Annotated in this window: 55 protein-coding genes (2 of these 55 only partly in view); 20 read left to right on the top strand and 35 right to left on the bottom strand. The window is 69.5% G+C overall.

Annotation, left to right across the window (positions count from 1 at the left end):
• The 3 genes from A5757_RS21510 to A5757_RS21500 form a co-directional block, all read left to right on the top strand.
• Positions 1–692 carry the 3' portion of an FAD-dependent oxidoreductase gene (locus A5757_RS21510; protein WP_255360382.1) on the top strand. 529 nt of this gene lie to the left of the window's left edge, so only the last 692 of its 1,221 coding nucleotides appear in the window; its start codon lies off the left edge, out of view; its stop codon occupies positions 690–692.
• Positions 693–753: 61 nt separating this feature from the next.
• Positions 754–2,775, top strand: coding sequence for a glycoside hydrolase family 15 protein (locus A5757_RS21505; protein WP_066838473.1), 2,022 nt, complete (start codon positions 754–756; stop codon positions 2,773–2,775).
• A 98-nt stretch (positions 2,776–2,873) separates the two neighbouring features.
• Complete coding sequence (locus A5757_RS21500; protein WP_066838470.1) at positions 2,874–3,140, top strand: ANTAR domain-containing protein; 267 nt, start codon at positions 2,874–2,876, stop codon at positions 3,138–3,140.
• Between the two features lie 19 nt (positions 3,141–3,159).
• On the opposite strand, the gene A5757_RS21495 is transcribed toward A5757_RS21500, so the two are convergent.
• From A5757_RS21495 to lepA, 4 genes are read right to left on the bottom strand one after another with little or no spacing between them, the layout of a single operon-like run.
• Complete coding sequence (locus A5757_RS21495; protein WP_066838467.1) at positions 3,160–3,846, bottom strand: sensor domain-containing protein; 687 nt, start codon at positions 3,844–3,846, stop codon at positions 3,160–3,162.
• Positions 3,846–4,583: a sensor domain-containing protein gene (locus tag A5757_RS21490; RefSeq protein ID WP_066838464.1), complete on the bottom strand. Its 738-nt coding sequence runs from the start codon at positions 4,581–4,583 to the stop codon at positions 3,846–3,848. Before A5757_RS21490 ends, A5757_RS21495 begins: the two co-directional genes overlap by 1 nt.
• A 38-nt stretch (positions 4,584–4,621) precedes the next feature.
• On the bottom strand, positions 4,622–5,338 hold the full coding sequence (locus A5757_RS21485) for a sensor domain-containing protein (protein ID WP_066838462.1): 717 nt from the start codon (positions 5,336–5,338) through the stop codon (positions 4,622–4,624).
• Positions 5,339–5,342: 4 nt separating this feature from the next.
• Complete coding sequence (lepA, locus tag A5757_RS21480) at positions 5,343–7,268, bottom strand: translation elongation factor 4 (RefSeq protein WP_369815986.1); 1,926 nt, start codon at positions 7,266–7,268, stop codon at positions 5,343–5,345.
• A gap of 45 nt (positions 7,269–7,313) precedes the next feature.
• On the opposite strand from lepA, the gene A5757_RS21475 reads away from it, so the two are divergent.
• Entirely contained in the window at positions 7,314–7,976 is a 663-nt protein-coding gene (locus tag A5757_RS21475; protein ID WP_066838456.1) for a type II toxin-antitoxin system PemK/MazF family toxin, read from the top strand.
• On the opposite strand, the gene A5757_RS21470 is transcribed toward A5757_RS21475, so the two are convergent.
• The gene (locus A5757_RS21470; RefSeq protein ID WP_066838793.1) at positions 7,977–8,585 is read right to left on the bottom strand and encodes an N-acetyltransferase; all 609 of its coding nucleotides are present in this window, start codon (positions 8,583–8,585) and stop codon (positions 7,977–7,979) included. It lies immediately after the preceding gene.
• A gap of 38 nt (positions 8,586–8,623) precedes the next feature.
• Positions 8,624–9,055, bottom strand: coding sequence for a CBS domain-containing protein (locus A5757_RS21465; protein WP_066838453.1), 432 nt, complete (start codon positions 9,053–9,055; stop codon positions 8,624–8,626).
• A gap of 119 nt (positions 9,056–9,174) precedes the next feature.
• On the opposite strand from A5757_RS21465, the gene A5757_RS21460 reads away from it, so the two are divergent.
• Entirely contained in the window at positions 9,175–10,035 is an 861-nt protein-coding gene (locus A5757_RS21460) for a ribonuclease Z (RefSeq protein ID WP_066838450.1), read from the top strand.
• Here A5757_RS21460 and A5757_RS21455 read toward each other — a convergent pair.
• The 3 genes from A5757_RS21455 to A5757_RS21445 are packed head-to-tail and all read right to left on the bottom strand — an operon-like array spanning position 10,019 to position 13,374.
• Positions 10,019–10,858: a transglutaminase family protein gene (locus tag A5757_RS21455; protein WP_066838447.1), complete on the bottom strand. Its 840-nt coding sequence runs from the start codon at positions 10,856–10,858 to the stop codon at positions 10,019–10,021. The genes A5757_RS21460 and A5757_RS21455 overlap by 17 nt on opposite strands.
• A gap of 2 nt (positions 10,859–10,860) precedes the next feature.
• On the bottom strand, positions 10,861–11,835 hold the full coding sequence (locus tag A5757_RS21450; RefSeq protein ID WP_066838443.1) for an alpha-E domain-containing protein: 975 nt from the start codon (positions 11,833–11,835) through the stop codon (positions 10,861–10,863).
• Positions 11,836–11,847: 12 nt separating this feature from the next.
• Complete coding sequence (locus A5757_RS21445) at positions 11,848–13,374, bottom strand: circularly permuted type 2 ATP-grasp protein (protein ID WP_231984078.1); 1,527 nt, start codon at positions 13,372–13,374, stop codon at positions 11,848–11,850.
• A gap of 320 nt (positions 13,375–13,694) precedes the next feature.
• Here A5757_RS21445 and rpsT point away from each other — a divergent pair, with 320 nt between their 5' ends.
• Positions 13,695–13,955, top strand: coding sequence for a 30S ribosomal protein S20 (gene rpsT, locus A5757_RS21440; protein ID WP_066838790.1), 261 nt, complete (start codon positions 13,695–13,697; stop codon positions 13,953–13,955).
• 21 nt (positions 13,956–13,976) lie between these two features.
• Here rpsT and holA read toward each other — a convergent pair whose 3' ends face one another.
• Genes holA through A5757_RS21425 form a run of 3 tightly spaced genes read right to left on the bottom strand, consistent with a single transcriptional unit; the run spans position 13,977 to position 17,349 of the window.
• On the bottom strand, positions 13,977–14,927 hold the full coding sequence (gene holA / locus A5757_RS21435; RefSeq protein WP_156618648.1) for a DNA polymerase III subunit delta: 951 nt from the start codon (positions 14,925–14,927) through the stop codon (positions 13,977–13,979).
• An 8-nt stretch (positions 14,928–14,935) separates the two neighbouring features.
• Positions 14,936–16,513, bottom strand: coding sequence for a ComEC/Rec2 family competence protein (locus A5757_RS21430; RefSeq protein ID WP_066838439.1), 1,578 nt, complete (start codon positions 16,511–16,513; stop codon positions 14,936–14,938).
• Entirely contained in the window at positions 16,510–17,349 is an 840-nt protein-coding gene (locus A5757_RS21425; protein ID WP_066838436.1) for a ComEA family DNA-binding protein, read from the bottom strand. Before A5757_RS21425 ends, A5757_RS21430 begins: the two co-directional genes overlap by 4 nt.
• Positions 17,350–17,492: 143 nt before the next feature.
• Between A5757_RS21425 and A5757_RS21420 the strand changes: the two genes are divergently transcribed.
• Positions 17,493–18,551, top strand: coding sequence for a dihydrodipicolinate reductase (locus A5757_RS21420; RefSeq protein ID WP_066838433.1), 1,059 nt, complete (start codon positions 17,493–17,495; stop codon positions 18,549–18,551).
• 114 nt (positions 18,552–18,665) lie between these two features.
• Positions 18,666–18,914, top strand: a complete 249-nt coding sequence (locus A5757_RS21415; protein ID WP_066838430.1) for a hypothetical protein — start codon at positions 18,666–18,668, stop codon at positions 18,912–18,914.
• A 68-nt stretch (positions 18,915–18,982) separates the two neighbouring features.
• On the opposite strand, the gene A5757_RS21410 is transcribed toward A5757_RS21415, so the two are convergent.
• From A5757_RS21410 to A5757_RS21375, 8 genes are read right to left on the bottom strand one after another with little or no spacing between them, the layout of a single operon-like run.
• A complete protein-coding gene (locus tag A5757_RS21410) occupies positions 18,983–19,819 on the bottom strand; it encodes a DegV family protein (protein WP_066838427.1) in 837 nt (278 codons plus the stop codon).
• 2 nt (positions 19,820–19,821) lie between these two features.
• On the bottom strand, positions 19,822–20,559 hold the full coding sequence (gene octT / locus A5757_RS21405) for a diglucosylglycerate octanoyltransferase (protein WP_066838423.1): 738 nt from the start codon (positions 20,557–20,559) through the stop codon (positions 19,822–19,824).
• On the bottom strand, positions 20,546–21,223 hold the full coding sequence (gene gpgP, locus A5757_RS21400) for a glucosyl-3-phosphoglycerate phosphatase (RefSeq protein WP_066838419.1): 678 nt from the start codon (positions 21,221–21,223) through the stop codon (positions 20,546–20,548). Before gpgP ends, octT begins: the two co-directional genes overlap by 14 nt.
• Positions 21,220–21,621 carry a ribosome silencing factor gene (gene rsfS / locus A5757_RS21395; protein WP_066838416.1) on the bottom strand — a complete coding sequence of 134 codons (402 nt, stop codon included), beginning with the start codon at positions 21,619–21,621 and terminating at the stop codon, positions 21,220–21,222. The genes gpgP and rsfS overlap by 4 nt, the downstream gene beginning before the upstream one ends.
• Entirely contained in the window at positions 21,618–22,259 is a 642-nt protein-coding gene (gene nadD, locus A5757_RS21390) for a nicotinate-nucleotide adenylyltransferase (protein ID WP_255360381.1), read from the bottom strand. Before nadD ends, rsfS begins: the two co-directional genes overlap by 4 nt.
• A 32-nt stretch (positions 22,260–22,291) precedes the next feature.
• The gene (locus A5757_RS21385) at positions 22,292–23,743 is read right to left on the bottom strand and encodes a VWA domain-containing protein (RefSeq protein ID WP_066838413.1); all 1,452 of its coding nucleotides are present in this window, start codon (positions 23,741–23,743) and stop codon (positions 22,292–22,294) included.
• Positions 23,744–23,756: 13 nt separating this feature from the next.
• The gene (locus A5757_RS21380; protein WP_066838410.1) at positions 23,757–24,632 is read right to left on the bottom strand and encodes a MoxR family ATPase; all 876 of its coding nucleotides are present in this window, start codon (positions 24,630–24,632) and stop codon (positions 23,757–23,759) included.
• A gap of 15 nt (positions 24,633–24,647) precedes the next feature.
• A complete protein-coding gene (locus A5757_RS21375) occupies positions 24,648–25,895 on the bottom strand; it encodes a glutamate-5-semialdehyde dehydrogenase (RefSeq protein ID WP_066838407.1) in 1,248 nt (415 codons plus the stop codon).
• Positions 25,896–25,963: 68 nt separating this feature from the next.
• Between A5757_RS21375 and A5757_RS21370 the strand changes: the two genes are divergently transcribed.
• Together A5757_RS21370 and A5757_RS21365 are read left to right on the top strand one after the other, a co-directional pair.
• Positions 25,964–26,842 carry a ribokinase gene (locus A5757_RS21370; protein ID WP_066838404.1) on the top strand — a complete coding sequence of 293 codons (879 nt, stop codon included), beginning with the start codon at positions 25,964–25,966 and terminating at the stop codon, positions 26,840–26,842.
• Positions 26,839–27,672 (top strand): enoyl-CoA hydratase/isomerase family protein, encoded by an 834-nt coding sequence (locus A5757_RS21365; RefSeq protein WP_066838402.1) that lies wholly within the window; start codon positions 26,839–26,841, stop codon positions 27,670–27,672. Before A5757_RS21370 ends, A5757_RS21365 begins: the two co-directional genes overlap by 4 nt.
• On the opposite strand, the gene A5757_RS21360 is transcribed toward A5757_RS21365, so the two are convergent.
• Together A5757_RS21360 and A5757_RS21355 are read right to left on the bottom strand one after the other, a co-directional pair.
• Entirely contained in the window at positions 27,611–29,065 is a 1,455-nt protein-coding gene (locus tag A5757_RS21360) for an MFS transporter (RefSeq protein ID WP_066838399.1), read from the bottom strand. The two genes, A5757_RS21365 and A5757_RS21360, sit on opposite strands and share 62 nt — an antisense overlap.
• Positions 29,062–30,306 carry an FAD-dependent monooxygenase gene (locus tag A5757_RS21355; RefSeq protein ID WP_066838396.1) on the bottom strand — a complete coding sequence of 415 codons (1,245 nt, stop codon included), beginning with the start codon at positions 30,304–30,306 and terminating at the stop codon, positions 29,062–29,064. Before A5757_RS21355 ends, A5757_RS21360 begins: the two co-directional genes overlap by 4 nt.
• Before the next feature lie 74 nt (positions 30,307–30,380).
• Between A5757_RS21355 and A5757_RS21350 the strand changes: the two genes are divergently transcribed.
• A complete protein-coding gene (locus A5757_RS21350; protein ID WP_066838393.1) occupies positions 30,381–30,983 on the top strand; it encodes a TetR/AcrR family transcriptional regulator in 603 nt (200 codons plus the stop codon).
• A 21-nt stretch (positions 30,984–31,004) separates the two neighbouring features.
• Here the strand turns inward: A5757_RS21350 and A5757_RS21345 are convergent, their stop codons facing one another.
• Positions 31,005–33,047, bottom strand: a complete 2,043-nt coding sequence (locus A5757_RS21345; RefSeq protein WP_066838778.1) for an NAD(+) synthase — start codon at positions 33,045–33,047, stop codon at positions 31,005–31,007.
• Between the two features lie 43 nt (positions 33,048–33,090).
• Here A5757_RS21345 and A5757_RS21340 point away from each other — a divergent pair, with 43 nt between their 5' ends.
• A complete protein-coding gene (locus A5757_RS21340; protein WP_066838390.1) occupies positions 33,091–33,630 on the top strand; it encodes a cysteine hydrolase family protein in 540 nt (179 codons plus the stop codon).
• A 12-nt stretch (positions 33,631–33,642) separates the two neighbouring features.
• Here the strand turns inward: A5757_RS21340 and A5757_RS21335 are convergent, their stop codons facing one another.
• Positions 33,643–34,236 (bottom strand): TetR/AcrR family transcriptional regulator, encoded by a 594-nt coding sequence (locus A5757_RS21335; RefSeq protein WP_066838388.1) that lies wholly within the window; start codon positions 34,234–34,236, stop codon positions 33,643–33,645.
• 97 nt (positions 34,237–34,333) lie between these two features.
• On the opposite strand from A5757_RS21335, the gene A5757_RS21330 reads away from it, so the two are divergent.
• The 7 genes from A5757_RS21330 to A5757_RS21300 all read left to right on the top strand — a co-directional run bounded on the left by A5757_RS21330 (position 34,334) and on the right by A5757_RS21300 (position 41,983).
• Positions 34,334–36,796, top strand: a complete 2,463-nt coding sequence (locus A5757_RS21330) for a molybdopterin oxidoreductase family protein (protein WP_066838384.1) — start codon at positions 34,334–34,336, stop codon at positions 36,794–36,796.
• Positions 36,793–37,275: a hypothetical protein gene (locus A5757_RS21325; RefSeq protein ID WP_066838381.1), complete on the top strand. Its 483-nt coding sequence runs from the start codon at positions 36,793–36,795 to the stop codon at positions 37,273–37,275. Before A5757_RS21330 ends, A5757_RS21325 begins: the two co-directional genes overlap by 4 nt.
• Positions 37,276–37,311: 36 nt before the next feature.
• The gene (locus tag A5757_RS21320) at positions 37,312–37,806 is read left to right on the top strand and encodes a hypothetical protein (RefSeq protein ID WP_066838374.1); all 495 of its coding nucleotides are present in this window, start codon (positions 37,312–37,314) and stop codon (positions 37,804–37,806) included.
• Positions 37,807–37,871: 65 nt separating this feature from the next.
• On the top strand, positions 37,872–38,993 hold the full coding sequence (locus A5757_RS21315; protein WP_066838371.1) for a BTAD domain-containing putative transcriptional regulator: 1,122 nt from the start codon (positions 37,872–37,874) through the stop codon (positions 38,991–38,993).
• A 50-nt stretch (positions 38,994–39,043) separates the two neighbouring features.
• Entirely contained in the window at positions 39,044–40,507 is a 1,464-nt protein-coding gene (locus A5757_RS21310; protein ID WP_197497414.1) for a serine/threonine-protein kinase, read from the top strand.
• 39 nt (positions 40,508–40,546) lie between these two features.
• Positions 40,547–41,383, top strand: coding sequence for an NAD-dependent protein deacetylase (locus A5757_RS21305; protein ID WP_066838365.1), 837 nt, complete (start codon positions 40,547–40,549; stop codon positions 41,381–41,383).
• A gap of 9 nt (positions 41,384–41,392) precedes the next feature.
• Positions 41,393–41,983, top strand: a complete 591-nt coding sequence (locus tag A5757_RS21300) for a hypothetical protein (protein WP_156618614.1) — start codon at positions 41,393–41,395, stop codon at positions 41,981–41,983.
• Here A5757_RS21300 and proB read toward each other — a convergent pair.
• From proB to A5757_RS21245, 11 genes are all read right to left on the bottom strand, one after another.
• Positions 41,980–43,125: a glutamate 5-kinase gene (proB, locus tag A5757_RS21295; protein ID WP_066838359.1), complete on the bottom strand. Its 1,146-nt coding sequence runs from the start codon at positions 43,123–43,125 to the stop codon at positions 41,980–41,982. The two genes, A5757_RS21300 and proB, sit on opposite strands and share 4 nt — an antisense overlap.
• On the bottom strand, positions 43,073–44,518 hold the full coding sequence (gene obgE, locus A5757_RS21290) for a GTPase ObgE (RefSeq protein WP_066838357.1): 1,446 nt from the start codon (positions 44,516–44,518) through the stop codon (positions 43,073–43,075). Before obgE ends, proB begins: the two co-directional genes overlap by 53 nt.
• Positions 44,519–44,608: 90 nt before the next feature.
• Positions 44,609–44,869, bottom strand: coding sequence for a 50S ribosomal protein L27 (gene rpmA / locus A5757_RS21285; RefSeq protein ID WP_066838355.1), 261 nt, complete (start codon positions 44,867–44,869; stop codon positions 44,609–44,611).
• A 14-nt stretch (positions 44,870–44,883) separates the two neighbouring features.
• Entirely contained in the window at positions 44,884–45,195 is a 312-nt protein-coding gene (gene rplU / locus A5757_RS21280) for a 50S ribosomal protein L21 (protein ID WP_066838350.1), read from the bottom strand.
• 136 nt (positions 45,196–45,331) lie between these two features.
• On the bottom strand, positions 45,332–48,265 hold the full coding sequence (locus A5757_RS21275) for an Rne/Rng family ribonuclease (RefSeq protein WP_066838348.1): 2,934 nt from the start codon (positions 48,263–48,265) through the stop codon (positions 45,332–45,334).
• A gap of 293 nt (positions 48,266–48,558) precedes the next feature.
• The gene (gene ndk / locus A5757_RS21270) at positions 48,559–48,969 is read right to left on the bottom strand and encodes a nucleoside-diphosphate kinase (protein ID WP_066838346.1); all 411 of its coding nucleotides are present in this window, start codon (positions 48,967–48,969) and stop codon (positions 48,559–48,561) included.
• Between the two features lie 75 nt (positions 48,970–49,044).
• Positions 49,045–49,449 carry a DUF4233 domain-containing protein gene (locus A5757_RS21265; RefSeq protein WP_066838343.1) on the bottom strand — a complete coding sequence of 135 codons (405 nt, stop codon included), beginning with the start codon at positions 49,447–49,449 and terminating at the stop codon, positions 49,045–49,047.
• A complete protein-coding gene (locus A5757_RS21260; protein ID WP_066838341.1) occupies positions 49,446–50,855 on the bottom strand; it encodes a folylpolyglutamate synthase/dihydrofolate synthase family protein in 1,410 nt (469 codons plus the stop codon). Before A5757_RS21260 ends, A5757_RS21265 begins: the two co-directional genes overlap by 4 nt.
• Complete coding sequence (locus tag A5757_RS21255; RefSeq protein ID WP_066838339.1) at positions 50,852–53,515, bottom strand: valine--tRNA ligase; 2,664 nt, start codon at positions 53,513–53,515, stop codon at positions 50,852–50,854. Before A5757_RS21255 ends, A5757_RS21260 begins: the two co-directional genes overlap by 4 nt.
• A gap of 67 nt (positions 53,516–53,582) precedes the next feature.
• A complete protein-coding gene (locus tag A5757_RS21250) occupies positions 53,583–54,842 on the bottom strand; it encodes a trans-acting enoyl reductase family protein (RefSeq protein ID WP_066838330.1) in 1,260 nt (419 codons plus the stop codon).
• 10 nt (positions 54,843–54,852) lie between these two features.
• On the bottom strand, positions 54,853–56,847 hold the full coding sequence (locus A5757_RS21245) for a S9 family peptidase (RefSeq protein ID WP_066838327.1): 1,995 nt from the start codon (positions 56,845–56,847) through the stop codon (positions 54,853–54,855).
• Between the two features lie 24 nt (positions 56,848–56,871).
• On the opposite strand from A5757_RS21245, the gene A5757_RS21240 reads away from it, so the two are divergent.
• Positions 56,872–57,399: the start of an FAD-dependent oxidoreductase gene (locus A5757_RS21240; RefSeq protein ID WP_066838325.1), read on the top strand. The gene runs 627 nt beyond the window's last position; 528 of the gene's 1,155 nt are visible here — the first part of the coding sequence; it begins with the start codon at positions 56,872–56,874; its stop codon lies beyond the right edge, outside the window.

The following is a 57,399-nucleotide window of genomic DNA, read 5'->3' as shown; positions in this document are numbered from 1 at the left end:
GGCTGACGCCGACGAGTTTCGGTGCGCCGATGGACGTCTGGTGGTTCCGGCTGCCCCGGCGCGACGACGATCCGCAGGGCCTGGCCGGGATGCTGGGCACCGGACACGCCGCGATCGCCATCGACCGTGGCGACTATTTCCAGATGGCCTACCTCATCCGGAAGGGCAGCGACGCCGCACTGCGGGCGGAGGGCGTCGAAAGCCTGCGCCACCGGGTGGCCGAACTGGTGCCGTTCCTGGCCGACCGGGTGGATCAGCTGAGCTCGTTCGACGACGTCAAACTGCTCGACGTCCAGCTCAACCGGTTGCACCGCTGGTTCACCGACGGACTGCTCCTCATCGGCGACGCCGCGCATGCGATGTCGCCGGTCGGCGGGGTCGGGATCAACCTCGCCGTCGCCGATGCCGTGGCGGCCGCGACCATTCTCGCCGCCCCGCTGCGCGAACACCGGCTGACCGAGCGGCATCTGGCGGCGGTGCAGGCGCGCCGCTGGGCGCCCACCATCCTGGTGCAGTCCGCGCAGCGGATCGCGCACCTCCGCGTCATCGCCGCCGTGGTGGGCGAAGGCGCGGTCGAGGCTCCGGCGGCCGTCCGACTGCTCAGCCGAGTCCCCGCGCTGCGCACGCTGTTCGGCGCGGCCGTGGCCATCGGCCCGTTTCCGCAACGCATACCGCGCTTCGCGCGTCGGTGAGCCCGGAGTCGACCGACCTGATCGGTGGACGCCGAGCAGGTCGGCAGTCGATGATGTCCGAATGGTTCTGCACGACACCGGTCCGACCGCCCCCGACGTCACCGCCGCGCCCCCGCAGCCGCGCGACGAACCCGATACGCCGCTGACGCTGACCTCACCGATGCCGTATGCCCCGACCCTGCGCAATCCCTTCCCGCCGATCGCCGACTACGGCTTCCTGTCCGACTGTGAGAACACCTGTCTGATCTCCTCCGCCGGATCGGTGGAATGGCTGTGCGTACCCCGGCCGGACTCCCCCAGCGTGTTCGGGGCGATCCTCGACCGCGGTGCGGGCCACTTCCGCCTCGGCCCCTACGGCGTCACCGTGCCCGCGGCCCGCCGGTACCTGCCGGGCAGCCTGATCCTGGAGACCACCTGGCAGACCCACACCGGCTGGCTGATCGTGCGGGACGCGCTGGTGATGGGACCGTGGCACGACCTGGAACGCCGGTCGCGCACCCACCGCCGGACCCCGATGGACTGGGACGCCGAGCACATCCTGCTGCGCACCGTGCGGTGCGTGAGCGGCACCGTCGAAGTGGTGATGGATTGCGAACCGGCCTTCGACTACCACCGCGTCGGCGCCGAATGGGAGTACTCCGGACCGGCCTACGGCGAGGCGATCGCCCGGGCGACCCGCGACCCCGATTCGCATCCCACCCTGCGGTTGACCACCAACCTGCGGATCGGTCTGGAGGGCCGGGAGGCCAGGGCGCGGACCCGACTCAAGGAGGGCGACAACGTGTTCGTCGCCCTGAGCTGGTCGGGGCATCCGGCGCCGCAGAACTACGAAGAAGCCGCCAACAAGATGTGGCAGACCAGCGAGGCCTGGCGGCAGTGGATCAACGTCGGCGACTTCCCCGACCACCCCTGGCGGGCATATCTGCAGCGCAGCGCGCTGACCCTGAAGGGTCTGACCTACTCCCCGACCGGCGCCCTGCTGGCGGCCAGCACCACCTCGTTGCCGGAAACCCCTCAGGGCGAACGCAACTGGGACTATCGCTACGCGTGGGTGCGGGATTCGACGTTCGCGCTGTGGGGTCTGTACACGCTGGGACTGGACCGCGAGGCCGACGACTTCTTCGCGTTCATCGCCGACGTGTCGGGCGCCAACAACGGTGAACGCCACCCGCTGCAGGTGATGTACGGCGTGGGCGGCGAGCGCAGTCTGGACGAGGAGGAGCTGCACCACCTGTCGGGCTACGCCGGGGCGCGGCCCGTGCGGATCGGCAACGGCGCCTTCGACCAGATGCAGCACGACATCTGGGGCACGATGCTCGACTCGGTGTATCTGCACACCAAATCGCGCGAGCAGATCCCCGAGGCCCTGTGGCCGGTGCTCAAGAACCAGGTCGAGGAGGCCATCAAGCACTGGAGGGAACCGGACCGGGGCATCTGGGAGGTGCGCGGCGAACCGAAGCACTTCACCTCCTCGAAGGTGATGTGCTGGGTGGCGCTGGACCGCGGATCCAAACTCGCCGAACTCGAAGGCGAGAAGAGCTACGCCCAGCAGTGGCGCACCGTCGCCGAGGAGATCAAGGCCGACATCCTGGCCAACGGCGTCGACGAGCGCGGGGTGTTCACCCAGCGCTACGGCGATGATGCGCTGGATGCGTCCCTGCTGCTGGTGCCGCTGGTGCGGTTCCTGCCGCCGGACGATCCGCGGGTGCGCGCGACCGTGCTGGCCATCGCCGACGAGCTCACCGAAGAGGGTCTGGTGTTGCGCTACCGCACCGAGGAGACCGACGACGGACTGTCCGGCGAAGAGGGCACGTTCACCATCTGCTCGTTCTGGCTGGTGTCGGCGCTCGTCGAGATCGGCGAGGTGAGCCGGGCCAAGCATCTGTGCGAACGCCTGCTGTCGTTCGCCAGCTCGCTGCACCTCTACGCCGAGGAGATCGAGCCGCGCACCGGCCGACACCTCGGCAACTTCCCGCAGGCGTTCACCCATCTGGCGTTGATCAACGCCGTCGTGCACGTGATCCGGGCCGAGGAGGAGGCCGACAGTTCCGGGGTGTTCGTCCCGGCCAACGCGCCGATGTAAGCGAAGGTTCAGCGCAATGTCAGGATCACGGTGTATCCAAGTCTTGTCGGGGTGCGACATCGACGCGCACGATGGTGTTGCCACAGAAGGGGACGAGTATGGATCACCGCACGGACGCAACATCGCGCCGCGTCATAGATATCGCGATCGGCATCCTGATGGGCCTGCGGGGCTGCTCGGAACGGCAGGCTTTCGATGAGCTCGTCGCGGTCGTCAGGCAGACCGGGCTCGGAATCGGCCGGGTGGCAGGCGGTTTGGTCGCACTCGCGGGCGGGTCGGCCTCAGCCGAGCACGCGGAGGCGTTCACCGTCTGGGGTGAGCTGATCCGCGGCGTGCGGTCGGCCACGCTGTCCGCAGCGCACTGACCCCGATCGGGTCCGCGCGTCAGCGCCCGGCCGCGTTGTCGACCATCTCGGTCGCGATGGTGGCCGCCTCGTCGCCGATGGTGTAACCGCAGGCCCAGGTCTCGACCACCACGTTCGACACCGCGGCCAGCGCATGCTGGCACGCCCAGCCGTCGGCGTCGCGCTGTTCGGAGACCTGGGTGAGCAGCTGACCGTCGAAGCGCACCGGCTCCATCTGCCAGACGAAACTGTCGGACCCGTCGTAGACGGTGAGATCGTCGGCCTGGCACTGCTCCCACGTCGTGTGGGAGGAGTCGACGAACGCCGTCGCCTGATCCGGCGAGCCGAACAGCACTGCCGTCTGTTCGACCCAGTGGTCGTTGTCGTCGCTCGGCTCGCGTGCCACCTGATCGCGGACCGCGGTCCATCCGCTGCCCTCGTACACCGGTTCCTCGGCGCCGTAGATAGCGCCGACGCACGCCGGATCCGAGATGTCGGCGGAGTGGTCGGTCATCGCTTCGGCCACGTCGTTCGCGGTCATCTGCGTCGAGCCCATGATGCCGTTGAGTTCACCGATCGTCAGCAGCACCCGATCGAGCTGGGCCTCGGTCAGCGGCGCGACATCCACCGGTGCGGCGCTCGCGCCCCGCACCGCCCGCCCGTCGACCGTGCTGACGCAACCGGACAGCGTCAGCACCGCGACCAGCGCGACCAGTGGGGCGCGCATCAGCCGGACAGCTTGTCGAGCATGACCTCGGCGACGTCGACCGCGTCGCGGGCGCCTGCGGCCTTGGCGTCGGCCACGTCGGTGATCTCGATGTCGACGATGCAGTCCGCCGCGACCCCGAGCGCGCGCTGCAGGGTGATGCCGTTGTCGCCGGACTCGTGCACCACCACCGCGGACACCATGCGTGGCTCGACCACGACGTCGGAGATGCGGCTCTGCTCCCCGGCGCCCCGACCGTCCTGCTGCAGCACCATCGTGCGGCCGTCGCAGCGCTGCCATTTCTCGGCGACCGAGGCGAAGAATGCCTGGGCATCGGCGGACGAGGCGAACTGCACCACCCCGAAGAATCCGGTGAGCGACGGTCCGTCGACGCCACCGCCCGCCCACGACCGGGTAGCCACCGACCGGACCGGACTCGCGGCGTAGGTCATCTGCTGCAGCCGGTAGGTGGCGCTGACGCATTCGGCCGGGAAAGCCTGCGCCCGGTCGACGCCGCGCAACAGCATGTCGGCACCGCCCTGGACGAGTTGACCCATGAACCCGGTCGGGGCGATCCCCAGTGCGCCGGAGAGCTCCTGGGTGGTGGGAAGCACCTGATCGAGCGCCCGCGCGATAGGCGGGGCCGGGTTCGCCGGGGATGCCGGTTTGTCCATGACACGGCCGTCCACCTGGGAGGAGCACCCGGCCAGCAGCAGACCCGCGACCACCACGGTCGACAGGATGCGCGCGGACGGCATGCCTTTCAATAGCACGCCTGGCCGTATCGCGCGTGCGATCAGACCGTTTCCAGGATGGCCTCGACCGCGTGTATCGCCTTGGCGCGGTTGTCGCCGCGCCGCTCGCCCACCGGGGTGACCGCCAGCGACACCTCGGCGATCGTGTCGCCCCGGACGCCGAGGGCACGCTGGTACTGCGAACGACCGACCGCCGGCGGCAGCTCGGTGACCACCGTCGCCGAGAGGATCCGGTCGGTGTCGGTGACGTCGTCGATCACCGCGGTCATCTGGCTGTCGCTCGCGCCGCGCAACCGCTTGTCGACGGTCGTACCGTCGCACTGCCGCCACTGCGCGGCAAACGTCTCGAACAGCCGGTCGGCCGCGGCCTCGCTGGCCATCCGGACCACGACCGCGTCCATCCCCGACACGGCCGCGCCGGCGGCGAGCGAGAAGTAACTCTGCCGCGCCGCCTCGAGCACCGCGGCGTCCTCGTAGGCGAACCGCGGCGCGGTGTCGGTCACCGCGACGCAGGCGATCGGTGCCGCGTCGGCGTCGGTGCGGAACCCGTCGGGCAGGATGTCGGCGCCTCCGACGAAGGGGGCGAATCCGAAAGTGCTCAACCCGTTTCCGACCGCTTCGGCCAGCTCGGCCTCGGTCGGGAGCAGGCCCAACACCGACGCCGCGGGACGGGCGGCGCCCTCGACGGTTCTGGCGCATCCGGGCAGTGTCGACGCCGCACAGCACAGCGCGACGAGGACAGCGGCCCGGACCGACACCGGGCTACTTCTTCGGCTTGTCGCCGGCGGCGTCGGTGGACAGCGCGGCGACGAAGGCCTCCTGCGGGACGTCGACCCTGCCGATGGTCTTCATCCGCTTCTTGCCCTCCTTCTGCTTCTCCAGCAGCTTGCGCTTACGGGTGATGTCACCGCCGTAGCACTTGGAGAGCACGTCCTTGCGGATGGCGCGGATGTTCTCGCGCGCGATGATCTTCGAACCGATCGCAGCCTGCACCGGCACCTCGAACTGCTGGCGCGGGATGAGCTCTTTGAGCTTGGTCGTCATCTTGTTCCCGTACGCCGCCGCGGAGTCCTTGTGCACGATCGCGCTGAACGCGTCGACGGCCTCGCCCTGCAGCAGGATGTCGACCTTCACCAGCGCCGCCTCCTGCTCGCCCGCCTCCTCGTAGTCGAGGCTGGCGTAGCCGCGGGTGCGCGATTTCAGCGAGTCGAAGAAGTCGAAGATGATCTCGCCGAGCGGCATCGTGTAGCGCAACTCGACCCGCTCCGGGGACAGGTAGTCCATCCCGCCGAGCTCGCCGCGCCGGGATTGGCACAGCTCCATGATGGTGCCGATGAACTCGCTGGGCGCGATGATCGTCGTCTTCACCACCGGTTCGTAGACCGTGCGAACCTTGCCCTCCGGCCAATCCGACGGATTGGTGACGATCAGCCCAGAATCACCGGGAGCCGCGTCATCCGTGATCACGCGGTAGACGACGTTGGGTGACGTCGAGATGAGATCGAGGTTGAACTCGCGCTCGAGGCGTTCGCGGGTGATCTCCATGTGCAGCAGCCCCAGGAAGCCGCACCGGAAACCGAAGCCCAGCGCCACCGACGTCTCGGGCTCGTATGTCAGCGCGGCATCGTTGAGTTGCAGTTTGTCCAGCGCGTCGCGCAGCACCGGATAGTCCGAGCCGTCGACCGGATACAGTCCGGAGTAGACCATCGGCCGGGGTTCGCGGTACCCGGTGAGCGCCTCGGTGGCGCCCTTGCGGGCGCTGGTCACGGTGTCGCCTACCTTGGACTGGCGGACATCCTTCACCCCGGTGATCAGGTAGCCGACCTCGCCGACGCCCAGCCCGTCGGACGGTTTGGGGTCCGGCGAGACGATGCCGACCTCGAGGAGTTCGTGAGTGGCGCCGGTCGACATCATCGCGATGCGTTCGCGCGGGGTGATCTTGCCGTCGACGACGCGCACGTAGGTGACCACGCCGCGGTAGATGTCGTAGACCGAGTCGAAGATCATCGCCCGGGCGGGGGCGTCGGCGTCACCGGTGGGCGCGGGGATCTGGCGGACCACCTCGTCGAGCAGTTCGGTCACACCCTCGCCGGTCTTACCGGACACGCGCAGCACGTCGGACGGTTCGCAACCGATGATGTGGGCCAATTCGGCGGCGTAGCGATCGGGGTCGGCGGCGGGCAGGTCGATCTTGTTGAGCACCGGGATGATCGTCAGATCGCGGTCGAGCGCCAGGTAGAGGTTGGCCAGCGTCTGCGCCTCGATGCCCTGCGCGGCGTCGACCAGCAGCACGGCGCCCTCGCAGGCCTCGAGCGCACGGGACACCTCGTAGGTGAAGTCCACGTGCCCGGGGGTGTCGATCAAATGGAGAACGAACTCTTCGTCGGTGCCGTCCTCCCGAGCGACCTTCCACGGCAGCCGTACGTTCTGCGCCTTGATCGTGATGCCGCGCTCGCGCTCGATGTCCATCCGATCCAGGTACTGCGCCCGCATGTCGCGGTCGGCGACGACGCCGGTGATGCCCAGCATGCGGTCGGCCAGCGTGGACTTGCCGTGGTCGATGTGCGCGATGATGCAGAAGTTCCGAATCTGCGCCGGCGCAGTGAACGTCTTGTCGGCGAAACTACTGATGGGAATCTCCTGGTAGAAGTGCTGGCCGGGCACGCGGTGTACCCCCACAAAGGGTATCGACCCGGGCGCGTCGGGGCACAATCGCGCCTCGCCGGTTCACCTATGCTCGAAGACATGCCTCCGCAGTGGAGAAGGTTCCAGCAGGTCGCGGGTCATGTCGCGAGGAACGTCGCAAACAATGTGGTGTTCAACGAGGCGCCGAAGATCATTCGTCAGCTGCAGCAGTCGGAGAACCGGCCGCGCACGGTTCAGCAGGGCATCCAGCAGGGTCTCAAACTGGGTCTCGGCGCCGGGCTGTCGGCTCTGGCCAACGCCGCCGCGGCGAACGCGGGCCCGGCCGCGCCCGCGATCGCCGCAGGCCGCCCCGTCACCGACAACAGCGTCCCGACGGCGCACCGCGCCCGGAAAGTCGTCTACGCGCCGGATCTCGACGGCCGCGCGGATCCGGGCGAGATCGTGTGGACGTGGGTGGTCTACGAGGACGACCCGACGCGCGGGAAGGACCGCCCCGTGCTGGTCGTCGGTCGCGACCGGCGCACGCTGCTCGGCCTGATGCTGTCGAGTCGGGACCACCACCGCGACGATCCGGACTGGGTCGGCATCGGCAGCGGCGCCTGGGACGACGACGGGCGTCCCAGCTGGGTGCGCCTGGACCGGGTGCTCGACGTGCCCGAGGAGGGCATCCGTCGCGAGGGCGCGATCCTCGACCGTGAACGCTTCGAGATCGTCGCGAGTCGGTTGCGCGCCGACTTCTCCTGGAGCTAGCTAGCGCGCTGACCGCCACATCGCCGTCATCGCCGGGCCGTTGTCCGGCAGGTGTATCTCGCCGGTGATCTCGAATCCGAACCGCAGGTAGTACGGCACGTTGTCGGGGTTGCTCGACTCCAGGTAGGCCGGTGCGTGGTCGGCATCGACCCGGTCAAGGCGCGACTGCATCAGGGCATGGCCGAAACCACCGCCCCGCACCGACGGATCGCTGCCGATCACGGCGAGATACCAGTGCGGCTCCTCGGGGTGGTGCTCCTTCATCAGTGCGGAGAGCTGCTGGCCGCGGGCCGACCGCGCGACCCCCATCGCCCACAGAAAGCCCGGCAGCATCCGCAGCTCCTCGCGTTGGGTCTGCTTCCAGCGGCCGGGCGGATCCCACAGCGCCGCCGCGCCAATGCCGTCGCGGGTGGCGACCTCGGTGCCGCCGCCGGCGAGGAAGTGGTGACGGGTCATCGTGGCGAACATCCGCGGCAGCGCGCGGGCCCGACGGCGCGGGTCGGGCGCCATCCACGCCATCACCGGATCGTCCTGGAAGGCGCGGCCGAGGGTGCGGCTCAGCTGCCGGATGTCGGACCGGGAAGCGGGACGCACGTCGACGGCTGCCACGGACTCACCTTTGCACACCCGACCCGTCGGGGGCCGGGTCAGCCGCGGGTGATGTAGGCCTGCAGGTGTTCCTGTTCGGTCTGCAGGTACTCCATCCGGACCTTGACGACGTCGCCGATGCTGACGATCCCGGCCAGCCTGCCGTCCACCACCACCGGCACGTGGCGCACCCGGTTGTTCGTCATCACCGCGGACAGATCGTCGACCGGGTCCTCAGGAGTGCAGGTGACCACCAGAGCGGTCATGATCTCCGACACCGGCCGGCGCAGCAGGTCGGCGCCGCGTTCGTGCAGACTGCGAACAACGTCACGCTCGGACACCATGCCGACCACCCCGCCGTCGGCGCCGACGACGACCATGGCGCCGATGTTGTGCGTGGCGAGCTCGGCCAGCAGACCGGTCACCGTGGTGGTCTCGGTGACCGTGGCCACCATCGCCCCTTTGCTGCGCAATACGTCCGCGATCCGCATGGACCCTCCCGTGTGACTCAGCTCACACCAGGTTAGGTCGCCGGCGCTGGCCGCGGAACGAAAGCGCGGATGTTCCCAATCCGACCAAATCCAACGAGCGGTGAGCTAGGTATGGGCACATGATCGAAGTGACTCTGCTCGGCACCGGCAGCCCCATTCCCGATCCGCGGAGGGCCGGACCCTCCACCCTCGTGCGCGCGGGCGGGCAGACGTTCCTCGCCGACTGCGGCCGCGGCGTCCAGCAGCGGATGGCCGCGGTCGGGGTGAGCGCCACCCAACTGTCGGCGCTGCTGCTCACCCACCTGCACAGTGATCACATCGCCGACCTCGGCGACGTGATCATCACGCGCTGGGTGTCGAACTTCGATCAGGACCTGCCCCCGCTGCCCATCATCGGCCCACCCGGCACCGCCGAGGTCGTGGAGAACATGTTGAAGGCGTTCAGCTTCGACATCGGCTACCGCATCGCACACCACGACGACCTGACGACGCCGCCACCGGTCGAGGTGGAGGAGGTCACCGACGGAGTGGTGTGGGGACGCGACGAGGTGTCGATCAGCGTGGGCCCCACCGACCACCGGCCAGTGACCCCGACGATCGGTTTCCGTATCGAACACCACGGGGCTTCGGTGGTGCTGGCCGGTGACACCGTGCCGTGCGCCAGCCTCGACGCGCTGGCCGACGGCGCAGGCGCGCTGGTGCACACCGTGATCCGCCACGACCTCGTGGAACGCCTTCCGCAGCAACGGATCCGGGACATCTGCGACTACCACTCGTCGGTAGAGCAGGCCGCGGCCACCGCGGAGCGCGCCGGCGTGGGCATCCTCGTGCTGACGCACTACGTGCCCGCGATCGCCCCGGGCCAGGAGCAGGAGTGGCGCGCGCTGGCGGCGTCGGTGTTCCCCCGCCAGATCGAACTGGGCGACGATCTGCACCGCGTCGAGGTGCACCCCGGGGTGTCGGTCAGGCCAGCCGGGTGATCTCCACGACGACGTCCAGGTCGGTCGACCCCTCGCCGGAGTAGATGCCCTTCAACGGGGAGACGTCGTCGTAGTCCCGTCCGACGCCCACGCTGACGTACTGCTCGTTGATCGCCTTGTCGTTGGTGGGGTCGTAATGCCACCAGCCGCCGGTCCAGGCCTGCACCCAGGCGTGGCTCTGCCCGTCGATGGTGTCACCGACGGCGGCCTCCCGGTCCGGATGCAGATACCCCGACACATAGCGCGAGGGAATTCCCATGCTGCGCAACAGAATCAGCGTCAGATGCGCGAAGTCCTGGCAGACGCCCTTGCCCTCGCGGTGCGCGTCGAGGCCCGACGAGTGCACGCCGGTGGTGCCCGGCACGTACTCCAGCTCGCTGTGCACCCAGTTCGCCGCGGCGGTGACGGCTTCGTGCGGTTCGTGGTACTTGGCGATCCGCTCCCCCACCCGGGCGATCCGCTTGCTGTACGGGGTGAAGTGTGCGGGGGTGATCAGTTCGTCGAACCGGTCGACGACGGCCGGTCCGCGCAGGTCGTCCCAGGTGATGGGCTCTTCGGGCGCCTGGTCGACGTCGGTCTCGACCACGGAGAAGGCCGTCACCTCGAGTTCGGTGTGCGGAGCGTGCAGGTCGAACGCGGTGACCGCGGTGCCCCAGTAGTCGACGTAGCGGTACTGCCGGGTGGCCGGCGCCGTCTCGATCCGGTTGAGGATGACGTTCTGCCGGTTGTCCGACCGCGGCGTCAGCCGCGCCTCGTTGAACGATGCGGTCACCGGCGACTTGTAGGCGTATCCCGTCGCGTGCACCACGCGCATGCGCCACATGATCAGATCTCACCTTCCTCGATCACCGACGTGTTGCGGCCGGCATCAGTCCACGCCACCCACGGCGCCGAGTAGAAGAACTGCAGCGCCAGCGCTTCGCTGACGTCGTAACAGGTCTGCTGCAGACCGGCCAGCCGCGCCTCGAGCGATTCGAGCAGCACACCGGGCTGGAGGAACTCCAACTCGCTGCGCGCGCGGCCGAGCAGACGCTGGGCTTCGACCGTCGCGCCCAGCCGGTTGTGCGGACGATTGAGCAGCTCGTCGATGCTGTGCTCGGCCAACCGCAGCGAGTAGAAGATCGACCGCGGGAACAGCCGGTCGAGCAGCATGAACTCCACGACCCGCCCGGCGTCGAGGACGCCGCGGTAGGTGCGCAGATAGGTGTCGTGAGCGCCCGCGGAGCGCAGGAGCGTCACCCACGCCGGGGACGAACCGCTGTCGCCGACGCGCGACAGCAGCAGCCGCACCGTCATGTCGACCCGTTCGATGGCACGCCCGAGCACCATGAACCGGTAGCCGTCGTCACGCGAGAGCGTCGAGTCGGCCAGACCCGCGAACATCGCGGCCCGGCCCTCCACGTACGAGAGGAACTCGTGCGGGCCGAGGCGTTTGGCGGCACGTTCGCGCTCGGGCAGCTCGTTGTAGGTGGTGTTCAGGCATTCCCAGATCTCCGACGACGTGACTTCGCGTGCGCCACGGGCGTTCTCGCGGGCTGCGGAGATCGCGTCGACGATCGACATACCGCCGGACGAGTCGCGCGTGAACGCCACCCGGTCGGACAGCGACCACACGTCCAGGGCATGTTCGGGCGCCTCCATCCCCAGCACCCGCAGCAGCGTCCGCGACGCCCAGTCGGGGTCGACGCTGGAGTCCTCGAGCAGTTGGTGCACCGTGACGTCGAGGATCCGGGCGGTGTCGTCGGCCCGTTCCACATAGCGCCCGATCCAGTAGAGCGATTCGGCGTTGCGTGCCAGCATCAGTTCACCGCCTCACTGCTGTTGCTGCTGTTGCTGCTGCTGTTGATCGAGCGTGTACTGCGATTCGCCGTTCTTCTCGGCTTTACCGCCCTTCGTCGCGCCGGGCAGCGAGCGCACCACCTCCGCGGCCGCGAGTTCCCTGTCGGCGGCCGAGGTGCGCGAGGCCAGCACCCAGGTGTCCTTGGACCCGCCGCCCTGGCTGGAGTTCACCACCAGCGATCCCTCCGGCAGCGCGACGCGGGTGAGTCCGCCGGGCAGCACCCACACGTCGTCGCCGTCGTTGACCGCGAACGGCCGCAGGTCGACGTGGCGGGGTACGAGTTTGTCGCCGATCTGGGTCGGGACGGTGGACAGCTGCATCACCGGTTGGGCGATCCAGCCGCGCGGATCGCTGCGGATCTTCTTGCAGATCGTGTTGAGTTCCTTGCCCGACGCGTCGGGGCCGAACACGATGCCGTAGCCGCCGGAACCCTCGACGGGCTTTATCACCAGTTCGGCGACCCGGTCGAGCACCTCCTCGCGCTCCTCGTCGAGCCAGCAGCGGTAGGTGTCGACGTTGGCCAGCAGGGGCTTCTCGCCGAGGTAGTACTCGATGATGGTCGGCACGTAGGTGTAGACGAGTTTGTCGTCACCGACGCCGTTGCCGACGGCGCTGGAGATCACGACGTTGCCGGCGCGCGCCGCGTTGAGCAGCCCGGCGACGCCGAGTACGGAATCCGGCCGGAAGTGCATCGGGTCGAGGTAGGCGTCATCGATGCGGCGGTAGATGACGTCGACCTGGCGTTCACCTTCGGTGGTGCGCATGTAGACGGTGTTGTCGCGGCAGAACAGGTCGCGGCCCTCGACGAGCTCGACCCCCATTTGCCGGGCCAGCAGTGAATGCTCGAAGTACGCCGAGTTGTAGACCCCGGGGGTCAGCACCACCACGGTCGGATCGGCCTCGTTGGAGGCGGCGGCGTTGCGCAGCGCCCGCAGCAGGTGCGATGGGTAGTCGCCGACGGCCCGCACCCGGTGGGTGGCGAACAGGTTCGGGAAGACGCGCGCCATCGTGCGGCGGTTCTCCATCACGTAGGACACGCCCGACGGCGAGCGCAGGTTGTCCTCCAGGACGCGGAAGTCGCCCTTGTCGTCGCGGATCAGGTCGATGCCGGCCACGTGGATGCGCACACCGTTGGGCGGGACGATGCCGGCGGCCTCGCGGTGGAAGTGCTCACACGAGGTCACCAGCCGGCGCGGGATGACGCCGTCACGCAGAATCTCCTGCTCGCCGTAGATGTCGTCGAGGTACATCTCCAGTGCCCGCACGCGCTGGGTGATGCCGCGCTCGAGGCGGGTCCACTCGGCGGCGGAGATGACGCGTGGCACCAGGTCCAGCGGCAGCGGTCGTTCCTTCCCCGACAGCGAGAAGGTGATGCCCTGGTTGATGAAGGCGCGGTCGAGGGCCTCGGTGCGCGCGGCGAGCTCGGAGGCGTCCGAGGGCGCCATCTCGGCGAAGATGTTCTTGTAGGGGCCGCGGACGTTGCCCTGGGCGTCGAACATCTCGTCGAATGCCTTGTCGTAGCCGCCGACGCGGTTGTACCCGTCGAAGACGCCCTCGTGGGGCTGGGCTTTGGCGCTGCCCGTGCGCGACGATCGAGCGGTGGCGTTCGGCGGTGCGCTGGGCACGGTGCGGGCGGTCACGCCACCACTTTGCCTGACGAGGTGTATTCCGGCAGGCCAGGGGCGCTCGCTTTGGGAGATTCGTGACCGCGCTGGTACCCTGAACAGTCGCTGCCCGCCGACTTCGCGCGGGCCGAATGACTCTTTGCACGCACACCCCGAGATCGCACATCTCCGAGAACGACGAAGGACAGCTCTACGTGGCCAACATCAAGTCGCAGGAAAAGCGCATCCGCACCAACGAGCGCCGCCGGCTCCGCAACCAGTCGGTGAAGTCCTCGCTGCGCACCGCCGTGCGTCACTTCCGCGAGGCCGTCGAGACCGGCGACAAGGACAAGGCCGCCGAGCTGCTCACCGCCACCAGCCGCCAGCTGGACAAGGCCGCCAGCAAGGGCGTCATCCACAAGAACCAGGCTGCCAACAAGAAGTCGGCCCTGGCGCTCGCGCTCAACAAGCTCTGAGCTTTCCGGTCCTCGTGACCGTCAGTCGCTGACCAGTTCGGCCACGCGGCGCACCGCTGACTCGAGCGCGTAATCGGCATCCGCCGCCACCCCCTTGACGTCCGCATTGAGCGCCGCCACCACCCGGATTGCCTCGGCCACCGACCCCCGCGACCACCGTCGCGCCTGTTTCTGGGCTTTCTGCACCCGCCACGGCGGCATCCCGATCTCACCGGCCAGCCGGTAGGGGTCCCCGGACAGCGGGCCGACGCGGGCGATGGTGTGCACCGCCTCGGCGAGGGCGTCGGCCAGCACCACCAGCGGCTCCCCGCTGATCATCGCCCAGCGCAGCGCCTCCGTCGCCCCCGCGACGTCCCCGGCCACCGCCTTGTCGGCGATGTCGAATCCCTTCACCTCGGCCCGGCCCGAGTGATAGCGACGCACCGCGGCCGGGTTCACCTCACCGGCGGTGTCGGCGACCAATTGCGAACACACCGCGGCCAGTTCGCGGATGTCGGATCCGACGGCGTCGAGTACGGCGGTGACGGTGTCGTCGGAGACCTTCACCTTGGCGGCACGGAATTCCCGGCGCACGAAATCGGCCCGCTCCGCGGCCTTGGTGATCTTCGCGCACGGATGGACTTCGGCGCCGAGCTTCTTGAGCTGATCGGCCAGTGCCTTCGCGCGGCCGCCGCCGGAGTGCACGACCACGAGCATCGTGCCCGGCGGCAGATCCGCCGCGGCGTCCGCGATCAGCGCCACGGCGTCCTTACCCGCTTCGGCGGCGGCTTCGAGCACCACCACCCGTTCGTCGGAGAACAGCGACGGGCTCAGCAGCTCGGCCAGTTCGCTGGTGCTGACCTCCCCCGCCCGCAGCCGGTTCACCGGCACGTCGGCGGTGCCCGCGAGCTTGCGCGCCGCCCGCAGCACGTCCGCCACCGCACGCTCGACCAGCAGTTCCTCGTCTCCCAGCACGAGATGGAGACCATCGATCGATCCGCTCACCCGCCGATCGTGCCACGCCGGACCGACAGCGCCGCCCGCAGTGCCTCCTCCGCCGAACCCGAGATCGCCCACGCCAGGACGCACACCCCCGCACCGGCCGCGATCATCCGTGTCGACCGTCGGCCCCAGAGCGCTACGACGGCCCCGGTGCCCAGCGTCACCACCGCCAGCCCCGCCCAGCCCGACGGCACCGGTAACACCGCGCCGGGCACCGCGGCCGCCCATTCGGCCACCCGCAGCAGCCACCACAGCTGCGGTCCGGTGAACCGGATGAGCAGCCGCGCCCCGGCGGGCCAGAACGGACCCAGCGCGGCCGCCGCGGTGCCGACCACGGTGATGGGCGGAATGACCGCGGCGACAGCGAGATTCGCCGCCACCCCGACGAGGCTGACCGCACCGGAGATCGCAGCGACCAACGGCGCCGTCACCAGTTGCGCCGCAACCGCGACCGCGACGGCGTCGGCCACGGGTTTCGGCCATCCGCGCCCGGTCAGCCGCGCCGACCAGACCGGGGCGACGACCACCAGCCCGGCCGTCGCCGTCACCGACAGGGCGAACCCCGCGTCGACCGCCAGTTCCGGCGCGGCGACCAGCAGGAACAGCACACTGGCCGATAGCGCCGGGATCGCCTGCCGACGGCGGTGTGACAGCACCGCGAGCAGCGTGACGGCCCCCATCACCGCCGCCCGCAGCACGCTCGCCGACGGCTGCACCACGATCACGAACGCGACGAGGGCAGCCGCGGCGAGCACGGTCGCCGCGCGCGGACCGATCAGTCCGGCGCTGAGCAGCACCGCACCGCACACGATGGTCACGTTCGCGCCCGAGACGGCCGTCAGGTGGGTCAGGCCGGCCGCTCGAAAGTCGGCGACCGTGCCGGCAGGCACCGTCGAGGTGTCCCCGAGCACCAGTGCGGGCAGCATCGCCGCCTGATCGGCGGGCAGCACGCCGCGCGCCGCGTCGGCGTATCCCGTCCGCACCGCGTGGGCCATCCGCTGCACCCGGGATGCGGTGCCGAGCGTCGGCTCACCAGTGGCCGAGAGCGCCGCGACGGTGAGGTCGCGCCGGTTCGGCCGGTTGACCTGGGCGCGGAACGTGGCCGGGCGGCCCACGCTCAGCTCCCCGAAGCGTGCAGCCGATGCGAAAACCACCACACGGCCGGAGGATTCGATCCCGTCGAGCTGTCGCAGGCCGCCGCGGAACATCAGGCGTCCGCCGCCGAGAGGACGCGGGCTGTCGGTCGGGATGACGGTGACCGTCGCGGAGGTGCCGTACCGCGTCGTGATCGGGTGCTCGCGCGCCTGCCCCGTACGCACCGTGATGGCCAGTGCGAACGCCGCGCCGAGGACCGCGACCGCCAGCAGGCCACCGGCCGCGCCCCGCAGCGCCGCCGCCACGGACTTCTCGCGCTCGGCCCAGCACGCCACCGCCGCGGTGCTCCCCACACCTCCCAGCAGCACCAGCACCGCGGCCCCGCCGCCGCCCAGGATGCCCGCGGCGGTGACAGCCCAGCCGGTCAACGCCGCAGGCACCAGGCGCAGATCGAGCCGGCGGGGGTCCCCCGGCGCGGTCACACATGGACCAGATCGCGCAGCTTGGCCAGCCGCGCCGGGCCGATGCCGTCGACTTCGCCGAGCTGGTCGACACTGCTGAAGGGGCCGTTGGCATCCCGCCAGGCCACGATGGCCGCCGCCGTCACCGGGCCGACCCCTGGCAGCGTGTCCAGTTGCTCGAGGGTGGCGGTGTTGAGGTTCACCGGCTCACCGGGAGCGCCCGCGGCCGGACCCGACGCCGGCGCGCCGGCCGGACCGGGACCCGCGGCTTCGGCCGATCCACTGGTCGAACTGCCCATCGTCGGCGGCTGACCGGGCGCCGGGGCGAGCCCCACGATGATCTGTTCGCCGTCGGTCAGCTTGCGCGCCATGTTGAGGCCGATCAGATCGGCACCCGCTGTCGTGCCGCCGGCAGCCTCGATCGCGTCGGCGATGCGCGCCCCCGCCGAAAGGGTCACCAACCCCGGTTTGTGCACCAGCCCGACGACGCTGACCACCACCTGCGCCTCGGCCCCGGGCGCCGTCGGTGTCCCCGATGCCGACGAGATCATCTGCACTTCGGGCAGATTCGCCGAGGCCACCGGTGGCGGACTGTCGCGCCAGACCGTGAACACCGTGACCAGCACGGCCACCGCGCCCAGGACCGCGAGGCCGATCACCCCCGCACGGCCCGGATCGGCGCGAGCCGCGGCCAGCCAGTCCGGCCGGCGCGACGATGCCGACGCCGCGGCGGTATCGGGCAACCAGCGCGACAGCGCGGTATCCGACCGCGCGGTGTCCGATCGCGTGGTGTCGCGTTCGGGTTCGTCGTCGCCCAGTCTGCGCTGCAGCCGCTCGGCCGGTTCTTCGGTCCGCATGAGCCTGACGGTAGGACCGGCCGCCGTCGAAACCCCGCCCGATGATGGACCCGGCGGCGTGCCTGTGGATGAACCGGCGCCTGTGGACAACCGCGGCGCATAGTGTCTACTGCGCACACAGAACTCGACGAGGAGGCCCACCCGTGACCGGATCGACGCACCGCCCCCTTCGCGTGATCCAGTGGACGACCGGCAACATCGGCCGTCGCTCGCTGCACGCGATCATCGGTCGCGACGACATGGAGTTGGTCGGGGTCTACGCCCACGGCGCCCACAAGGTCGGCCTCGACGCCGCGGAGCTGTCCGGGTGGCCTGAACCCACCGGCGTCACCGCCACCGACGACATCGACGCGCTGATCGCGCTGCGCCCGGACGCGTGCTGCTACAACCCGCTCTGGCCGGACATCGACGAGCTGGTCCGCTTGCTGGAGGCGGGCGTGAACGTGTGCTCGAGCGCAGCCTGGATCACCGGCGGCAAGCAGTCACCCGAGGACCTCGAGCGCATCGGATCTGCCTGCGCTGCGGGCAATTCGACCATCTTCGGCAACGGCGCCCACCCCGGGATGACGAACATGGTCGGCATGGTGCTGTCCGGGGCGTGCGAGCGGGTCGAAGAGATCCGTATCACCGAGTCGGTGGACTGCTCGACCTACGAGTCCGCGGGCACCCAGACCGCGATGGGCTTCTCCCAGGATCCGGACACCCCCGGGTTGGCCGAGAGCGTGCGCCGCGAGAGCGAGGTGTTCGCGGAGTCGGCGGCGATGATGGCCGACGCGATCGGCGCCGATCTGGACCGGATTACCTTCGACGTCGAGTTCACCACCGCCACCGGCGATTCCGACCTCGGCTTCATGACGATCCCGGCGGGCACGGTCGCCGGGGTGTACGGCTACCACCGGGGCTGGGTCGGCGACCGCAACGTCGTCAGCGTCGGGTTCAACTGGACCATGGGTGATCACGTCACCCCGCCGAAGCCCCTCGAGCACGGTCACGTGATCCAGGTGTTCGGGCTGCCCAACATGCGCACGGTGCTGCACTGTCTGCCGCCCCGCGACTGGACCGAGCCCGGTTTCATGGGTCTCGGCATGATCTACACGGCGATGCCGGTGACCAACGCCGTACCCGCGGTCGTGGCAGCTGCGCCGGGCATCGTGACGCTCAAGGACCTACCGCCGGTCACCGGCCGCGTCGCGACGGCCTGAGGAGGTCGGTTCCTGCCACGCGACGGTCAATCACTGCCACCTGGATGAAAACCGTTGACCTGCTGGTTGAGCAGATCAGAACGCCAGAACATCTCCAGACAAAGAGGCAGAGACATGAACGCTTTCGGAATCGCGACCATCACCGCCGGAGCTCTCGCCACCGCCGTCATCGGCCTGGCCGCCCCGGCCGCCGCCGCCCCGTCCGGCTCCGGTAACGCCCAGGACGCCATCGCCCAACTCGACGACCGCGGCTACACGGTCCGCGTCACCCAGCAGGGCATGAACAAGCCGCTGGATCAGTCCAGCATCGTGTCGGTCCGCTACGACAACAACCGGCGGATCGTGTACGTCACCACCCGCTGACACCGCACTTGATGAGCATGGGGCGCCCCTTCCCCCGGGGGCGCCCCATTTTCGTGTCCGCAGCGGACTCAGTCCGCGAGGCTGACGCATACGCCGACGGCGCCCGCACCGAGATGGACGGACAGCACCGGACCCATGTCCGTCACGGTGAGCGCCTCGATCTGCGGCAGGCGTTCGGTCAGGGCCGCCCCGAGCGCGTCGGCGGCGTCGTGGTTGTCGACGTGGTGCACCGCGACCGCGGCCCGCCGGTCCCCGATCACCTCGACGACCTGGTCCACCAGCGCGGCGTGCGCCTTCGACGCGGTGCGGATCCGCTGCGCCAGCACCAGCCGTCCGTCGACGTCGAGCTGTAGCAGCGGTTTGAGTGCCAACGCGGTGCCCAGCCGGGACGCCGTCGAACCGATGCGGCCGCCGCGACGCAGATTGTCCAGCCGGTGCACGACGATGAACGCCCGCCCGCGGCCGACCGCGACGCGCGCCGCAGCCTCGACGTCGTCGAGCTCGGCGTCCTGGGCGGCCTGGCGGGCGGCGGCCAGGGCGACGAAGCCGACACCCATCGCCGCGGACCGTGAGTTGACCACCCGTACCGCGGAGCCGAATTCCCGGGCCGCGACCACCGCTGAACTGAGCGTGCTCGACAGCGCCGCCGAGAGGTGCACGGCCACCACACCGTCGCCGCCGCTGTCGGCAAGCGCCCGCCGGTAGGCGTCGGTCAGCTCCGCCGGGGTGGCCCCGGCGGTGGTGACGTGGGGGCGCTCGTGCAGATCGTGGGGCAGCGCGTCGATCCCGTCACGCAGATCGGCGCCGTCGACGAGGACGTGCAGCGGCACTTGCCGAATGTCGAAGCGCGCCAGGTCTTCAGACGGCAACCGCGACGACGCGTCGGTGACGACGATCACCGCCACGGTCAGCTCTCCTCGGCCGCCGACGGCACACCGGCTTCGGCGAGCGCCTTGAGCATCAGCTCCGCCACGGCCTCGTGTGCCTCGAAGTTCCAGTGGATGCCGTCGGGGTTACCCCGCCCGGAGAGCACGTGTTCGGCGACGGCGGCCTTGAGGTCGACCAGCGGGACGTCGTGGGCCTGTGCCCATTCGGTGAGCGCACGCACCGTGCCGGTTCGGCCGTGGTGGGCCTTGCCGTACGTCTCGGCGATGTGCACCGACGGCAGAGACGCGACGATCGGAATGCCGGGCCGGTTGAAATCGATCGCACCGCGAGTCATTTCGAGGTACTCGGCGCTCAGGTGCGGAGGCAGCGCCGACGACGCGACCGGAGAGAGCCGCGGCTGCACCCAGCCGTAGCCGTCGCGCACCCAGCGGCGCAGCCACGGCGGACGCACGTAGCGGATGAGCTCACGTAGGGCGGTGGGCAGCGGTGACGGCAGCGAATCCATTCCGCCCGTGGCGAAGACGACCGCCCCGGCGCGGGGCAGCGCGGCCCAGGCGCGCGGATCCTGCGTTGCCGCCCACCAGACGTCCCGACACGTCCAGCCGATGCGACCGATCAACTCGAGATCCCAGTCCAGTTGCCGGGCAACGATGTTGGGCCAGATGCGCGGATCGTCGGACGGCAGCCCGCCGGTGGGGCCGTAGTAGGCCAGAGAGTCGGCGAAGACCAGGAGGGTCCTCCTCTCAGAGGACGTCATGGCCGACCTGCGCCGAGGCGTTCCACACATCCAATCGCCACCGGATGCCGTCCAGGGGCGCATCCGCTCCGCCGTGGCCGGACAGCTGCACCCAGCTCGCGTTGCCCATCCCGCCCAGCACCGGCCAGGTGTCGACGGGCAGGCCCAACAGGTCGGCGGTCAGTGCCGCGATCAGCCCGCCGTGGGCCACCAGGACCACTGGGCGGTCCTGGCCGCCGTCGGCGTCTGCCCCCCAGTCGGGTTGGGCGGCCACCAGTTCGGCGACCAGCGGCCGACTGCGGGCCGCGACGTCCACGCGGCTCTCGCCGCCATGCGGCGCCCACCGGGCGTCGTCCCGCCACGCCAGCCGGGCGCCGGGGGCGACGGCGTCGACCTCGAGGTGTGTCATGCCCTGCCAGTCCCCCAGATGGGTCTCGCGCAGCCGGGTGTCCACGTCCACCGCCAGACCCGTCCGCTCGCCGAGCGCCGTCGCGGTGTCCAGGGCGCGGCGCAGATCCGAGGAGACGATCAGCAGCGGGTGGCGCTTGGCCAGCGCCTCGGCAGCCACGACCGCCTGTTCGCGTCCGAGGTCGGACAGATCGGTGTCCAGCTGACCCTGCATGCGGCGGCCCGCGTTGAACTCGGTCTGGCCGTGCCGCAGCATGACCAGGCGGCGAACCCTCACGCCTGCTCGTCCTCATCTGAATCTCTTCGCGCAAGCGGCTCATCGGCATCCACCGGGACGACCGGGCAGTCCCGCCACAGCCGGTCCAGCGCGTAGAAGTTGCGCTCATCCTGGTGCTGGATGTGCACCACGATGTCGACGTAGTCGAGCAGCGTCCAGCGGCCCTCGCGGGTGCCCTCCCGGCGGGCCGGTTTGTGCCCGGCCAGCCGCATCTTCTCCTCGACCTCGTCGACGATCGCGTTGACCTGGCGTTCGTTGGACGCCGAGGCGATGACGAAGCAGTCGGTGATCACGAGCTGTCCGGAGACGTCGATCACCACCACGTCGTCGGCGAGTTTCGACGACGCCGCGCGGGCGGCGATCGTCGACATCTGGATGGCTTCGTCGGTGGCGGTCATAGCGGTGCGTCCTCGGTGAGCGGTGGGGAGAGATAGAGCCTGCGCTTGGCCACGTACTGCACGACGCCGTCGGGCACGAGGTACCAGATCGGCCGCTCCTCGGCGGCGCGTTTGCGGCAGTCGCTCGACGAGATGGCCAGCGCCGGCACCTCGACCAACGACAGCGCCTCCGGCGGAAGTTCCCGCATGGCGGCGGAGATGTGTTTGCCGTCGAGTTCGTAGCCCGGCCTGCTGACCCCGACGAACCGGGCGATGGAGAACATCTCCTCCCAGTTCTGCCAGGACAGGATCGAGGCCAGCGCGTCGGCGCCGGTGATGAAGTACAACTCGGCGTCGGGGTTGAGTGCGCGCAGGTCGCGCAGGGTGTCCTTGGTGTAGGTGGGCCCGCCGCGGTCGATGTCGACCCGGCTGACGGAGAACCGCGGGTTGGCGGCCGTGGCGATCACGGTCATCAGGTAGCGGTCCTCGGCGGCGGTGACCATCCGGTTGTGCTTCTGCCAGGGCTGACCCGTAGGGACGAACACCACCTCGTCCAGGTCGAACAGATCGGCCACCTCGCTGGCCGCGACCAGGTGCCCGTTGTGGACGGGATCGAACGTCCCGCCCATCACGCCGAGCCGCCGAGGTGGGGATTGCACGAATAGCGAGCTTACGGCAGGCCGGGCCCGGGTCAGATGGGCAGCAGCTGGTCGATCACCCCGGCGAGCTGCTTGGCCGAGCGGCATTCGTGCATCGTGATCACGTCGGTGTAGCGCGGTACGGCCGAATCACCGCTGCCCCACAGATGCAGCGGCTCCGGGTTCAGCCAGTGCGCGTGCCTGCTGGCGTTGACCATGCGGGCCAGCAGCTCGGTCTCGGGGTTGCGGTAGTTGTTGCGGCCGTCGCCGAGGATCAGCAGCGAACTGCGCGGCGACAGCGCGGTCGGATACTTGTGCAGGAACGACACGAACGCGTTGCCGTAGTCCGAGTGGCCGTCGCGGGTGTAGACGCCCGCCTCGCGGGTGATGCGCTGCACGGCGACCGCGAGATCCGCGTCGGGACCGAACAGTGCGGTCACCTCGTCGGTGGTGTCGATGAAGGCGAACACGCGGACCCGGCTGAACTGCTGCCGCAACGCATGCACCAACATCAGCGTGAAGTGACTGAACCCGGCGACCGACCCGGACACGTCGCAGAGCACCACGAGCTCCGGGCGCGCCGGATGCGGCTTCTTGAGCACGACGTCGATCGGCACGCCGCCGGTCGACATCGACTTGCGCAGCGTCTTGCGCAGGTCGATCTCCCCGGCGCGGGAGCGACGGCGGCGGGCCGCCAGCCGCGTGGCCAGCGTGCGGGCCAGCGGTGCGACCACCCGGCGCATCTGGCGCAGCTGCTCCCCCGACGCGCGCAGGAACTCGACGTTCTCGGCGAGCTGCGGCACCCCGTAGGTCTGGACGTGCTCGCGGCCGAGCCGCTCGGCGGTGCGCCGTTTCGTCTCATTCTCGACCATCTTGCGTAGCTGCGTGATCCGCTGCGCGGCAATGGCTTTGGCGATCTGCTCCTGGGTGGGGGTCGGCTCGTCGCCGTACGGTGCGAGCAGCCCGGCCAGCAGCCTGCCCTCCAGGTCGTCGAGATTCATCGCCTTGAGCGCCTGATACGACGAGTACGACGGTCCGCGACTCGAGTCGTAGCGACCGTAGGACTCGATGATCTTGGCGATCATCGCCGTGAGCCGCTCGTCGAGGCGGGCCAGATCGGGGTTGTCGGCGAGGAGTTCCAGCAGTGCGCTGCGCATCGCCTCGACGTCCTCGGCCGGCAATCCCGGATCATCCGAGGCGTCTTCGTCGGTGTCCTCGTCCACCAGCACGGTTCGACCACCGATCGCGGCAGGGAAGAACAGGTCGAACAGCATGTCGTAGGTCTCGCGGTGATCGGGACGACGCAGCACCGCGCAGGCGATTCCCTCCCGCAGCGCCTCACGGCTACCCAGCCCGAGGACCGACATCACCCGTCCGGCGTCGACGGTCTCCGACGGCCCCACCGAGATGCCCTGTCCGCGTAACGCTTCGACGAACTCGACCAGGTGGCCGGGTATCCCGTGCGGGGCCAGCGGCTGCTTGGGCCGGACGCGGCGGGATGACATCAGTGCTTCCCCATCAGTTCAACCGCAGCTCACCGGCGGCGCGCTGCTGATCGGACTGGTGTTTGAGCACCACCCCGAGTGTCGCGGCGATCATCGCGTCGTCGATCGTGTCCATGCCCAGCGCGAGCAGCGTGCGGCCCCAGTCGATCGTCTCGGCGACCGACGGCACCTTCTTGAGCTGCATACCGCGCAGCACGCCGATGATGCGGACCAGTTCGGCGGCCAGGTGTTCGGGCAGTTCGGGCACACGGGAGAGCAGGATGCGACGCTCCAGGTCCGGGTCGGGGAAGTCGATGTGCAGGAACAGGCAGCGGCGCTTGAGGGCCTCGGACAGTTCGCGGGTGGCGTTGGAGGTCAGCAACACGAACGGTTGCCGCTCGGCGGTGATGGTGCCGAGTTCGGGGACCGTCACCGCGAAATCGGACAGCACCTCCAGCAGCAGGCCCTCGATCTCGATGTCGGCCTTGTCGGTCTCGTCGATCAGCAGCACCGTCGGTTCCGTGCGCCGGATGGCGGTCAGCAGCGGACGCGACAGCAGGAACTCCTCGCTGAAGATGTCGGTCTTGGCCTGGTCCCAGTCGTTCGAACCGGACTGCATCCGCAGGATCTGCTTGGCGTGGTTCCACTCGTAGAGGGCGCGCGACTCGTCGACCCCCTCGTAGCACTGCAGGCGCACCAGGCCTGAACCGGTCGTCTGGGCGACGGCGCGGGCCAGCTCGGTCTTGCCGACACCGGCCGGGCCCTCGACGAGCAGGGGCTTACCCAGGCGGTCGGCCAGGAACACGGCGGTGGCCGTCGCGGTGTCGGGAAGGTACCCGGTTTCGGCGAGCCGGCGCGAGACGTCGTCGATGTCGGCGAACAGCGGTGCGGGACGTGCGGGGACGCTCAAATCACTTCATCCGATCTAGACGGGGCGGGTGTGGCCGTCGCCCCACACGATCCACTTGGTAGAGGTCAATTCCGGTAGGCCCATCGGGCCGCGGGCATGCAGCTTCTGGGTGCTGATCCCGATCTCGGCGCCGAAGCCGAACTGCTCACCGTCGGTGAACGCCGTCGACGCGTTGACCATCACCGCGGCGGCGTCGACCCGCTCGGTGAAGCGCTGCGCCGCAGCCAGATCCGTCGTCACGATGGCCTCGGTGTGCCCGGAGCCGAATTCGTTGACGTGCTCGATCGCGGCGTCTACGCCGTCGACCACGGCCAAGGCGATGTCCATCGACAGGAACTCCGCGCGCAGCTCGTCCTCGGACGGGTCGGCGTGCACGGTGACTCCGGCCTCGGTCAGCGCGCGGGTCAGCCGGGGCACCGCGTGCTCGGCGATCGCCGCGTCGACGAGGACGGATTCGGCGGCGTTGCAGACGCTGGGGCGGCGGGTCTTGGCGTTGAGCACGATCTTCTCGGCCATGTCGAGATCGGCGGCGGCGTGCACGTAGACGTGGCAGTTGCCGACGCCGGTCTCGATGGTGGGCACCTGGGCGTCGCGGACGACGGCGTCGATGAGGCCGGCGCCGCCGCGCGGGATGACCACGTCGACCAGACCGCGCGCCTGGATCAGGTGGGTGACACTGGCCCGGTCGTGGCTGGGCAACAGCTGCACCGCGTCGGGATCGACATCCTCGGCGACCAGCGCCGCACGGACCGAATCGACCAGCGCCGCATTCGACTGCGCCGCCGAGGAGCTGCCGCGCAGCAGTACGGCATTGCCGGATTTCAGCGTCAGCCCGAACGCGTCGACCGTGACGTTCGGCCTGCCCTCGTAGACGATGCCCACCACACCGAGCGGCACCCGCTGCTGGCGGAGTTGCAGACCGTTGACCAGCGTGCTGCCCCGCAGCACCTCCCCGACCGGATCGGGCAGCCCGGCGACCTGGCGCAGACCGGTGGCCACACCGTCGATGCGCTGCGGGTTGAGCGCCAGCCGGTCGAGCATGGCGGCCGGCGTTCCGGCGGCGCGCGCGGTCTCGAGATCGCGCTCGTTGGCCGCGATGATGATGTGGGCGTCCATCAGGATCCGGTCCGCGGCGGCGCGCAGGGCACGGTTCTTGACGTCGGTGGACAGGGTCGCCAGCGAGCGCGAGGCGGCGCGGGCCCGGCGGGCCGCGTCGTGCACCTGCGCACGCAGATCGGGCGCCGCGGGGGCGTGCACACTCATCCGCCCAGGATATCGGAGGTGCGCCGGTCGGGCCCCGGCGCATCCATAGCTGGGCTAGCGTTATCCGCATGGCGACGGCGCGGGTCTGCGTGGTGGGCAGCGTCAACGCCGATCTCCAGTTCACCGTCGCGGCGCTGCCGCACCCCGGCCAGACGGTGCTCGCCTCGTCGTCGTCCTGGTCCCCGGGCGGCAAGGGCGGAAATCAGGCGGTTGCCGCCGCCCGCGCCGGGGCACAGGTTTCGCTGGTCGCCGCCCTCGGTACGGACGACGCCGCGCCACGGTTGCGCGCCCACCTCGCGGGCAACGACGTCCGCCTCGACGCAGTGGCGACAGTGCCGGGGCCGAGCGGGACCGCGGTGGTGGTCGTCGACTCCGCCGCCGAGAACACGATTGTCGTCGCGCCCGGCGCCAACGGCCGGTTGACCGTCGATCCGGAACCGGTGCGTGCCGTGATCGCCCACGCCGACGTGGTGCTACTCCAGTTGGAGATCCCGTCGGCGACGGTGCTCGCCGCCGCCCGTATCGCCCGCGACGCGGGAGCGGTGGTGATGGTCAACGCGTCGCCCGCCGGCGCAGCGGCCGACGATCTGCAGACGCTGTCGCACCTCGCCGACGTGGTGGTGGTCAATGAGACCGAGGCCGCCGACTGGCGTTGGCCGGTCCCCCATCTGATCACCACCCGCGGCCCGCGCGGCGCCAGCCATCTGGCCGGCGGCGAATCCTTCGACGCCCCGGCCCCGGCGGTGGACGCGATCGACACCACCGGCGCCGGCGATGTGTTCGCCGGTGTGCTGGCCGCGCACTGGCCCGCCGGACCCGAGGACGCGTTGCGCCGGGCGTGTGTGGCCGGCGCGCTCGCCACGCTGACCCCCGGCGCGGGTGACTGTGCCCCGACTGCGGCGGCGATCGCCGACGCGATGACCCGAATGACGAGAGGACAGGAATGACGTCAGAGCAGACGATCGACCAGACACCCCGGCCGCCGGAGGGCGACTGGTTGGGCACCCACTTCCTGAAGTTCAGCCGCGAAGGCGCCTTCGGGGTGTGCACGCTCGACCGTCCCGAGGCGCGCAACGCCATGACACCGGCGATGTACTTCGGGATCAAGTACGCGGTGCGCCACGTCGACGGCGATCCGGATCTGGCGGGCCTGCTCATCACCGGCACCGGTGACGTCTTCGCCCCCGGCGGCGACATGGGCGGCGGCGGTGCGGACAACTGGTTGACGTTCGGCTCGGCGCTCGGCATGGACGCATTGCCGTTCGACACCCTGCGGCAGTCGTCGAAACCGGTGGTGGCGGCCGTCAACGGGCTCTGTCAGGGCGGCGGGATGCAGATCGCGCTGTGCGCCGACATCGCCGTGGTGAGCGATCGGGCGACGTTCCGGGTCCCGGAGCTCTACCGCGGGATCGCCGACACCTACTACAGCCACATGCTGGCCCGGCTGATCGGTCCCGTCCGCACCCGCGACCTGATGTTCACCGGCCGCACCCTCTCCGCCGCAGAAGCCCTGGATTGGGGTCTGATCGCCCGGGTGGTGCCGCACGACGAACTGATCGACACCGCGAAAGACGTTCTGGCGCAGTGCTGCCGGACCGCGCCACACGCCCGCACGGTGATCAAGTCCAGCCTCGACGACTACATCGGCCTCTACGACCGCATCGGGATGCAGGCCAGCCTGGGCGCCCCGGAGTCGATCGAGGGGTTCATGGCGTTCAAGGAACGACGCTCCCCGAACTGGGTGCATCCGGAGCTACGGATCGACGGGCGGCTCTAGCCGGCGGACGACGGGCATTGCGCGCCAACATGGTTGCGGGCACCGCTGCGAGGACCAGGAGCAGACCGCTCGCCGCAATATAGAGGTGTACGCCGGTCGCCGTGCTTGCCGGAGCGCCGTCGACGAGCACGCCGGGGATGCGCGTTGCTTCGAGCACCTCGCCGCCGCCGATGGTGAAGAGGACTGAGCCCAGCGCGCTCACCACCGAAACCAGCCCGGCGACCGAGCCCTGCCGCTCGGGCGCTTCGAGGCTGGTCGCGAGGTTGTAGCCGGAGGCGCCGATCGCGCCGGCGGCCACGCCGAGCAAGCCGCCGCAGCACATCGCCAGCGGCGGCACAGATGTGCCCGGCACCATCGCGTAGGTCGCCAGGATCCCGACGGCGATGCCGCCGAGCAGGGGTCTCGCCGGACCGATCCTGCCCGCGAGCCATCCGGCGCCGATACCGCCGAGCGCGATCCCGAGATTCGCCGCGGCGAACAGCGCGGCGACCGCCGTTCCGTCACCCAGCCCGTAGCCGAGTCCGAGCCCGGGAGGCACGTAGGCGACGATGCCGATCAGTTGCAACATGCTCCGGAACGCACCCGCCGCCAGGACCAGCACCAGCAGCGTGAGCAGCACTGGTCGGGTGAGTGCGCGGATGTCGATGATGGGCTCATTGACCCGGAGCGTGCGGAACACCCAGGCGCCCAACGCGAGGGCACCGGTCACCAGCAGAACCGTCATACCGATGGACAGCCATCCGAGATCGCCGCCGAGGCTGATGTAGGCGAGCACCGCGCCGAGGCCGCCACCGAGAAGCAGCGCGCCGACCACGTCGATGCGGCCCCGGCTGCGGACCGGTGACTCCGGGACGAGGAGGCGGACTCCGGCCGCTGCCGCGGCCGCGAGCACGGCCGCCGTGGCGAACACACCCTGGTGACCGAACGCGTCGATGACCGGCTTCATCAGGAACGGCTCGATGATCCCGACGACCGACGAGCTGGACGTCACGACCCCGATCACCGTCATCGCGACCCGGGCCGAGCAGATCCCGAGGACGAGGGCGACGGTCAGGAACACCGCGGCGAAGGCGGCGCCCTGGAGAAAACGACCCAGCAGGAAAACCCAAAGAACTGGAGCGGCAAGGCAAATCAGCGCTCCCGCGCAGGCCAGCAGGAGCGCCACGGTCAGCGTCCGGCGCCTACCGTAGACGTCGGCACACCTGGCGAACAGTGGTGACCAGACGGCGCCTGCCAGCATCGCACTCGCGTTCAGCCAGGCCGTCTGGTCGGTGCCGAAGTGGTCGAGCAGCTGAGGTACGACCATCATCGGGGACCCGATGACCACGTCGGCGAGCACGTTGGCGAGGGTGAGGACCGCCGCCCACAGGATGAGCCGCGGGGTCTCGATCATCGAGTGTCGCTCGCGTCCAGAGGACGTCGCGAGCGGCGAAGATCTCGATCGGACAGCGACAGATCGTTCGCGGCGGTGCGCAGGTGGCTCTGCAGGAGTCCGACGAGTCCGAGGTGCTGCAACAGTGGTACCGCACAGAGTTTGGCGTTTCGGCGTAGCAGCTGACCGCGGGTGCGAGCCAAGACGGTTCCGTCGGTACGCAACGCAAGGGCCTGATTCTTCGTCACGTAGTCGCGCAACCGGTGTTCGTAGGCCGCGAAAGCCGGGCCCGGTCGGTCGTGAGCGATGAGTTCACTCGCCAACACGTAGGCTCCGGCGATCGCGATGCTCGTACCCTGCCCGGACAGGAACGAAGGCGCATACGCGGCGTCACCCACGAGTGCCACGCGGCCGGAACTCCAGCGGTCCATGCGCACCTGACTGACCGTGTCGAAGTAGACGTCGTCGGCGCCGGGCAGCGTGTCGATGACTTCCCCTGTGCGCCAGTCATCTTCAGCGAAGGCTCGATGCAGCGCGTCCAGGATGCGGTCGGTGTCGTACCGGTCCACGGCACCCGGGGACGGGTGGACGAAGGTCAGGAATGCCCGCGCGGCGGCTCCGCCGGGCGTCCGCTCCACCAGTACGGTCCGTCCGGGGTGGGAGTAGAAGAAACCGGTCCCCGGATCGAACAAGTCCTTCGGCAGATCCCATATCGCCACGTACGGACCGAGGTGGTGGAGGTACCGCCCCTCCTCACCGAAGGCGAGTGCCCGGACGTTGGAGTGGATGCCGTCGGCGCCGATCACCACGTCGAACGTCGCGGGTCGACGGCGGCCGAAGGCGACGTCGACGCCCGACTCGTGCTGGGTCAGGGCGGTGATCGAGTCACCGAAGACATAATCGGTCCGCTCGGCCGTTGCCCGGTACACGATTTCGCTGAGCACGCCACGCGTCAGCTCGACATCCGCACTTCCCGATGAGGCGATCAGATTCCCGTAGTCCAACGTGCACAACCGATGTCCACGGGGGGTCAGCACGTCGACCGGCACGTGGCGGTAGCGCTGCGCCGACATCGCGTCGTACAGACCCATCCGGCGGACGACGTCGACCGCGGTCCCGCGGACGTCGACGGGGTATCCACTCGTGCGGAGTCGGTCGGCGCGTTCGACGATCGTGACGTCCCAGCCGGCCTCGGACAACCAGTACGCGAGGACGGGGCCTGCGATGCTCGCTCCGGAGATCAGTGCGGTGCGTGTCCTCATGCGTGAACCTCCGAAAGATAAGCGACAGTTGTGTTGCTTATCCGGACGGTAGCGCGCTGCGATAAGCTACGCAAGTGTCCTCTAAAACTGCGGTTGGGCAGCGGCGCCGTGGCGCCGCGCTCGAGTCCGCGATCCTGGAAGCGGGCTGGGATCAGCTGGTCGAAGCCGGCTACGAACGCTTCACCATCGATGCGGTCGCCGCGAGATCGGGATCCGCACGCTCGGTGCTGTACCGGCGCTGGCCGACCCGATTGGAGCTACTCGAAGCCGTGATCCGTCACCGGGGCGAGATCGACACGATTCCGGTGCCCGACACCGGGACGCTGCGCGGTGATGTACTGGCGATCCTGACCGATTTCAACGACCGCCGATCGCGGACCATCGGCCTGTTCGCCGCGCTGATCGGTGCGTACTTCGACGAATCGGGCAGATCACCGGATCAGTTGCGCGCACTGTTTCTTCCTGACGGGCCGAGTTCCATGGAGACGATCGTCGAGCGCGCTGTCCGCCGAGGGGAGCTCTCCGCCACACCACCGGCTCGCATCGTGAGCCTGCCGGCTGATCTGCTGCGCCACGAGCTCTTCATGACCATGGCCGGGGTCTCGCGAGACACGCTTCTCGAGATCGTCGATGACATCTTCCTGCCGCTGGCAACGGGATTCGGCAAGCACCCGTGAGGCCGGATCTGACCCGCCGTGTCAGCCTTCGGGGACCGACCGCTCGATCTCGTCGAGCCACACCCGCGCCGACATGTCCGACGGCGCGCGCCAATCACCGCGCGGGGACAGCGAACCGCCCGCGGAGACCTTGGGGCCGTTGGGCAGAGCCGAGCGTTTGAACTGGCTGAACGAGTAGAACCGCTGCGCGAACACCTGCAGCCAATGCCGAATCTCCTTGAGCGAGTACTCCGGACGCTTGTCCTCGGGGTAGCCGACGGGCCAGTCACCACGATCAGAGTCGCTCCAGGCGTGCCACGCCAAGAACGCCACCTTCGACGGGCGTAACCCGTACCGCAATACCTGGAACAACGAGAAGTCCTGCAGGACATAGGGCCCCACTTTCCCTTCGCTGCTCTGGATCTCCTCGTCCTCGCCGGCGGGCACCAACTCCGGGCTGATCTCGGTGTCGAGCACCGACTGCAGCACCTCGTTGACCCGGTCGTCGAACTGATGCGACGAGATCACCCAGCGGATCAGGTGCTGGATCAACGTCTTCGGCACCCCGCCGTTGACGTTGTAGTGCGACATCTGGTCGCCGACACCGTAGGTCGACCAACCCAGCGCCAGCTCGGAGAGGTCACCGGTACCGAGCACGATACCGCCGCGCTGGTTGGCCAGCCGGAACAGGTAATCGGTGCGCAACCCGGCCTGGACGTTCTCGAACGTCACGTCGTAGACCTTCTCCCCGCGCGAGAACGGGTGGTCCATGTTCGTCAGCATCAGTTCGGCCGTGGAGGTGATGTTGATGGTCTCGAAGCTCACACCCAGCGCCTCGGCGAGCCGCGTCGCGTTGTCCTTGGTCCGCTCGCCGGTCGCGAACCCGGGCAGCGTGAACGCCAGAATGTCGCTGCGCGGCCGGTCCTCCCGGTCCATCGCCCGAGCCGCCACGATCAGCGCATGGGTGGAGTCCAGACCGCCCGAGAGTCCGAGCACGATCTTCGGGAAATCCAGGGCGCGCAACCGCTGTTCGAGGCCGGCCACCTGAATGTTGTAGGCCTCGTAGCAATCCTGCTCGAGGCGAGCCTCGTCCGCGGGGACGAACGGGAACCGCTCGACCTCTCGTCGCAGACCGATGTCGCCGGTGGGCGGATCGAGGGTGAACTCGACGCGGCGAAACGCATCCTCGTCGATCAGGTGATGGCGGCGGTTGTCGTCGAACGTGCCCATTCGGACGCGTTCGTTGCGCAGCAGCTCGACGTCCACGTCGGCCACCGACCGTCGCTCACCCTTGGGGAACCGCTCGGACTGGGCCAGGCACACGCCGTTCTCCCAGATCATCGTCTGTCCGTCCCAGGCCAGATCGGTCGTCGACTCCCCCTCACCCGCGGCGGCGTACACGTAGGCCGCCAGACACCGCGACGACGCCGACCGCGCCATGAGATTGCGGTCCTCGGCGCGCCCGATCGTGATCGGACTGCCCGACAGGTTGGCCAGCACCGTCGCACCCGCCAACGCAGCCTCTGCGCTCGGCGGTACCGGCACCCACATGTCCTCACAGATCTCGACGTGCAGGACGAAGGCGGGCAGATCCGCGGCCGCGAAGAGCAGATCGGGACCGAAGGGCACCTCCACCCCGGCGACGGTGATCTCACCACGCTCGTCGTCGCCGGCGGCGAGCTGCCGCTTCTCGTAGAACTCGCGGTAGTTGGGGATGTAGGACTTGGGCACCACGCCGAGAATCTGACCGCCGTGGACGACCACCGCGGTGTTGTAGACGCGGTTGCGGTGCCGCAGCGGTGCGCCGATCACCAGCACCGGCAGCAGCTCGGCCGAGCCCACCACGATGTCGAGCAGCGCCGCCTCGACCGCTTCGAGCAGCGCGTCCTGCAGTACGACGTCCTCGATCGAGTAGCCGGTCAGCGTGAGCTCGGGGAACACCGCGAGCGCGACGCCGTCGTCATGACATTCGCGGGCCAGCCCGAGCACCGATTCGGCGTTGGCCGCGGGATCCGCCAGCGCGGTGGTGTGGGTGCAGGCGGCGACGCGGACGAACCCGTGCCGGTAGGCCGAGAAAAAATCCATGCCCACATTGTTGCCCGGTTTCGCTTCGGGGTATGCCTGCGCCATGACCAAGACCGCGGTGCTGATCATCGACATGATGAACACCTACGACCATCCCGACGCCGAAAAGCTGGCGCCGAACGTCGAGGCGATCGTCGACCCCCTCGCCAAACTCGTCAGCGACGCCCGCGCCCGCGACGACGTCGACCTCATCTACGTCAACGACAACTACGGCGACTTCTCCGCGGAGTTCAGCGACATCGTGCAGTCGGCGCTCGACGGCGAGCGCCCGGATCTGGTCAAGCCGATCGTCCCGCACGACGGCTGCCGGCTGATGACCAAAGTCCGCCACAGCGCGTTCTACGCCACCCCGCTGGCGTATCTGCTCACGCAGCTGCAGCCCGACCGTGTCGTGTTGACCGGTCAGGTCACCGAACAGTGCATCCTCTACACCGCGCTGGACGCCTACGTCCGGCACTTCCCCGTCGTGATCCCGCGGGACGCGGTCGCGCACATCGACGCCGAACTGGGAGAGGCCGCACTGCGGATGATGGCCGACAACATGAGCGCCGAGCTCATCGCGGCCGCCGACTGTCTGCACTGATCGCCGCGGCGATCAGCGATCGGGCTCCCGGCCCGCGCGGTGCTGACCGATCAACCAGGCGCCAATCGGCTTGGCGCGCTTGGCGGCCGCGGCGTCGCCCTCCGCCGCGGCCACGATGCTGCCCTTCATCAGGACGTTGAAGGCAAGGGTGAACTCGTCGACGTCGCGCAGGCCGGCGAGCCGGGCCCGTTCGGCGACGATGGCCCGAATGTTGGCGAGGTGCTCGATGCAGGCTCGACCGACAGGTCCGTCGGCACCCATCTCCAGCAACACCTTAATGAACGAGCAGGCCTCGAAATCATTGTGCTCGGCGAACCAGTCGTCGAACACGTCGAAGATCGCCAGCAGGCGACCTTCCGGGTCGTCGGCCCGTCGGTGGGACTGCCGGTCCACCATCTCGACGGTCCAGACCTGCTCCCGCTGCGCCAAGAAGGCGATCACCAATTCGTCCTTGGACGGGAAGTGCCGATAGAGGGTGGTCTTGGCGACGCCCGCCCTGTCGACCACCTCGTCGACCCCGACATCGCGGATGCCGCGCCTCGTGAACAGGTCGTAGGCCGTCGCGAGTATCCGGTCGCGGGCCGACGGTGACTCGGGTGGGGGCATGTGTCCGCTCCGGTTTCGGGCCGTTCCCGGGAGGGTATCACCGGCGCTACAGACAGGTCTGTAGCGCCGATCCCGGACCGGCGAGAGAGGAGCCACGATGGGACGGACAGACCGCATCGCGCAACCCTGGGGATCGCGCACCCCATACGGTGCCGGCCAGCCGTGGCCGCAGCGCATCGATCAGTATCTGGCCGACGGCGTCTCGCCCGAGCAGGTCGACAGGTGGGTGCAGTCCGCGGCGGTGTTGCACTCCAACGGTGACGGACTCGACATCGCCGTCAAGGACGGCCGGATCGTCGGCGTCCGCGGCCGCGCGGTCGACCGCGTCAACCACGGCCGTCTCGACCCCAAGGACCTGTTCGGATGGCAGGCCAACGCGTCGGCCGACCGGCTCACCACTCCCCTGATCCGGCGCGCAGGCACCCTGGTCGAGACCGACTGGGACACGGCGATGAACGCCATCGTGACCCACAGCAAGCAGTTGCTGGCCGAACGCGGCGCCGGATCGATCGGCTTCTACACCTCGGGCCAGTTGTTCATCGAGGAGTATTACACGCAGGGTGTGATCGCCCACGGCGCCATCGGCACCAACCACGTGGACGGCAACACCCGCCTGTGCACGGCCACGGCGGCCGAGGCGCTCAAAGAATCGTTCGGCTGCGACGGCCAGCCGGGCTCCTACACCGACGTCGACCATGCCGACGTCATCGCGCTCTACGGCCACAACGTCGCCGAAACCCAGACGGTGCTGTGGATGCGGATGCTCGACCGGCTCGCCGGACCGAACCCGCCGGCCATCATCTGCGTCGACCCCCGCCCGACGCCGGTGGCCCGCCACGCCACCGTGCACCTCGCCCCACTGCCGGGCACCAATGTCGCGTTGATGAACGGGCTGCTGCACGAGATCCTCGCTCATGACTGGGTTGACCACGACTACATCGACGCGCATACGGTGGGTTTCGACGAGCTCGCCAAGAGGGTGGCGGAATTCCCGCCCGAGCGCGTCGCCGAGATCTGCCGCATCGACGCCGACGAGCTCAGGCGCGCCGCACGGATCATCGGCAACGCCGAACGACTGCTGTCGACTGTGCTGCAGGGCTTCTACCAGTCCCACCAAGCCACCGCCGCTTCAGTGCAGGTCAACAACATCCACCTCGTGCGCGGGATGCTCGGCAAACCGGGCTGCGGGCTGCTGCAGATGAACGGCCAGCCCACCGCCGAGAACACCCGCGAATGCGGCGCGGACGGTGACCTGGCGGGATTCCGCAACTGGGCGAACGACTCTCACATCGAGCAATTGGCCGGTATCTGGAACATCGACATGATGCAGATTCCGCACTATGCCCCGCCCACCCACGCCATGCAGATGTTCCGCTACGCGGAGGAGGGCACCCTGCGCATGCTGTGGGTCAGCGCCACCAATCCCGCGGTGTCGCTGCCCGAACTGTCGCGAATCCGCAGCATCCTGTCGCAGGAGCGGCTTTTCCTGGTGGTGCAGGATCTCTTCCTCACCGAGACCGCACAACTGGCCGACGTGGTGCTCCCCGCCGCGGCGTGGGGTGAGAAGACCGGGACGTTCACCAACGTCGATCGCACGGTCCACCTCTCGGAGAAGGCGATCGATCCGCCTGGGCACGCGCGCTCGGATCTCGACATCTTCCTCGACTACGCCCGCCGCATGGACTTCCGCGACAAGGACGGCAACCCCCTACCGGCCTGGACAACCCCCGAGGAAGCGTTCGAGGCGTGGAAGACCTGCAGCGCCGGACGACCCTGCGACTACACCGGCCTGACCTACGAGAAGTTGCGCGGAGGCAGCGGCGTGCAATGGCCATGCACCGCAGAACATCCCGATGGCACCGAACGGCTCTACGCCGACGGGCAGTTCTTCGCCGACCCCGACTACTGCGAGGCCTACGGGAAGGATCTGATCACCGGCGCCCCGCTCGAACCGACCGAGTACCGCGCGATGAACCCGTTCGGCCGAGCGATCATCAAGGCAGCCGAATACGTGCGCCCGCACGAACGTCCGTCGGCGGAGTTCCCCTACGTGCTGATCACCGGGCGCACCGTCTACCACTTCCACACCCGCACCAAGACCGCCCGGGCACCGCAGCTCGACGCCGCCGCACCGCAGGTCTGGGTCGAGGTTTCCGTCGACGACGCCCGAAACGCCGGCATCGCCGAGGGCGACCTGCTCGAGATCCGCACGCCGCGCGGATGCGTGACGGCCGCCGCGCGCATCACCGGCATCCGCCCGGGCGTGGTGTTCCTGCCGTTCCACTACGGGTACTGGGACACCGATGGCCACGGGGACACCGATCCATCGGGACACCACCGGGCAGCCAACGAACTGACGCTCACCGACTGGGATCCGGTGTCGAAACAACCGATCTTCAAGACCGCTGCCGCCTCGGTTCGGCGCGTCGGCGCGGGACATTGCCCGGCGCCCGCGCCGACGACCGCCGCATCGGCTCCCGTGAGCGACGGCGTCGCCGATACCGTCGGCGGTCCGGCCGCCGCGGTCGACGAGCACCCGGTCGCGGAGGCGGGACGATGAGCAAGCTCGGCCTCGCCATACGCGAACTGCACCGCAGCGAACGCCGCCTCGCCCACGAGCTGCGCGCCATCGCCGCCCGCCACCACAGCGATCAGGACATCTGCCACCTCGCCCGCGACCTGGCCGGCTGGTGCGACGAGCACGTCGAGGCGTTGGCCCGGCACGGCCGGCGCCACGGCGTGCGTCTCTCGACCCGTCCCCGCCGCATGGCCGTCAGCCGCGTCGTACAGGAGAAGCTCAGCGATGCGCTGCGGCGCCGGCCAGAACCCGCGCTGGTGCTGCTGGCCGATCTGCGCCGGGTGCACCGCGTGGCCGCCGGGGCGTCATTGGACTGGGAACTGCTCGGCCAGGGGGCACAGGCCGCCAAGGACAGCGACCTCCTCGCGGTGACCGAGCGTTGCCACCCGCAGACGCTGCGCCAGATGCGCTGGGCCAACGCGATGTTGAAGGAGCTCTCACCGCACGCACTGACGTCCTGAAGCCGGGTACTGCCCGCATGATGCAAAGGAGAAGTGATGTCCCACACCAGTGCCCACCTGGTGATCGGCTCGATCCTGCTGACCGCCGCGACGGTCGGCTGCAGTCCCGATGCGGACCCCGAATCGACGAATCGAGGCACGACGTCGACGACCAGCCTCACCACCGTCGAAAACGCCTTCATCGTCCCCAGGTTCCTGCCGGACAGCTGCGCCCTGCAGATCGGTGACTCCGCCGCACTGCGCTTCACCGTCACCAACAATCGGCCCGTCGACGTCGAACGGCTCACCTCGGTGAGTGCCGACCGCGCCGAGGTCACCCTGCCGGAGGGCGCCGCCGTCGACATCCCTGCCGGCGGGGTACTCGCGTTCGGTCAGCCGCAGCCCACCGCCGCCCTGCCGCCCGCCACCGTTGACGGCCTCGACGCCGACGTCACACCGGGGATGTCGGTTCCGATGACCTTCACCTTCGCCGAGTTCGGACCGCTCGAAATCGATGTGCCCGTCGAGGCGTGTCCGACCCAGCAGCGCTGACACCGCAAGAGTTCACCGATGCGTGGCGCGACCACGTCCCTGTCGTGACCGCATAGGGTGGGACGGTGCTTGACTTCGGACTGCTCGGTCCGCTGCAGCTGGTCATCGACGGCGTCGACACGCCGCTCGGGACGCCCAAGCAGCGGGCGGTGCTGGCGATGCTGCTGATCAACCGCAACCGCGCGGTGAGCGTCGACTCGCTGACCGACGCGCTGTGGGCGGACTCCCCACCCGCGGGAGCGCGCGCCAGCCTGCACTCGTACGTGTCGAACCTGCGCAAGCTGCTCGCCGTGCCCGACGCCCGCTCCTCGCTGGCCAGTGCGCCACCCGGCTACCGCCTGACGGTGCCCGAAGGGCACTGCGATCTCGACCGGTTCGTCGCGGCACGATCGAACGCCGCCCAGGCCGCGGCGGCCAACCGGTTCGAGGCCGCCGCCCGTGAACTCACTGAGGCGCTGGCGTTGTGGCGTGGCCCCGTACTCGACGACCTGCGCAGCTTCACCTTCGCCGAGGCCTTCGCCACCGCGCTGGCCGAGGACCGCCTGTCCGCCGTCACCGCCAGAGCCGAGGCCGAACTGGTCTGCGGACGCGCCGCCACGCTGATCGGCGAACTGGAGATGCTGACCGCCGAGCACCCCTACCGCGAACCGCTGTGGACGCAGCTGATCAGCGCGTACTACGTCTGCGAACGCCAGTCCGACGCGCTGGACGCGTATCAGCGGCTGCGCACCACGCTGGCCGACGACCTCGGCGTCGATCCCGGCCCGTCCCTGCGCGCGCTGTACGAGAAGATCCTGCGCCAGGAGCCGCTCGACATCCGCCGCGCCGCACACACCGCCGCCGTCGGCACCGTCACCGTGCTCGAACAGCGGACCGCGGTGAGCACCGCCGCCGCCGCGGGGGTGCTCATCGGGCCCGACGGAAATCGGCATCCGTTGCGGGCGATCGCCACCCGGATCGGTCGGCTACCGGACAACGACGTCGTCGTCGACGACGCCATGGTCAGCCGCCACCACGCCGCCGTCATCGGTACCGGGGCCGGTTACGTGCTCAGCGATCTGAGGTCCTCCAACGGCGTCGAGCTCGGCGGCAGCCGCGTCCACGGCAGCACCCCGCTCAACGACGGCGACGAGTTCACGATCTGCGGGCACCGATTCACCTTCGTCGTCGAGGATGCCGGCGGGTAGTACCGTTTGCTCCTGTGACCAGCGGCCCGCACTCCTCGCGCGCGGGTTCGATGTTCGGCCCCTACCGGCTGACCCGGCTGCTCGGCCGCGGCGGTATGGGTGAGGTCTACGAGGCCGAGGACACCGTCAAGGGCCGCACGGTCGCACTCAAGCTGCTGCCCGACGCGCTGTCGCACGATCCGGTCTTCCGGGAACGGTTGCAGCGCGAGGCGAGGGCCGCGGGCCGGCTGCAGGAACCGCACGTCGTCCCCATCCACAACTACGGCGAAATCGACGGGCACCTGTTCGTCGACATGCGGCTGATCGACGGAATCGATCTGCGCACCGCGCTGGCCCGCAGTGGGCCGATGGCGCCGCCGCGCGCGGTATCGGTCGTGCGTCAGATCGCGGGCGCCCTCGACGCTGCGCACGCCGCGGGTGTCCTGCACCGCGACGTCAAACCGGAGAACATCCTCCTCACCGCCGATGACTTCGCTTATCTGGTGGACTTCGGGATCGCCAGTGCCGCAAGCGAAAACTCCCTCACCGACCAGGGCACCACGATCGGCACGTTCGCCTACATGGCGCCCGAACGATTCAGCGGCGGTCCGGTCACCCACCGCGCCGACGTCTATGCGCTCGCCTGTGTGCTGCACCAGTGCCTGACCGGCGCACAGCCCTACCCCGCCGACAGCGTCAGCACCCTGATCACCGCCCATCTGATGGATCCGCCACCCGCGCCGAGTCGGTTACGGCCCGACATTCCAGCCGAATTCGACGCGGTGGTGGCGCGCGGAATGGCCAAGAACGCCGACGACCGGTACGCCAGCGCCGGCGAATTCGCCCGCGCCGCCGAGGCCGCACTCGGCGACCGTGCCACGACCTCCGCGCAAGCCGACACGATGCCCGCGGCCGTCCTGCGCGGCGCCGCACCCGCGGGGCGACGGTCCGGACGCAGCCTCGCCGTCATCGGTGCGGTGGCGGCGGTGGCGCTCGTCGCCGTGGCGGGTGCCGCGGTGTGGCTGGCCGGCCGCGGCGACCACGCGACGGGAATGTCGGCGACACAGACCATCACCCGCACCGTCGTCAAACCGTCCGCCGCCCTGCCCGGCGCCGACACAGATCTCCCACCCACTGAACGTGACCTGCTCGAGGTCGTGATCCATCCCGACACCTGCGTGCCGGACAAGGACCGGATCGGCAACGCCGTGGCCGCGGTGACCTGCGGACCGACCTCGCCGTCGAGCGGTCAGCAGACCGCCTACTTCGCGCTGTTCGCCAACGCCGACGACCTCGACCGGGCGTTCGACGAGGTCATCGCCTACGACGACCTCACCCCCTGCCCCAACTCCGACGACTCGCCGACCAACTGGGACTACGAGGACTCCGCCGACGAGGTCGCCGGCTCACTGGCCTGCGGCACCTACGAAGGGTTCGCGGACATCGTCTGGACCCGGGATTCCGACCTCCTGCTCGGCACCGCCAGGGGCCGGCATCTGGACCGCCTCTATGACTGGTGGATCGACAACGCGTGACGACGGGACCTGCCGCCGCGAATCCGTACCCTGGACGGGGTGGAATCCCCCGAACTGGTCGGCCTGCTCGCCGGTCGCCGTGTCGCGGTGCTCACCGGCGCCGGTATGTCCACCGATTCGGGCATCCCGGACTACCGCGGCCCCGATTCGCCGCCCAGCAATCCGATGACGATCCGGCAGTTCACGTCGGACCCCGCGTTCCGGCAACGCTATTGGGCGCGTAACCACATCGGCTGGCGGCACATGGCCGCGACGCTGCCCAACGCGGGCCACCGCGCGCTGGCCGCAATCGAACGGCTCGGGGTGCTCACCGGATTGATCACCCAGAACGTGGACCTGCTGCACACCAAGGCCGGCAGTCGCCGCGTCATCGACCTGCACGGCACCTACGCCCAGGTGATCTGTCTGGACTGCGGACACACCATGAGCCGGGCCGCGCTCGCCGAGGACCTCGAGGCCGCCAATCCTGGGTTCTTGGAGCGGGCCGAATCGGTCGGTGGCATCGCGGTCGCCCCAGACGCCGACGCGGTCGTCGACGACACCGACGAGTTCCGGATCGTGGACTGCCCGGTGTGTGACGGCATGCTCAAACCCGACATCGTGTACTTCGGCGAGAGCGTGCCCAAGGAACGGGTCGAGCGCGCCTACGCCGTCGTGGACGCCGCGGACGCCCTGCTGGTGGCGGGCTCGTCGTTGACCGTGTTCTCCGGGTATCGCTTCGTCCGGCACGCCGCAGCGCACCGCATACCGGTCGCGATCGTCAACCGCGGCCCGACCCGCGGCGACGACCTCGCGACCGTGAAGATCGACAACGGCTGCTCGCCGATCCTCGCGCTGCTCGCCGACGAACTGCCCGGCTGGGCGACTTCCGCTTAGATGGGCGACGTGACCGAACTCTCCATCGGCGTAGGCGATACGCTCGCCCGCCTGGTCCCCGGACCCGAAGTGCTCGACGAGGCGCTGCGCCTGCTCAACCGCTTCGGCGGTGTCACGATCAGCGACGAGGCCGTCGAATACGACGGCGACTCGGTCGACTGGGAGGACGTCAAGGAGATCCGCACCCACGCGCTACTCGGCTATTTGTTCTCCGGAGCCCTCGAGCAGCAGGTTGGCCGACTTCCGTTGCCCTGGTTCCCCTTCCGCGGTCTGCTGGTCGAGACGGCGGCGCAGGTGGCGCTGACCACGCTGGTCGCCGCCACGGGGCCGGTGCTGGGCGGGACGCGGAACGTCAGAATTCCCAGCGACGTCCGCTACCGCGGGTTGCTCCGGGACCGTGAGCTGTCGCCCGGCGTGCTGGCGGCGCTGCTGCTGGCCTTACCGAGCGTCCAGCAGGAGGTGGTGTCCGCTGCCGAGCGCCACGGCGTCGCGGTGCGCCGTGCCGACCACGACGCGCTCGACGACGCCGAGCATCGGGCCCGCCAGGTCAGATCTCTTGTCGCCAAGGGGTTTCGGATGATCGCGGACCGGAACCGCTAGACCGCCACCAGATCGTCGGCGTGCACGGCCGGTCTGCGCATCTCGGCGGGCAGGTCCGAGGTGGACCGCCCCAGCATGGTGACCAGTTCGGTCGCGTCGTAGGCCACCACGCCGCGGGCCACCATCGTCGCGTCCGCGCTGCGCAGTTCAACCACGTCGCCGCCGTAGAACCGGCCCGTCACACCGGTGATCCCCGCCGGGAGCAGCGAACGCCGCTGTCCGACAACGGCTCTCACCGCACCGTCGTCGAGGGTCAGCGCGCCGGCCGATTCGGCGGCGTAGCGCACCCAGAACCGCCGCGCTGACATCCGTTCGGCGCGGGGCGCGAACACGGTGCCCACCGACGCCTCGGACAGTGCGGTCGCGGCGTCGGAAGCGGCAGCGAGCAGCACCGGCACCCCGGCGTCGGCGGCCAGCAGCGCCGAGGACAACTTCGACGCCATACCCCCGGTGCCGAGGCTGCTGCCCTGGCCGGCCACCACCCCGTCCAGGTCACCGGGTCCGGCGACCTCGGGGATGAACCGGGCGTCGGCCTTGCGGGGGTCCGCGTCGTAGAGGCCGTCGATGTCCGACAGCAGGATCAGCGCGTCCGCTCCGATGAGATGGGCCACCAGCGCAGAGAGCCGGTCGTTGTCGCCGAAGCGGATCTCGTGGGTGGCGACGGTGTCGTTCTCGTTGACGATCGCCACCGCACGCAGTCCCCGCAATCGATCCAGGGTGCGCTGAGCGTTGTTGTGCTGCACCCGCATCGAGATGTCGTGCGCGGTGAGCAGCACCTGGCCGACGGTGCGCTCGTACACGCCGAAGGCGGCGCTCCAGGAGTTGATCAGCGCCACCTGACCGACGCTGGCGGCTGCCTGTTTGGTCGCCAGATCGGTGGGGCGCTTGGTCAGCCCGAGGGGTTCGATCCCGGCGGCGATCGCACCGGAGGACACGATGACGACGTCGGAACCCGCGCGCATGCGCGTCTCGATCGCTTCGACCAGCGTGGCCAGCCGGTTGGCGTCGAACATGCCGGCCGGGGTGGTCAACGCGGTCGTGCCGATCTTGACGACGACGCTGCGGGCGGTGCGGATGGCGTGGCGGTGCTCACTCACCGTCGGGGGTCTCCCTGCGCGCCTTCCGGGCCGCCTTGCGCTCATCGGCGCCCACGCGGTCGGTCTGCTCGAGGCGGACGTCGGTGCCGCGGCCGGACAGATGCATGTCGATTCCGGCCGGGGTCTGCGGTTCCCAGTCGAACGTCATCTCACCGATGGTGACTGCGCACCCGGGCCGCGCCCCCAGGCGCAGCAGTTCGTCCTCGACGCCGAGGCGGGCCAGGCGGTCGCCGAGATAGCCGACGGCCTCGTCGTTGTCGAAGTCCGTCTGGTTGACCCAGCGCTCGGGCCGGGTTCCGCGCACCGCGAACCCGCCCTGGCCGTCGGGTTCGACCGTGAAGCCGGACTCGTCGACGGCGACGGGCCGGATGACCGCGCGGCGCGGCACCACCGCGGGCTGGGCCGCGCGATAGGCGTCGACCAGCTCCCACAACGCGAACGTCAACGGGCGCAAGCCTTCCCGGCTGGCGGTCGACACCAGGAAGACCGGCCAGCCGAACCGCTCGACGACGTCGTCGCGGACGAACTCGGCGAGTTCGCGGGCGTCGGGAACGTCGATCTTGTTGAGCACCACGGCCCGCGGACGGTCGGCCAGGTCGCCGAGCGTCTGATCGCCCTGCAGCGTGGGGCGGTAGGCGGCGAGTTCGGCCTCGAGGGCTTCGATGTCGGAGACGGGGTCGCGCCCGGGTTCGAGTGTGGCGCAGTCGATGACGTGGACGAGCACCGCGCAGCGCTCGATGTGGCGCAGGAACTCCAGGCCCAGACCGCGGCCCTCGGAGGCGCCCGGGATCAACCCCGGCACGTCGGCGACGGTGAACGTGTTGTCGCCGGCGGAGACCACGCCCAGATTGGGCACCAGCGTGGTGAACGGATAGTCGGCGATCTTCGGTTTCGCTGCCGAGATGGTGGACACCAGCGACGACTTTCCGGCCGACGGGAACCCGATCAGCCCGACGTCGGCGACAGTCTTGAGCTCGAGGGTGAGGTCGCGGGTCTCGCCCTGCTCGCCGAGCAGTGCGAAGCCGGGCGCCTTCCGGGCCCGGGAGGCCAGGGCTGCGTTGCCGAGCCCGCCGCGCCCGCCGGCAGCGGCTTCGAAACGGGTGCCCGCACCGACCAGATCGGCCAGTACCCGGCCCTGCTCGTCGAGGACGACGGTGCCGTCGGGCACCCGAACCTCGAGGTCGGTACCGGCCGCGCCGTCGCGGTTGCTGCCCGCCCCCTGCTTACCGGAGGGGGCCACCACGTGCGGATGGAAGTGGAAGTCCAGCAGGGTGTGAACCTGGGGGTCCACGACGAGCACGATGCTGCCGCCGCGACCGCCGTTGCCACCGTCGGGACCGCCGAGTGGTTTGAACTTCTCCCGGTGCACCGAAGCGCAGCCGTTACCGCCGTTGCCGGCCCGCGCATGGATGACCACACGGTCGACGAAACGCGGCATGGGACTTACCTCTCAACGAATGTGAAGCTGCTGCGAGATTCCCGCGGGAAATTCGCAACAGCTTCACATTGGCGTAAGTCCCGGGTGGTGTCAGTCCCGCGCGACGGGGACGATGCTGACGTGCTTGCGGCCGCGCCGGGTGCCGAACTCGACTGCGCCGGGCGCCGTCGCGAACAGGGTGTCGTCGCCGCCGCGGCCGACGTTCACGCCCGGGTGGAAGTGGGTTCCGCGCTGACGCACGATGATCTCGCCGGCCTTGACGACCTGGCCGCCGAACCGCTTGACGCCGAGCCGCTGGGCATTGGAGTCGCGACCGTTGCGCGAGCTGGAAGCGCCCTTTTTGTGTGCCATGTGTTCGCCTCCTGCTACTTGATGCCGGTGACCTTCAGGACCGTCAGCTGCTGACGGTGACCCTGACGCTTGTGGTAGCCGGTCTTGTTCTTGAACTTGTGGATACGGATCTTGGGGCCCTTGGTGTGCTCGAGCACCTCGCCGGTGACGGCGACCTTCGCCAGGTCGTCGGCCTTCGTGGTGACGTCGGCGCCGTCGACGACGAGTGCGACCGGCAGCGACACCGATCCGCCCGGCTCGGCGTCGAGCTTCTCGACCTTGACCACGTCACCGACGGCGACCTTGTACTGCTTGCCGCCGGTCTTGACGATTGCGTAGCTCGCCATCGTGTCCTTCTTCTTCGTCTCGTCTTCAGGCGCGCGGCATGAGAAGCTGCGCGTGTCTGGGGGTCCGTCTGCCGCCGGCAAGGCCTGGCGACAACCGCTCAAGGGTACGTGAGCAGCGGGATCAGGGTCAAACCGGTCACTCCGCTCCCGGCGGGCCGGCAGGGCGGGCCGCCGCACGTCGACGGGGCCGCCGGGCCGGAGGTGCGATCACCTGCGGTTCGACATCCTCGTCGTCCTCGTCCTCATCTGAGTCGTCATCTGAGTCCGAGTCATCGTCGGTGTCATCGTCGGTGTCATCGTCGGTGTCCGCATCGATGTCCTCGATGTCGTCGTCGTCCTCGTCCTCGTCGGAGTCCAGGTCGATCTCGTCATCGATGTCATCGTCTTCATCGTCTTCATCCTCCGAGTCCTCGTCAGAGTCGTCCTCGTCAGAATCGTCGAGTTCTTCGCCGACCACGTCGTGCACCTTGTCGGCGTCGTCCACCGAGGTCGTCTCGTCGTCCCCCGAGATGTCCTCGGAGATGTCGTCTTCGTCGTCGGTGTCGTCGTCCTCGTCCCGACCGTTGGCCGCGGCCATCGCCTTGAACATCGGGTGCTCACCGGCAGGATGCGGGGGCACCTTGATCACCGGGACGTCGGCGGGTGTCTCCTCAGGCTTGGCGCCCTTCTTACCGCGCCTGTTGCGGCGGCTGCCGCCGCCACCGCCGTTGCCCGAATCCGACTTGCGTCCGTTGGCGGCGGCGTTGTCGACCGGGTCCCCGTGCAGCACGATGCCGCGGCCCGCGCAGTGCTGGCACTGCGTCGAGAACGCCTCGATCAGACCGGTGCCCAGCCGCTTGCGGGTCAACTGCACCAGTCCCAGCGACGTCACCTCCGAGACCTGGTGCCGGGTCCGGTCCCGGGCCAGCGCCTCGGTCAGCCGGCGCAGCACCAGATCGCGATTGGATTCGAGCACCATGTCGATGAAGTCGATGACCACGATGCCGCCGATGTCGCGCAGCCGGAGCTGACGCACGATCTCCTCGGCGGCCTCGAGGTTGTTGCGGGTGACGGTCTGCTCGAGGTTGCCCCCGGAACCGGTGAACTTGCCGGTGTTGACGTCCACGACGGTCATCGCCTCGGTCCGGTCGATGACCAACGTGCCGCCCGACGGCAACCAGACCTTCCGGTCCATCGCTTTGGCGAGCTGCTCGTCGATACGGTGCACCGCGAAGACATCCGGCCCGTCGACACCTTCGGCGTTACCGCCCGGCGCGTACTTCGTCAGCCGCGGAAGCAGATCCGGGGCCACCGACTCGACGTAGGAGTTGATCGTGTCCCAGGCCTCGTCGCCGGAGACGATGAGTCCCGAGAAGTCTTCGTTGAACAGGTCACGGATCACCTTGACCAGCACGTCGGGCTCTTCGTACAGCGCGACGGCCGCGCCGGCCTTCTTGGCGGTGACATCGGCGGCCTTGGCCTCGATCTGCGTCCAGCGCTCCTGCAACCGGTTCACGTCCGAACGGATGTCCTCCGCCTTCACCCCTTCCGAGGCGGTGCGGATGATGACGCCTGCCTCGGCGGGCACGACCTCGCGCAGGATCTCCTTGAGCCGCTGACGTTCGGTGTCGGGCAGTTTGCGGCTGATACCGGTCGACGATGCGCCGGGCACGTACACCAAGTATCGGCCTGCCAGTGAGACCTGCGTGGTCAGGCGGGCGCCCTTGTGGCCGACGGGGTCCTTGCTGACCTGCACCACGACGTAGTCGCCGGGTTTGAGGGCCTGCTCGATCTTGCGGTTCTGGCCGCCGAGGCCCGCGGCCTCCCAGTTGACCTCACCGGCGTAGAGCACACCGTTGCGGCCGCGGCCGATATCGACGAATGCCGCCTCCATCGACGGCAGCACGTTCTGCACGATGCCCAGGTAGATGTTGCCGACCAGGGACGCCGACGCCGCCGACGTCACGAAGTGCTCGACGACGACCCCGTCCTCGAGCACCGCGATCTGGGTGTAGCGGGCGCCCTCGTGGGGCGGTTCGGTGCGGATCTTGTCGCGCACCACCATGACCCGTTCAACGGCCTCACGGCGCGCCAGGAACTCCGCCTCCGACAGGATCGGCGGCCGCCGGCGCCCGGCGTCCCGGCCGTCGCGGCGGCGCTGACGTTTGGCCTCGAGGCGCGTGGAGCCGCTGATGCCCTGGATTTCGCCGTCGCCGCCGTCGGAGGACTTGCCGCCCTTCTCCCGCGGTGGCCGCTCGTGGACGACGGTGTTCGGTGGGTCGTCGGGTGACGTGCTGTCGGAGTCGTCCGAGCTGCCGGACTTGCGCCGCCTGCGGCGGCGCCGCCTGCGGGTCGCGCCGTCGCCACCGGAGGTGTCGTCGTCACCGTTGTCATCGTCGGCGTCGTCATCGTCGGACGACTGATCCGAATCGGCACCGGAGTCGGCCTGGGCGTCGTCGCCCGCGCCGTTCCCGGAACCATTCTCGGCGCCGCTGCCGCCGTTGTCGCCGTCGCCGTCCTCGTTCTGCTCACCGCGGCCCCGGCCGCGGCCGCGACGACCACGGCGCCTGCGCCGGGCGGCGGGGCGTTCTGCCTGGTCGTCGTCGTCATCGGAGTCCGAGTCGGAATCCGCCGAGGCGTCGTCGTCCTCGTCGTCGTCGTCGGCGACCTCGGGTTCGCGTCGCACCGGCTGGGGCGCCACGAACAGCGGGAGGTAGTCCGCCGGTTCAGCGGGCGGGGTCTCCAGCATCAGCCGCGATTCGGGTTCCTCGGCCGGCGCCGGAGGGTCGACGGCCTCGGGTTCGGCCGCCTCGACGGGGGCGACGACCTCGGCCTGCTCGGACGTGGTGGTATCGCTGTTGTCGAGCGCGTTGGCCAGCACCTCGCGGACCTTGTCGGCCTCGGTCTGGTCGATCGTCGAATGCGCGCTGCGGGTGCGGCCGTCGAACTCGGCCAGCGCGTCGAGGACCCGCCTGCTGGTGGTGCCGAGCACCCGGGCCAGCGAATGGACCCTCAGTCGCTCCGGCCGCTTCTCCCGGGCCTGGGGCTGCTCTGTCGAATCCTGGGCTTGAGTGTGTTCACTGTCGGCCACGTATTCTCCTCAAGCCCCCGGGCGCGTCGTATCGACGCGGCCACGCGAGGGCTTCGCTGTTGTGCCCGGGATGGCTTTCCCCGGACCTGTTGTGGTCTCGCTCCGAGCGGCCCCAGGTCAGGACCCACACGGTGCCTGGCTGAATGATGGCTGGACGGTCTGCGCCACACCGCACGCGGTGGTCGCGCTCGTCGAAGTCTTCATTCGGGTGACGCACTCCGGTAGGAGCACGGCAACCCGCAGCCAGTATCCCACATCACGCGGCGCCGCCAGACCAAGGCGGCGCGAACCGGTCAGCGGCCGGGAAACCAGAGCTCGATCTCGCGGACGGCGGACTCGGGCGAATCCGACCCGTGCACGAGGTTGTCCTGGGTGACGAGGGCCAGGTCACCACGGATGGTGCCGGGGGTGGCCTTCTCGACCGGATCGGTGCCACCGGCGATCTGACGGAACGCGGCCACGGCGCGCGGACCCTCGACGATCGCGGCCACGACGGGGCCGGAGGTGATGAATTCCAGCAGCGACGGGAAGAACGGCTTGCCCTCGTGCTCGGCGTAGTGCTGCCGCGCCAGGTCGTCGCTGACGGTCTTGAGCTCGAGGGCGGCGAGCGTCAACCCCTTGCCCTCGATCCGGCTCAGGATTTCCCCGACGAGGCGCCGCTGCACGCCGTCGGGCTTGATCAAAACCAGGGTCCGCTCAGTCACGGCGGACAGCGTACCGGCCCACTCTGGCGATCCGACAACGTGCAGTTCAGGCCATCTTCACCGTGAAGCCGTGGGCTACTCGGTCGGCTGCTGACCGGGCAGCAGCCCCCGCTTCTGCCGGCGCAACACCTCGGCACGCAGGTAGACGATCATCAACCACACCACGGTGAAGATGACGCCCATGATCCCCACCAGGGGGTAGACGACCCACCCCGCGATCAGACCGACCTGCACCCCGAGGTTGGCCCAGATCGCCCACGGCCGTCCCTGGATGCCGGCCATCAGCACGAGCAGCACCGCGAAGCCCACCAGGTAGCCCGTGGACGCGCCGGTCAATCCACCGCCGACCGCGCCGACCACGGGCAGTGCCAGCAGCACGACGATCGACTCGAGGATCAGCGTGCCCGCCATCACCCCGCGGAAGCTCTTCCACGGGTCGGGCGGGGTCGGAAGCTGTTCGCTCGGCGATTGATCGGTCATTGGGGGTCCCGTCCGAACAGGGTGCGAGCCTCGCCCGCGGTGACCACCGATCCGGTGATGACGATTCCCGCGCCCGACAGTCCGTAGGTCTCCTCGCCGGAGGCCTCGACCAGCGCGGTGGCGCTTTCGATCGCGTCGGGCAGGGTGGTGGCGACCAGTACCCGGTCGGGGCCGAACCGCTCCTCGGCGCGCGCAGCCAGCACCTCGACGTCGAGCGCCCGCGGGGAGCCGTTGTGGGTGACGACGATGTCGTCGAACACGGGCTCGAGTGCGGCCAGGATGCCGTCGACGTCCTTGCCCGCCATCACCGAGACCACCCCGGCCAGGTACCGGAAGTCGAATTCGGTCTGCAGCGCGTCAGCCAGGGCGGCGGCGCCGGCCGGGTTGTGCGCGGCGTCGATGAACACCGTCGGCGCGTTGCGCATGCGTTCGAGCCGGCCGGGGCTCGTGACGGCGGCGAAGCCGGCCCGTACGGCGTCGACGTCGAGCTGACGGTCGGCCCCCGCACCGAAGAACGCCTCGACCGCGGCCAGGGCGAGCACCGCGTTATGGGCCTGGTGTTCGCCGTGCAGCGGCAGGAACACTTCCGAATACACGCCGCCGAGGCCCTGCAGTTCGAGCATCTGCCCACCGATGGCGACCTGTCTGCTCAGCACCGCGAACTCGGAATCCTCGCGGGCCACGGCGGCATCGGCGCGCACGGTCTCGGCCAGCAGCACCTCCATCGCCTCGGGTGGCTGTCGGGCGATCACGGCCACGGTGTCAGTGGGGACCAGATCGTCGGGTTGGCGGGTGATGATGCCGGCCTTCTCTGCGGCGATCTCGGCGATGGTGTCGCCGAGGTAGTCGGCGTGGTCGAGGCCGATCGGGGTGAGCACCGCGACCGGGGCGTTGACGATGTTGGTGGCGTCCCAGCGGCCACCCATGCCGGTCTCGACGATCGCCACGTCGATCGGCGCCTCGGCGAACGCCGCGAACGCCATCGCGGTCACCACCTCGAACTTGCTCATGGGTGGTCCGCCCGCCGCTTCGGACTGCGCGTCGACGAGTTGGACGAACGGTTCGATCTCGGTATAGGTGTCGACATAGCGGGCCGGGCTGATCGGGGCGCCGTCGATGGAGATCCGCTCGACCGCCGACTGCAGGTGCGGGCTGGTGGTGCGGCCGGTGCGCCGGTGCAGTGCGGTCAGCAGCGCGTCGATGATGCGGGCGACCGACGTCTTGCCGTTGGTGCCGGCGATGTGAATCGACGGATAGCCCTTCTGCGGCGAGCCGAGGATCTCCATCAGCGCGGTGATCCGCGTGGTGCTCGGCTCGATCTTCGTCTCCGGCCAGCGCTGGTCGAGGAGGTGCTCGACCTGCAGCAGCGCCGCGATCTCGTCCGGGGTGGGGGCAGGATCGGTCATGGCTGCGCCGGCAGGCCGGACAACCGCGCGGTGATCCGCTCGACCTCTTCACACGCCACCTGCTGACGGCCGCGGATCTTGTCGACGACGTCGGCGGGTGCCTTGGCCAGGAACGCCTCGTTGCCGAGTTTTCCTGTGGTGCCTGCCAATTCCTTCTGCGCGGCGGCCAGGTCCTTCTCCAGGCGGCGGCGTTCGGCCGCGACGTCGACGGTGCCCGAGGTGTCGACCTCGACCACCACGGTGGCGCCGGACAACCGGACCTCCACCGACGCCGACGGAATGAAGCCGTCGCCGGCCTCGGTGAGCCAGGCCAGGGCGCGGACCGCAGGCACGTGGTCGTCGAGGCCCGCGGCCGAGACCTCCGACAGTCGAGCGGGGACACGCTGGCGGTCAGCCAGCCCCTGATCGCTGCGGAACCGGCGCACCTCGGTGATCAGCTTCTGGGCGTCCTCGATGCGCTGGGTCGCGACGGCGTCGGCCGCGAAACCCGACGGCGCCGGCCAGTCGGCGATCACCAGGGACTCACCGCCGGTCAGCGTCTTCCACAGCACCTCGGTGACGAACGGCATCACCGGATGCAGGAGCTTGAGCAGCGTGTCGAGCACCGCCGCGAGCACCCCTGTTGTGTAGGCCGTGTGCTCCTCATTCCCGATCTGAACTTTCGCCAGCTCGACGTACCAGTCGCAGAACTCGTCCCACGCGAAGTGGTACAGCGCCTCGCACGCACGGCTGAACTCGTAGCCGTCGAAGGCGGCGTCCACCTCGGCGCGCACCTCTTCCAGGCGGCCCAGGATCCACCGGTCGGCGTCGGTCAGCGCGGCCGCCTCCGGCAGCGGCGCCGGGCTGGCGCCGTTCATCAGCGCGAAGCGGGTCGCGTTGAACAGTTTGGTCGCGAAGTTGCGCGACGCCCTGGCGTGGTCCTCGCCGATCGCGAGATCGCCACCGGGGCTGGCGCCGCGGGCCAGGGTGAAGCGCAGGGCGTCGGCGCCGAACTTCTCCACCCAGTCCAGCGGATCAATGCCGTTGCCGCGCGACTTGCTCATCTTGCGGCCGTGCTCGTCGCGGATCAGGCCGTGCAGGAACACATTCTGGAACGGGACGCTGCCCGCTTCGATCACGTCGTCTCCGGCGACGAACGTGCCGAACATCATCATGCGGGCCACCCAGAAGAACAGGATGTCGTACCCGGTGACCAGAACGGTGGTGGGATAGAACTTCTCGAGTTCCGGGGTGCGCTCCGGCCAACCCATCGTGGAGAACGGCCACAGCGCCGAGGAGAACCAGGTGTCGAGGACGTCGGGATCCTGCTCCCAGCCGGCCGGCGGCGTCTCATCCGGGCCGACACACACCGTCTCGCCGTCGGGGCCGTGCCAGATCGGGATCCGGTGGCCCCACCAGAGCTGACGGGAGATACACCAGTCGTGCATGTTGTCCACCCAGGCGAACCAACGGGGTTCGAGGCTGTTCGGGTGAATCACGGTGTCGCCGTTGCGCACCGCGTCGCCGGAGGCCTTGGCCAGCGATTCGACACGGACCCACCACTGCAGCGAGAGCCGGGGTTCGATCGGTTCGCCACTGCGCTCGGAGTGGCCGACGCTGTGCAGGTAGGGTCGCTTCTCCGCCACGATGCGGCCCTGCTCGGCGAGCGCCTCGCGCACCTTCACACGGGCTTCGAAACGGTCCATCCCGTCGAAGCGGGTTCCCGTACCGGTGATACGGCCCTTGGTGTCCATGATCGACGGCATGGGCAGGGAATGCCGCATCCCGATCTCGAAGTCGTTGGGATCGTGCGCCGGGGTGACTTTGACCGCACCGGTGCCGAATTCGGGGTCGACGTGGGCGTCGGCGACTATGACGATCTCGGTGTCGAGGAACGGGTGCGCCAGCGTGGTGCCGACCAGGTGGCGGTAGCGCTCGTCGTCGGGGTGCACGGCGATTGCGGTGTCGCCGAGCATCGTCTCCACGCGGGTGGTGGCGACCACGATGTGCGGTTCGTCGTCGGAGAGCGAGCCGTATCGGAAGGAGACCAATTCGCCTTCGACGTCTTCGTATTTGACCTCGAGATCGCTGATCGCGGTCTCGAGCACCGGCGACCAGTTCACCAGCCGCTCGGCCTGGTAGATCAGGCCGGCGTCGAAGAGCCTCTTGAAGATGGTGCGCACCGCGCGGGACAGGCCGTCGTCCATCGTGAAGCGGTCGCGGCTCCAGTCGACGCCGTCACCGAGCCTGCGCATCTGAGCACCGATGGTGCCGCCGGACTCCCGCTTCCAGTCCCACACCTTGTCGATGAACAGGTCCCGGCCGAAATCCTCTTTGGTCTTACCGTCGGCGGCGAGCTGCTTTTCCACCACGGTCTGGGTCGCGATGCCGGCGTGGTCCATCCCCGGCAGCCACAGCACCTCGAAACCCTGCATCCGCTTACGGCGGGTCAGCGCGTCCATGAGGGTGTGATCCAGCGCGTGGCCCATGTGCAGGCTGCCGGTGACGTTCGGCGGCGGCAGCACGATCGAGTAGCCCGGTTTGGCGCTGGCGGGGTCGGCGGTGAAGTAACCGGCGTCGACCCAGCCCTGATAGATGTCGGCCTCGACCGCGCCCGGGTCCCACGACTTGGGCAGGGCGGTCGCCTCGTTGTCGGCGGAGGGTCGGGTGCTGGCGGTCACCGCTCAATTCTAGGGAGCCGCGTGGCGGTCGACCGCGGGGGTGTCGCCCGCCTCCGGCCCCGTGCGGTCAGGCCAGCCGCGACGTCTCGAGCGTCACCTCGGCCCCGGGGAAACGCCCGAGCAGCGCATCGCCCATCGCGGCCGCCGGGGTGAGCACGCCCCGCAGCTCAGTGAGCTTGTCGCGGTCCAGGGCCAGTGCCAGCCCGCACTCCCCCAGCAGCACCGCGGTGGCCTTGTAGCCCGGGTCGCCGCGCTGCGACATCCGGGCCAGATACCGCGCGCCGGTGGTTGTGGTGGTGTAGGTCTCGACGGTGTAGTGGCCCTTCTCACGGGTCTGCTCGCTGGGGCCGGTGCCCGGTTTCGGCAGCACCCGTTCGAGCAGCGGACGCGGCAGCCGGTGGAAGAAGCGGGAGCCCAGCCCCATCACGGCGGCGTTGCCGCCGGTCATCATCGCGGCGGCCACCGGGGCGACCGGCGACTTACCGACGCTCATCAGCTCCGAGTACTCGAACCGTCGGCCGTAGGCGTAGTCGAGCAGGGCGTTGCTCCGTCGCACGATGCGCGTGTTGGCCGCGGCCATCACGAAGCCACCGGTCCAGTACCCCGCCAGCTCGGGGGCGATCTCGGCCCCGCGCCGCCACCGCACGTCGGGCTGCGCGCCGAGTTCGGGTTCGGCGCCGCGGTCCGGGCTCAGCGTGTAGGGGTCGATCATCTGCCTGCGGGCGTCGGGGTCGGTGGAGGCGGTGTTGAGCACCTCGAGCATGGAGGCCAGCGTGCCGCCGGACACCCCGCCGGCGAACGAGCGGACCACGAGGCTGGTATCGCCGAGTTGCCCCTCCCCGTCCTCGGTGGCCATCCGGTGCAGGGCGTAGACCGTGAGATCCGAAGGGACGGAGTCGAATCCGCAGGAGTGCACGATCCGCGCCCCGGTATCGGCGGCCTGCTTGTGGTGCAGGTCGATACTGTCGCGGATGAACATCGTCTCGCCGGTGAGATCGGCGTAGTCGGTGCCGGCAGCCGCGCAGGCCGCGACCAGGGGCATCCCGTATTTGGTGTAGGGCCCGACGGTGGTGATGACCACCCGGGTGCGGGCGGCCATCGCGTTGAGCGTGGCCGGCTGCGAGGCGTCGGCGCTGATCAGCGGCCAGTCGGCCGCGTTCGGTCCGAGGCCGTCCCGCACCTTGAGCAGCTTGTCCTGCGACCGGCCGGCCAGCGCGATGCGGGCGTCGCCGCCCTGTCTGGCCAGGTATTCCGCGGTGAGCTTCCCGGCGAAACCGGTCGCTCCGTAGACCACGATGTCGAACTCACGCTGCGCTGCCTGGGTCATGGTTGCGACGCTACCCGAGCATTTCGGGCAGCTCTTCGTCCCGGCCGAGCAGATGCTCACCGAGGAACGCGAACACCACCTGGTACCAGAGCTTGGCGTGCTGCGGGGCGAGCACCCAGTGGTTCTCCGAGGGGAAGTAGAGGAACCGGTGTGGTCCGGCGCCGGAGTCGTCGGCGGGCAGCCCCGATCGGGTGAGCAGTTCGTACCAGAGCCGGAGCGCCTCCCCGATCGGGACGCGATAGTCCTTGTCGCCGTGGATGACCAGCATCGGGGTGGCGATGTTCTCGACGAACAGGTGCGGTGAGTTGCGTTCGGCCATGTCGGGGGTCATCTCGCGGGCCCACCAGTAGGCACCGTCGGTGGTGGCCCCGAACTGGTCGAGCGCCCACAGGCTGGCGTGGGTGACGATCGCGTCGAACCGGTCGGTGTGCCCGGCGATCCAATTGGCCATGTAACCGCCGAAGGACCCGCCCATCACGCCGCTGCGGGTGCCGTCGATCCGCGGATCGGCGACCGCGGCGTCGGTGGCGGCCATCAGATCGGTGTAGGGCGCCGCACCCCAGGCGCCCCAGCCGCGCTGGATGAAGTCCTGGCCGTAGCCCGTCGACAGGGCCGGGTCGGGCAGCAGCACCGCGTAACCCTGCGCGACCATCAGCCACGGGTTCCAGCGCCAGTGCCACGCGTTCCAGCTCGCCAACGGTCCGCCGTGCACCCACAGCAGCAGCGGTGCGGGGTGCTCGGCGTCCGTCCCCTCGGGCAGCGCCAGCCACGACCGCACGGCGACACCGTCGTCGGCGGTGGCGTGTAGTTCGGTCAGGGTGCCGGGCAGCTGCGGCGCCTGCACCGACGGCAGCACGGAGACCGATCCGTCGGCGTCGATGCGCACCGGCTGCTGCGGCGTGGCGTAGTTGCTACGTAGCGCGTAGATGAGGCCGTCGGGTGCAGCGGTGACGTCGGTGTAGGTGTAGTCGTCGTCGGTGAGGCGGCGGACGTCTCCGGTGTCCGGGTCGACGGCGAAGATCGGGCCGCGCCCGTTCTCGTCGGCGGTCACCAGGATCGACGAGCCGTCCCGCGTCCAGGTCACCGAGGTCGGCCATCGATCCCAGTCAGCGGTCAGCTCGCGGAGATCATCACCGAAGGTCAACGCGCACAGCGTGATTCGCGGGGCAGCCAGCGGTGTGGAGATCGTCTCACGGGCGAACGCCACCGTGGTGCCGTCCGGGGAGATCGCCGGGTGTCCCAGGTCAGCGCTCGCGTCGTCGGCGATGGTGGTGCGCTCGCCGCTGCCCACCTCCACTCGGACCAGGATGTCGCGCAGCGCCGCGCCGACGGACGGCTGCTGCCATGAGGTGACCAGGAAGCGGCCGTCGTCGCTGACGTCGATGCCGGCCTCGCGCAGCCCGCCGCCGGGTGCGGGGGTGAGATCGCGACCGTCGTCGGCGTCCAGGAGATGGGGCTGATCGGGCCCCAGGTCGTGGTCCCAGGACCGCACGGGGTAGCCGGTGTGCAGGACGGCGGAGACCTTGTGGTCCTTGCGCAGGGCGCGCAGTCTCTTGTCGTCGTCGAGGGTGGTCGCCGACGCCAGCAGGGGTGCGCTCACCACGGTCACGTCCGCGCCCCGGGCACAATTCACAGCGGCCACGCCACCGGGCAGGGCGAACTCCTCGACGGCTTCGCCACCGTCGGCGGGCAGCCGCCACAGCGCCGCAGGCGGCGCATCGTCGTCTTTGGTCGGGCGGGAGGCGAGAAACAGCAGATCCCCGCTCGCGGTGAACGACGGTGACCGCTCCCCTTTCGCACCGCGGGTGAGGCGGCGGGCGGGCCGCGTTCCGGCCGGATCCAGCTCCCAGATCGCGGTGACGAATTCGCTGCCGCTGTCGTCGAGTTCGCTGATCGTGGTCACCACCCTGGCGCCGTCGGGCGACACCGCCAGCCCGGACACCCGCGGCAGCGCGAGGTAGGCGTCCAGATCGGCGAAGGGTGCTGCAGAAGAAGGTGTCGTCACGCCTGCACACGCTACTTTCGTTGCGTGACGCAGGAGTTCCTCATCGTCGGCGGGGGCATCGCGGGGCTGGCGACCGCGGCGGCGCTGCAGCGGCGCGGCCACGCGGTCAGCGTCTTCGAGGAGAAGACGGACACGTCGGCCGGTGCCGGCATCAGTATCTGGCCGAATGCGCTGGCGGCCCTCGATGACGTCGGCCTTGGCGATGCGGTGCGCGGATCCGGCGGCCGGGTGACCGCCGGCGCGGTGCGTTGGCGGGACGGGTCGTGGTTGCGACGCCCCTCTGCCGATCGGATGGTGCGGGCGCTGGGCGAGCCACTGGTGGTGACCCACCGCGCCGACCTGACCCGGATACTCTCCGACGCCCTGACCGACGGCACCGTGCAGACAGGAATCTCGGTCACCGGTGTCCGCACGTCGGGTTCCGGGGTGACGGTCGAGTTGTCCGACGGCACGTCGCGCAAGGTGGCCGCCGTCGTGGGAGCCGATGGTGTCGGCTCACGGGTGGCCCGGCACCTCAACGGCTCGCTGCCCCACCGCTACGCGGGATACACC

This window comes from Mycobacterium sp. 852013-51886_SCH5428379 (assembly GCF_001665575.1).
In the GTDB taxonomy this organism is placed as follows: domain Bacteria; phylum Actinomycetota; class Actinomycetes; order Mycobacteriales; family Mycobacteriaceae; genus Mycobacterium.
This window is presented reverse-complemented; position numbering and strand designations above follow the sequence as displayed.

Bases quoted from the DNA above. Each gene is read 5' to 3' on its own strand.
- obgE (WP_066838357.1), bottom strand. From the start codon at position 44,518: ATGCCGCGTTTCGTCGACCGTGTGGTCATCCATGCGCGGGCCGGCAAC.
- A5757_RS21355 (WP_066838396.1), bottom strand. From the start codon at position 30,306: ATGAGGACACGCACCGCACTGATCTCCGGAGCGAGCATCGCAGGCCCC.
- A5757_RS21455 (WP_066838447.1), bottom strand. From the start codon at position 10,858: ATGTGGCGCATGCGCGTGGTGCACGCGACGGGATACGCCTACAAGTCG.
- rplU (WP_066838350.1), bottom strand. From the start codon at position 45,195: ATGGCGAGCTACGCAATCGTCAAGACCGGCGGCAAGCAGTACAAGGTC.
- A5757_RS21425 (WP_066838436.1), bottom strand. From the start codon at position 17,349: ATGCGGACCGAAGAACCGGCCGAGCGGCTGCAGCGCAGACTGGGCGAC.
- A5757_RS21475 (WP_066838456.1), top strand. From the start codon at position 7,314: ATGCTCGAAGACATGCCTCCGCAGTGGAGAAGGTTCCAGCAGGTCGCG.
- A5757_RS21375 (WP_066838407.1), bottom strand. From the start codon at position 25,895: ATGAGTGTGCACGCCCCCGCGGCGCCCGATCTGCGTGCGCAGGTGCAC.
- A5757_RS21450 (WP_066838443.1), bottom strand. From the start codon at position 11,835: ATGCTGGCACGCAACGCCGAATCGCTCTACTGGATCGGGCGCTATGTG.
- A5757_RS21445 (WP_231984078.1), bottom strand. From the start codon at position 13,374: ATGTTCGACGCCCAGGGCAACGTCCGCGGCCCCTACAAGAACATCTTC.
- A5757_RS21500 (WP_066838470.1), top strand. From the start codon at position 2,874: ATGGATCACCGCACGGACGCAACATCGCGCCGCGTCATAGATATCGCG.
- A5757_RS21325 (WP_066838381.1), top strand. From the start codon at position 36,793: ATGAGCAAGCTCGGCCTCGCCATACGCGAACTGCACCGCAGCGAACGC.
- A5757_RS21490 (WP_066838464.1), bottom strand. From the start codon at position 4,583: ATGCCGTCCGCGCGCATCCTGTCGACCGTGGTGGTCGCGGGTCTGCTG.
- A5757_RS21370 (WP_066838404.1), top strand. From the start codon at position 25,964: ATGGCGACGGCGCGGGTCTGCGTGGTGGGCAGCGTCAACGCCGATCTC.
- A5757_RS21385 (WP_066838413.1), bottom strand. From the start codon at position 23,743: ATGTCATCCCGCCGCGTCCGGCCCAAGCAGCCGCTGGCCCCGCACGGG.
- A5757_RS21460 (WP_066838450.1), top strand. From the start codon at position 9,175: ATGATCGAAGTGACTCTGCTCGGCACCGGCAGCCCCATTCCCGATCCG.
- proB (WP_066838359.1), bottom strand. From the start codon at position 43,125: ATGAGCGCAAGGCGGCCCGGAAGGCGCGCAGGGAGACCCCCGACGGTG.
- A5757_RS21330 (WP_066838384.1), top strand. From the start codon at position 34,334: ATGGGACGGACAGACCGCATCGCGCAACCCTGGGGATCGCGCACCCCA.
- A5757_RS21260 (WP_066838341.1), bottom strand. From the start codon at position 50,855: ATGACCGATCCTGCCCCCACCCCGGACGAGATCGCGGCGCTGCTGCAG.
- A5757_RS21250 (WP_066838330.1), bottom strand. From the start codon at position 54,842: ATGACCCAGGCAGCGCAGCGTGAGTTCGACATCGTGGTCTACGGAGCG.
- A5757_RS21360 (WP_066838399.1), bottom strand. From the start codon at position 29,065: ATGATCGAGACCCCGCGGCTCATCCTGTGGGCGGCGGTCCTCACCCTC.
- A5757_RS21320 (WP_066838374.1), top strand. From the start codon at position 37,312: ATGTCCCACACCAGTGCCCACCTGGTGATCGGCTCGATCCTGCTGACC.
- rsfS (WP_066838416.1), bottom strand. From the start codon at position 21,621: ATGACCGCCACCGACGAAGCCATCCAGATGTCGACGATCGCCGCCCGC.
- A5757_RS21465 (WP_066838453.1), bottom strand. From the start codon at position 9,055: ATGCGGATCGCGGACGTATTGCGCAGCAAAGGGGCGATGGTGGCCACG.
- rpmA (WP_066838355.1), bottom strand. From the start codon at position 44,869: ATGGCACACAAAAAGGGCGCTTCCAGCTCGCGCAACGGTCGCGACTCC.
- A5757_RS21505 (WP_066838473.1), top strand. From the start codon at position 754: ATGGTTCTGCACGACACCGGTCCGACCGCCCCCGACGTCACCGCCGCG.
- A5757_RS21310 (WP_197497414.1), top strand. From the start codon at position 39,044: ATGTTCGGCCCCTACCGGCTGACCCGGCTGCTCGGCCGCGGCGGTATG.
- A5757_RS21365 (WP_066838402.1), top strand. From the start codon at position 26,839: ATGACGTCAGAGCAGACGATCGACCAGACACCCCGGCCGCCGGAGGGC.
- A5757_RS21495 (WP_066838467.1), bottom strand. From the start codon at position 3,846: ATGCGCGCCCCACTGGTCGCGCTGGTCGCGGTGCTGACGCTGTCCGGT.
- A5757_RS21265 (WP_066838343.1), bottom strand. From the start codon at position 49,449: ATGACCGATCAATCGCCGAGCGAACAGCTTCCGACCCCGCCCGACCCG.
- A5757_RS21340 (WP_066838390.1), top strand. From the start codon at position 33,091: ATGACCAAGACCGCGGTGCTGATCATCGACATGATGAACACCTACGAC.
- A5757_RS21345 (WP_066838778.1), bottom strand. From the start codon at position 33,047: ATGGATTTTTTCTCGGCCTACCGGCACGGGTTCGTCCGCGTCGCCGCC.
- A5757_RS21415 (WP_066838430.1), top strand. From the start codon at position 18,666: ATGAACGCTTTCGGAATCGCGACCATCACCGCCGGAGCTCTCGCCACC.
- A5757_RS21335 (WP_066838388.1), bottom strand. From the start codon at position 34,236: ATGCCCCCACCCGAGTCACCGTCGGCCCGCGACCGGATACTCGCGACG.
- octT (WP_066838423.1), bottom strand. From the start codon at position 20,559: ATGACGTCCTCTGAGAGGAGGACCCTCCTGGTCTTCGCCGACTCTCTG.